Source organism: Nostoc sp. T09 (genome assembly GCF_002154695.1).
Classification (GTDB): domain Bacteria; phylum Cyanobacteriota; class Cyanobacteriia; order Cyanobacteriales; family Nostocaceae; genus Aulosira.
In genome coordinates, this window is record NZ_MTAV01000127.1 from 1 (window position 1) to 57671 (window position 57671).

Consider the following 57671-nt stretch of genomic DNA (forward strand, 5'->3'; position numbering starts at 1 on the left):
GTCGTGTGGTGAGGCAGTCCGATCTTGGGGGTTCCCCCCAGGAGGAACTGCCGAAAGGGTCTCCCGGCTTGAAGAGCCACTGCGTTACGGAGGACAGTTGCGTGGTGAGGCAATGCGGTCTTGGGGGTTTCCCCCATGAGCAATTGCCGAAAGGGTTTCCCACGCCAGTCCGCACAACGGGGGGAACCCCCGCAAGCGGCTGGCTCGACTTGAGCAAACTGTCCGTTGGGGTTCCCCCCGTTGACGCAAGTGGCGTCGAACTGGCGTTGAGCGGAGGACACCTTCGTTCAGACTTTGTAACAAAGGACACAGAGCTAATGACAAATAACAAATGACAAATGACTAATCACAAAGTACAAATGACACAGGACTAATGACTAATGACTATATGGACATTTTGATGATCGCCCCGGCGAGTGTGATTGTCTTCGCCTTGGGTGCATCTATTGGCAGCTTTATCAATGTTGTAGTTTATCGGCTACCGGCTGGCTTGTCGGTTCTTTGGCCTCCCTCCCGTTGTCCCCATTGCCTCAACCAGCTGAAAGCGCACGATAATGTACCAGTGTTCGGTTGGCTGTGGTTAAAAGGTCGGTGTCGTTATTGTAAAAGCAAGATTTCTGTCCGCTATCCTGTGGTAGAAGCATTAACGGGCATAATCTTTCTGCTAGTTTTTTTATTATTTAAAGTTTCTATTTTAACAATTGGATATTGGGCTTTTTGCAGCTGGTTATTAGCCCTATCACTCATTGACTTAGATACGATGACTTTACCCAACCAACTTACTCAGTCAGGTTTGGTATTGGGAATTATATTTCAAATAGTTATCGGGTTTTTCCCAGATGGTAGCTGGGTGGGGTCGATCAAACATTTAATGATGGGGATTGTCGGTGCTGTGCTGGGCTTATGGCTATTTGATGCGATCGCTATTCTTGGTTCAATTGCTCTAGGTAAAACAGCAATGGGAGCAGGAGATGCCAAATTAGCCGCCATGATGGGGGCTTGGTTGGGTTGGAAATATTTGCTGTTAGCTGGGTTTATGGCCTGTGCCGTGGGAGCGTTAGTAGGCGTTGTCTCAATTACACTATCCCAGCGCAGATTTGGGCAAAAGATACCATTTGGCCCTTTTCTCGCTTTTGGGGCTGCGATCGCTCTATTTGGAGGCGAAGCGATTTTATCTGCTTACCTGCGGTTATTTTTTCCAGTAAGTTAAATATAGGAGGCAAAGACAAATTCAAAATTTAAAAAAACTACTTTTACATCTCATTAGTCCATCATAAGAAATTGCTACCCCCCATGACTGTAACCGTCATTACGCCATCTGTCCTTCAGATTTTGGTAATATCATCCTGTGACCAGTATTACCCTCTTAACGAGCTAAATGCTCATAACCTAGCAATACGAATGCTTGAATTGGGAGCAAGTATCCCCTGGAGGGGTTGGGGAAGGGCATCCTGCTGGGGGGTTAATATGCCAAGACTTTTGCCGATACCTTCACAAGATAAAACGAATAAGAGACTTGTATTGGCATAAGCATTTTCGTTAAGCTGGCAACCAAACATGCAAAATCAGGTCTGAATTGCTTACAAGCGTAATTTCACGATGTAGTCAATAGTCAAGAGCCACAACGGGATGAACAAGCGTGTCTTTCCCATAGCGGAGCCACCAAATACTCTGTATCCAATCCAAAGTCCCAAATCATGACTTTGGATTGGGGACTTTTTACCCTGTAATTCCTGTAGCTTCTTGACCCGGTTTCGACCTCATTACCTACTTGATAAGATAAAAATGGCAAACAACGAAGAATCACGCGGTTTAAAGTCACTATTGGATTGGTTTGCAAATCGGCGGAAATCTGGAACTATCAGCCTCGAACGTCAAGAACGTGAAATTGCTGATGGATTATGGCATAAGTGCTCTAAGTGTGGTGTGTTGGCGTATACAAAAGACCTAAAAGCAAATCAGATGGTTTGTGTTGAGTGCGGTCATCATAATCGGGTGGATAGCGATGAACGCATCCGCCAATTAATCGATCAAAACACTTGGAGACCGATGGACGAGCATCTGCGTCCCACCGATCCCCTGCAATTTCGCGATCGCAAACCCTACAGCGATCGCCTGCGGGAAATGCAGGAAAAAATCGGCTTAATAGATGCAGTTAAAACTGGGTTGGGTCAAATTAACGGTTTGCCCGTTGCTCTAGGAGTCATGGACTTCCGGTTCATGGGTGGAAGCATGGGTTCAGTCGTGGGTGAAAAACTTACCCGCATGATTGAGCAAGCAACTCAGGGACGTTATCCGGTAATTATCGTCTGTACTTCTGGTGGAGCAAGGATGCAAGAAGGAATGCTCTCCCTGATGCAGATGGCTAAAATCTCCGCCGCCCTCCAACGCCATCGCGACGCCAAACTTTTATATATTCCCATTTTGACTCATCCTACTACTGGTGGTGTCACAGCCAGTTTCGCCATGTTGGGCGATATCATCCTCGCAGAACCAAAGGCTACCATTGGTTTTGCTGGTCGGCGAGTGATAGAGCAAACCATCCGCGAAAAACTGCCAGAGGAATTTCAAACTGCTGAAGATTTGCTCAAGCATGGTTTTGTCGATGAAATCGTTCCCCGTACTCAGTTAAAGAATACTCTCGCCCAGCTGATTGCTTTGCATCAGCCCGTACCCACCGCCCCTCACATGGTTTTGTGGGAGAGCATGAGCTTGAGTTCTACCGTTGCTGAATAAGAAAAGTGAGGGATGAGGGAAGGGAGACAAGGAAGAAAATGCACCCCTTCGCCTCTGCTCCCTCTGCTCCCCACCGCCTAATGCGGTTCTTTAACAAACATCAGGGGCACGATCGCTATTAGGCGACACACGCTAGACAGGGCAAACAATCCTAGTAAACCTCCCTGTTCGGCAAATTGGGCGATAAAGCTACCAATAGTTGTGCCCAAAGCACCACTCACTCCAGCTACAGCCGATGCGATCGCAAAATAGATAGACTGATTTTTTACTGGTGCAATTCCTAGCTGCATATTGTTATTGCACAAATCGATTGCCGCCCAAGTCCCTCCAGTAAAGATGTGTAATAGCGGCAACCACAGCCAAATATTCCAACTATTAGCACTCACACCCATCCACAACAACGGTGTTAGTGCAACCAAAATTCCAATCAAGATGAGAATCCGGCGATTGCCGATTTTGTCTGCCAATTTACCCCACAGAACAATCAAAAGCATATTTGCTCCAGCCTGAAGGCTACCGTAGAGCGTCACATAACTCACATCTAGATGAAGCTGCTCTAGCAAGTAGAAGTTGAAAAAAGGAGCGCTGATGTTCACAGCCAGCATCCAGAAGCCGAAATAGAGCAGAAACCTTAAAAAGTTACAGTTACTCCAGATGCTAGTGAACTCGTTTGCTGGAGTAACTGTTGGCTGTAAAGTGACAGAACTTTCACTGATTTGCTGGCACTTTACAAGAGTACTGTTTTGCAATGCGGGATTCATGTCTGTCTGGAAGTACTGACATCCCAAGCTAATTAGCCCGAAGATGATACCTACAAGCAGAACTACCCCGTAACCTTGTAGAGTTCCACCATACCAATGTGATACAGCTAGCCCCGCTAAAGGTACGCAGAGCAAATTAGTCAAGCTAGCTGCACTATTACGAATACCAAAATACCTGCCGCGCAATCTCCGAGGCACAATCATCGCTAGCCAACTCAGCCATGATGCGCTTCCTAGTCCTCCTAAAAGACCGCTGAACAGGACAACTAACAGGGTTAATAATACTAACTGTCCAGAAGTCAGTCCAATCCAGCTTGAGCCGATAATGCCAATACCGAGAATTAGCCACAGTAAGCGGGCAATGCCATGAGTTCTTAGAGAATAGTAGAAACGGCTGCTGCTGCGTTCCGATAAGTAAGCACCCAATGGCTGAACTAAATTCACCAGCATAGGGATAGATGACAGCATCCCAAATACCACTGGGCTAGCACCCAACTCCAACAGGAAATTGCTCAGTAAAATTCCACCAGTAGTTACACAGAAAACTGTCGCAAAGACAGCATCCAGACTTGAGGCTTTCAAACTGGTGCGAATAGCATCCTTATAAACTAGAGGATTGGGTTTTGCGGTAGAAGCCAGTGCTGATTGTGGCGTGATAATCTGGGGAATTTCCAGAGCCACAGGCGCGGCTGTTTCAATCGGAACAAAAGCCATAAATTAATGTTTTACGGATGACGTACCGTAGGATGAGTCTAGTTGCCGATAATTTCTCGTCATTCTATCTTGCCTCTCTCAATAAAAATTCAGATTCGTTAAACCTCAGTTATCAACTACAAACGATATAAGTAAGGACAGAGAAACTGTAATTATTACGTGATTAGAAGCAGGTTGTTCAAGTTTTTCGGATTGGCATTGGCGATCGCGATCGCCATTATTGGTTGCCACAGTCTATCACTACCAAGCGCATCCACAAAAGTTACTGTCAAACTTAGTGGCTGGGGAGGCAATCAAGTTGAGCAAAAACTCCTAAAACAGGTATTACAAGACTTTGAAGCACAGCACCCCAAGATCCAAGTCAAGTATGAGGTGATTTCCGACCAATACATGGACGTAATCAAAACTCGCTTGGTTGGGGAAGCCGCACCAGATGTTTTCTATCTGGATGCGCTGGAGGCTCCTTTCCTGATGAGTCAGGATGTTTTGGAACCGCTAGATGCTTATATCACCCCCGAATTTGACTTAGCAGACTTTGAAACTAACCTACTCAATAGCTTCAAATACCAGAACCAAATTTACGGTTTCCCCAAAGACTATTCCACCTTGTCGCTGTTTTACAACAAAAAAGCCTTCGCCACCGCAGGCTTGGCTAGTCCGCCAACTACTTGGGATGAATTACGCAGCTACTCTCGGCAGTTAACAGGCAAACTCAACAAATACGGCTTTGGGGAAATTCCCGAGCTAGCACGTCAAGCTTACAAAATCAAAGCCTTTGGCGGGCAAATTATTGGTCAAAATGATTACGCCAGCTTTGCCAGAGAAGGGGGTTTGCAGGGATTGCGGTTGGTAGTAGATCAGTATCAAAAAGACCGTTCCTCCGCCCAAAAATCGGATGTGGGAACAAGTTCAGGTAGCGAAATGTTTGGTCAGAATAAGGTGGCAATGGTGATTGAAGGCAACTGGGCAATTCCTTACCTGAATGACACTTTTCCCAATCTGGAGTTTGCTACCGCAGAATTGCCGACAATTAATGGCATAAAAAACACTATGGTTTTTACTGTTGCCTACGTGATGAATAAACAAGCAAAACACAAAGCCGAAGCTTGGGAATTAATTTCCTATCTTACAGGTAAGGAAGGTATGCAAAAGTGGACAGGAACAGGGTTTGCACTACCTACCCGGAAATCTGTAGCAGAGAAATTAGGCTATGACAAAGATCCTTTGCGATCGCCATTTGTCAGTGGTGTGGCCTACGCTACACCTTGGCAAGCAGGCAAATATCCAGCTGCGATCGTGAATAACTTTGATAACCAGTTTATTAGCGCCTTGTTAGGGCAACAACCATTAAAGCAGGCAATGATACGGGCAGAAAATGAAGCTAACAAGCAAATCAAAGCGATGCAGTAATCTGCTCAATCGCATCACACGCCATCCCAACCCCATTTTCTGCTTGAATGATACGTCCGATTTCTGCTGCTTTAGCTGTATAGTTGGGATTTTCTAATAATTCACGTAACTCCTTAGCTACTCGTGCCGCTAAATACTGCTTACGGGAAATATTACGCGAAGTTCCTAGACGTTCAACTCTTGCTGCATTGTCTGGTTGGTCATGGCTATAGGGCATCACCAGTGTTGGACAACCTGCCCGTAATGCTTGAGCCGTTGTACCAATGCCACCTTGATGCACAATTGCACAAGCACGAGGAAAAATCTGAGAATATGGCGCATAGTTCACAGCAATAATCTCTTGTGTGAGGTTCTCTGGAGGCGCATTCTTGCCAATCAGCAAAACTGCACGCCGATTTAGGAGCTTTGCAGCTGCGATGCTCTCTTGGTAAAAGCTACCAGGAGCCATGACTGCGGCTGAACCAAGGGTAAAAACGATTGGCGGTTCACCTGAATTCAAAAATTGCGTGAGTTCTGGTGTCAGTTCCACTCCGCTCTCGTTGCCATCATAAAATGTAAATCCTGTAATGACCGTATTTACCGGCCAATCAGGTTGAGGCTTGGCGAATGCTGACGAGAACATTGCTAGCACAAGGTAGGGAGAATACTTATCATCAATGAAGGGATTGCCAACGAGTGCAGGTAAGCCTAGTTCACGCCGCAGTTGATGAATCGGTTCCGCCCAAGATTTAGCAACTACTTTTGATAATTGAATAATGCCTCGGTTGATAACAGAACCAAACCCGCGCAGTTTGGCTAGAAATGGAAATACAGGGATTACCGATGGGTCGTAAACAGAGAGAAATGAGGCAGGTTGCAGGACAGCGAACGCCCACGGAATCCCTAATTTTTCTGCAACCAACCGAGCCGCCACGACCCCTTCACCCGTAACGATCAAGTCTGCATCTTTTCCACTGTTGATTAAATCTGTGTAGGTTTCACGTAAATTCGCGACAACCCAATTTTTGATGACATATTCTGTACCCGCTTTTAAATCCATCATCCGTGTCATCTCTTGAGGATCACTCAAAGCAGTATTGTCAGGGCGCATCCGATAAAACTCGAATCCCAAAGCTGTAATTTTGCTTTCATATTCTTTGTGCGTTGCAAATACTACATCATGACCACGCTTTTGTAATTCCAGTGCGATCGCAATTTTGGGATGCAGATCGCCAAAAGAACCTATGGTGGTTAAAACAATACGACTCACTCTTTTAGCCTTCAGCCTTCTTTGACTATCTGTTCTGCGGTCAGTTCCAGGGTTCCTAACTCTGGGGAAATGATGGGTTCGCTTCCTTGGTAAACCTTATCCTCATATAATCCATCAACCCATGCCAAAATTGTTACCTGTTGTTGAATCGGGTCTACAATCCAATATTCGGCAATCTCGCGTGCAGCGTACTCCGAACGCTTATGGCGATAGTCTTGGTTCTCCTGTTTGGGACTGACGACTTCGACAACTAGGCGCGGCGGGGGCATATCATGGGTGATAATGGATCGACTAGCGCCTTCTAGGGCTGTTGCAGCTGCTTCTGAAAGTACAACCAAATCAGGAAGGCGAACCGTAGCTACAGCACCACTGACTGCAATCTCTAGCCCAATTCTCAATTTGTAGTAAGGAATGCCATAACGTAGAAAATAAGCGAGTAACAGCATCACAATTCGCTGGTTGAGGTCGCTTTCTGAGGGCATTTCTACCAATTCTCCGTTCACTAATTCATACCGGGTGTCTGTCCCGTTGTCATAGTTCAGGTATTCTTCTAGAGTCATGCGTTGGGTGGAGACTGTCATGAGAGCGTTTCTCCTACTACTATTTTTGCTGTATGCCGAGGGCATCTGATAACTTACAGTTCTTTCCTTTGCCTTCAGCAATCTACCAAATTACCTCTAAGTAGAAATTTGCTATTTCTTTATCTGCTGTAATTATTGCAGCTTGATGACTTCTAGCTAGTGCTACAACGACTCGATCTACTGGATCTCGGTGACTCCATTCTAACCGGACACTTTCCAGCCAAATATTTTCATCAATGGGTACAATCTGAACGACACTGGACTTTTTCAGCGTTGTTACGTACTCGTTAAGATTGACCCCTAAATCTAGTTTTTGATTTTTGATTTTGATAGAGATTTCCCATATAGCTATAGACGGAACTAAACCATTTTTATCCCGTTCCATCTGATTGCATACCTCCTTGGCTCGTTCAGAAAGTTTTGCTGGGTCTAAACTCCACCAGATGAGGGCGCAGGTATCAAGAACTATCTTCACAATTCTGCCCATTCCTCAGTGGTTGGTGTCGTTAAATCTTCAAAGTACTTTACTTTACCGCGCATCTCCCCGAATAACTCCTCTGTTGAAAGTGTTTGTGCGTATTTGGAAATTTTGACGACAGGCTTACCGCGATCGGTAACTACAATTTCTTCTCCTTCTGACTCTACGAGTCGTAGGAACTCTAGTAGTTGAGCTTTGAGTTTAGTTTTAGAAATAGATTTCATAATGACTATAGTCATGACTATAGTCATAGTCTCATAAAAAATCTAGACACACTATCCCTCTGTGAGTTCTTCTCTAAACAGCGATCGCTCTTTTGGTTGACTTCTGTTAATCAATCTCTAGAAGCTCTTTGAGATAATTAATAACTATTTGGGGAGCTAGGTGAGTCATGCAAGGATGATTTTCAACCAAGCAGAACTTATTTTTAAAATGATGCTCTTGACAAATGGTACACTTAAAATCTGACAGGGCTATTTTTACATGGGGTTGTCGGGGTGCCCAAAGCCTAATTGGACTAGCACCGTCACCATCTGCGTCATTACCAAAAATTGCCACTGTGGGACAGCCAACAGCAGCAGCAATGTGCAGCAGCCCACTGTCGAGAGTAATACAGACCTTCGCCTGGCGGCATGTACCTGCTAATTCAGTCAACGAGGTTTTCCCTCTTAGGTCGATCAAGGACGTTTCTTTTAACAAGTCCGCTTCTGTATTATTGGAATAGTATAAAGTCTGCTGAATTTTTGGACTACTACCGACTAAGCCAACTGTGAGTCCTTGACTTTCACACCACTTAATTACTTGTTTCCAGTAGCTGACTGGCCACATTTTGGCAGGGCGCGTGGCTGTAACACTAATGATTACATCAGGGACAAGAAAATTTGGCTGTTTGCTAGGTAATTCTAATTTAAAAAAATCGGTTTCTACATAGGCAATTCGGCAGAAAATTTCACTGATATAGTTACTACTAAGAATCTCTTGATGTCTTTGGATAAATTCTCGACTGTTCCAGTCTGGATCGCTAATAATCTTCTGTACCGGATCGTGACTAGCGTCTAACTTGAGGCGAAAATCTTCAGATAACGCACCTCCTGCAACATAAGTAGGGCGGATAGCAGTAACCGTAACTAAATTAATTTCACTAAATTCATCACAATTAATTGCTAAATCATAAGAACCAGCAACTTCACAACGTTGGCGAACAGCTTGAGCAAGGGTTTCAAGAAAGTCTGGATTGTCAGTATAAAGTGAAAATCGCCAGTCAATATATGGACTATGAATTTCAAAATCCTTGGTAATTTCACTGCCAAAAAAATCTAATGTGCAATGAGGATATTTTTCTTTCATGCCTCTTAACAGAGGTGTAGTTACGACGAAATTTCCTACCTTAGTTGAAGAAAAAATAGCTATATGAGGATTGGAGCGCAAAGGTTGATTAGAAAAAATTTCCATAACAATAAAATATGACAACAGTCTCTTAGATTCCCGACTTCTTAAAGAAGTCGGGAATCTTTTTACTTTTTACTAAATTATCTAGCTAGTAAGTTTTTGAATAATAACCTGATAATCCTTATATATAATCTGAATTTTATCTCTAAAAATTGTTAAAAAAGCATCTATAGCCAGCTTAGGGTGTTGAGTGAGATTATCCTGAACTTCAGGCCAATTGTAATCATCAAATATTATTACTCCTTTGAGTTTAACTAAACGCCAACCCAAGACAGCATCTTCAAGAACATCAGAGGCTATATGAGAACCATCAATATATAGAAAATCATAAGTATCTATAGGCAGTGTTCGCAAGACTTCCTGAGAGATACCAACAACTTTTTCAACTTTAGAAGCCGAGCCTGTTAGAGCTATATTGAAATCAAATCTTTTCTCTAGAGATTTAATGCAATCTGGATCTAAATTTTGATGCTCACAACTTCCCTCAAATGTATCTATACAGGTAATTTTGGCTGATTCATGAGTCAAGATATTCTCAAGCAGCCAACAAGTAGATCTTCCTTCCCAACTGCCTATTTCTAAAAATTTGAGGTTGGGTAAGTTTGCAAAGTTTTTTAATACCTGTTCCCAAAAATGAATATGAATACTAAACCAATCTTGAGTAAATTGATAACCTTTATATAAACACTTTTTTAAATATTGCTTGCGTTGTAAATATAAAAAATGTTCCTCTTCAATTTTATAAGATTGCTCCAATAAATTTGGCTCTATATGATATAGTTCTTGAGATTCACCTGGCGGTAATTGAAACCTCGTAATTTGTTTATCAAATGCATTATCAGGATATCGGATATATTCGACAGTTTCTAAGTTAGTTTTGCCAATAGTAAAAAATTTTGAGAGCAAAGCCTGATAAGCACAATCTTCCGTTTTAGTTTGTTTATGTATCTCATCTTCAAAAAATCCCTCAATAAACTCATGACACTCTCTCCTAACGCACAAGTTTAGAGGTAGACTTTTTTCGATAGCATCTTGCCAATATGGATGAATTTTATCTTGAGTTTTGACCTTAGACCTAATTACATCAAAACGCTTTTCTGGCAATTTGATTGTCAAGTTATAATTATCACTTGCAAGTTGAAAAGATGAAATATTTGCAGGCTTATCTTGTAATAGCATAAAGCAGACATAGATATGTTCTGGTAAAAATAAATCGTCTGCATCACAAAAAAATATAATTTCACCCTGGGAATTTTTTACGCCTGTATTTCTAGCTGCTCCTGCACCTCGATTGAAACTGTGTTTTACGACATTACAAAAAGAGTTTTGGCAGACAAACTCATCCACAATAGATAAAGTATTATCAGTTGAAGCATCATCAACAATAACTATCTCCGCATTAATTAGCTGCGAATGAAGGTAGCTTTTCTGGAAAAAATCAATGCTCTGGCTAATACTGTCTAGGGTTTTGACTACAACATTCTCACAATTAAATGCTGGTACTATAACTGAAAAAGAACTGAGCATATTAAATTTCCTGAATTTGCGTAAGCCTATTCAAAAACTACATCTTCGTAAAGCTCTGCTATTGTTCCTTCAAAATTAATACTGTGTAGTCGAAATGATGTATTTTCTGCTGTGTAGGACTGTAAAACCCACAGTCCTTCATGATTACGGCGAAAACACTCAATTCGCTGACGTTTGGTGTTAATTAAAACGTACTCTTGCAGACTTTCTAAAGTTTGATAATCAGCAAATTTGTCTCCCCGATCAAAGGCTTCTGTAGAGTTAGATAAAACTTCGACAATTAAACAAGGAAATTTTTTATATGCAGGAGTTTCCTGATCTCGTTGATCGCAAGTAACCATCACATCGGGATAGTAATATCGATTTAGAGTTTCGATACGTGCTTTCATGTCAGCAATGTACACACGACAGCCTGAACCGCGTACATGATTACGAAGCAGAGCAAAAATGTTCCCAGCTATAGTAACGTGGGGGTCAAGCGCTCCAGCCATTGCGTAAATATAGCCCTCAATGTATTCGTGTTTGATGTCGCTTTTTTCCTCCATTTGGAGATATTCTTCAGGGGTAAGGTAGATTTCAGGAGAAGCAATCATATTTAAAACCTCAAGCTTAAGCAATGGGTAAATCTTGATGTATTTTCTAGAATAACCTTTGTGAGCGATCGCCTACTCCCAATTTGATAGATCTATCCCACTAATCAGTTAAATACATAACCTTTTAAAACTAAAAATTATTCCCACATCCTAGAAATATTCAAGATATTAATTAATGGCTAGACTGGGATAACTTCCGCCAATCTCTGTTTCACTTGATAAAAAACACTTTTCCAATCACCTCGACGCGTTTGGCGGAATAAACGCATGGTAGGATACCAAGGCGTTTCCTTACCTGCTAATTGCCAACGCCAATCGGGAATTAAAGGCAATAATACCCATACAGGTTTGCCCATTGCGCCAGCTAAGTGTGCTACGGCTGTATCGACGGTAATGACTAAATCTAATTGCTGAATAACGCTAGCTGTATCGACAAAATCATTCAGTAAATGACTCAAATCATGAACGCGATACCTTCGGTGGGCTTTGCCTACGCAGTTTAGCCAAGGTTGAATCTGAGACGCATCATCCCCAACTTGCAAGCTATACAAAGAGACATTACCTACTTCTAATAAATCTATCAATAATTCTGGTGAGCACGACTTTTTTTGATGAAATTGAGGATTAAGTTTACCTGCTGACCAGACAATGCCAATGCGATATGCTTTAGATGCGGGAATAATACATCGAGAAGGTAACGGATTTGGTGCAAATATATAAGGAATAGTTCTAGGGATGGTATCAAAGGTAGTGTTGAAAATCCGAGGTAAGCTCATCAGCGAAGCGTGATAATCATAGGCATAGATATTACAAGAGTTTTTGTTTATAACTTCAAACTTTTCTTGCAGATATTCTTGAAACAGCACTATTAAAGCTGGCTCGATACTAAAGACAACCTTAGCGCCTCGTTCTCGCAATAACTTCGCATAGCGAGAAAATTGAATCGCATCGCCTAGACCTTGTTCATTCCAGAGAACAATAGATCTTCCCTGAAGATCTGAACCATCCCACATAGATTTTTTAGGTTTTACATGGAGAAATGTTTCTGTTGATAATCTCCACTCAAATTCTGCAAAACCTTCACAAAATCTACCTTCTGATAGCAAAACAATTCCCAAATTAGTATGAGCTTCAGCAAAGTCAGGTTGTAACTGAATTGTCTTTTGATAAGCTGTTCTCGCTTGAGGTAATTTCCCTTGTTCATGATAAGCAAAACCAAGGTTGTAATAAGTATTAACATTATCATGTTGAAGTATCAGTGCTTTTTGATAAAGTAAAATAGCTTGTTGAAAATCTCCTTGTTTTTGATAAATATTCCCTAAATTGATATGGAAAATAGCTGATTCGGGATTGATTTCTAGAGATTTATTGATGAATTCAATCGCAGTTTCGTATTGCTTATGTTGTTCAGCAATCAGTCCTAAAAAATGCCAAGCATTAGCGTTATCTGGTTGCTGCTGTAACACTTGCTGAAAACAACTTTGTGATGCTTGCAATTGTCCAGATTGATAATGCTTGTTGCCTAATGTAAGCTGCTTGTGGATTTGGTCATAATTCATTTTTATGGGTAATCATAGAATGGTTGTTTGCTGCTAAACGCTCATCTTTGTAGGGAAGATGAAAGTCTAAGGAATTAGATAGTGTGAGAATTTGCTAACTAGGACGAAAAATTATCTAACGCTGCCGAAAAAATAAGAATAGACAAGTTGAAATGTAAGCGAGCCATAGCACACATGTACTAACTAGCAGCAGTCTGCGAGAATACGGGTGTATTTTCAACTTGTTTAACACTAGTAGGATCTCCAGAAGCCTAAAATTTTTTACTATACATAATTATTTTCAGTTATTATTTCTCCTATTCCGTGCAGATGTTTATTTCAAATACTTTCCCTACGAGCGATCGCCACCTTTATCCTACTCTTAAGCCAATCCCCATTCCAACTTTAGGGTTTCCAGCTTAGGATTCTTCACAGTTAATCGCTTACACTCCTCCAAAAATTCTTTTACCTGTTCTTCGTTAAGAGTCAACCCACCATCTTGGAGGTTATTAATGTAAGTGATGATATCTGAAGTTGTCAGAGATGAACTTATTTCTTCTAGCAAGATAGCGTTTCTGACTTCTCTGCACACTAATTCGATATCAGATGAGGTAAATCTTGAACTTTTATCGGCTAAAATTTCAAAATTAATTATCTGAGCAAAATCAATTTTTGCTAAATAGTGTTTAAATAAATCTGTTCTTTCAGATTCATCTGGTGGGAAGATAGGAATCTTCCAATCTAATCTGCCAGAACGTTTCAAAGCACTATTAATCTCACTTAAAGAGTACGATAAATAATCATGCACAACCATTCGCTACAGCTGGGTTGATGCGCGATTAAGCGGAGGTTTACTTGTGTTTGAAATTAGCAGGCGGCACAGAAAACCCAGGTGGAACATCACAGAAAACCTGGCTGGATATCTATTTATGATGCCCACTATCGTGGTTTTAGGGATTTTTGTGGTCTTGCCAATTCTTTATGCTGTCTTCCTTTCCCTCCACAAAGTCCAACTTCTGGGCGGGATTAACTACCAGTTCATCGGCTTTCGCAATTTCACGCGCTTGCTTGATGATGAACGAGTTTGGATTGCTTTGAGAAATACAGCAGAATATGTAGCAATTGTAGTTCCAACTCAAACTATCCTCGCCTTAGTCTTAGCAGTCACACTGAATTCTGGCATTCGTGGCAAAAACTGGTGGCGCATCCTTTATTTTTTGCCAACAGTCACTTCTTCTGCTGTGCTGACGCTGATTTTCATGTGGATTTACAATACCGATGGGCTACTTAATGATTTTCTCGCTTCTCTAGGGCTACCTACATATAACTGGTTAGGAGATCCAGCTGTTGCTCTCAAAGGCATCATAATCATGAATATTTGGTCAACAGCACCGTTTTATATGGTGATTTACCTAGCGGCGTTGCAGGATATCCCCCAGTCACTTTACGAAGCCGCAGAACTTGATGGGGCGAATGGGTGGCAAAAGTTTATTCATGTTACTATCCCCATACTCAAGCCTGTCACCTTCTTTGTCATAGCTATGGGAGTGATTGGCACGTTTCAACTATTTGATCAGTCTTATATTTTTTCTGGTGGGACTGGCGGGCCAAACAATGCCACCCTAACCGTGGTACTACTAATTTACCAAGCTGTATTTCGGAATTTACAGATGGGTTATGCAGCTGCAATCGCTTTTTTATTAGCAGCGATTATTATTGCGATCGCTTTGATTCAGCAGCGACTCTTTGGAGGTGAAAGACCTTGACTAACATCTCTCGCTTTTCCTGGCTCAGAGTACTGCTATATGTCTTACTCACGATTTATGGTGTAATCACTCTAATTCCTTTTTTGTGGGCACTCTCTGCATCATTCAAGCCCTTATCAGAAATAGTCGGGGGTGCGCCTAATTTCCTCCCAAAAAATTTCACTCTGGACAACTACAAGCAAATATTCTTACAGGAACCCTTGTTTTGGCGCTGGCTATTTAACAGTGTGCTAATTGCCGTTAGCGTTACAATTTTAAACTTGCTACTTAACTCAATGGCAGGTTACGCCTTAGCCAGACTCCGCTTTGCCGGGAAACGCTTTTGGTTCTTGCTGATTCTGGCAGTTTTAGCAGTTCCAGCCCAGATTACCCTGATTCCTACCTTTTTGATTTTAAAAGCGATCGGTTGGTTGAATTCTTACCAGGGCATGATTGTACCTAGTATGGTCAATGCCACTTTCATTTTTATGATGCGGCAGTTTTTCGTTAATTTTCCCAGGGAATTAGAAGAAGCCGCGCAACTAGATGGCTTAAATACCTTGGGGATTTTTCGGCATATTGTCTTACCTTTAGCAAAACCAGCCTTAGCAGCACAAGCAGTTTTTGTATTCATGGGTAGCTGGAATAATTTCTTGCTACCTGTGGTAATTTTATTTGACCCAGAAATGTTTACTCTCCCTTTAGGACTAAACACCTTCAAAGGTCAATACATCAGCTATTGGAACTACATCATGGCTGCTTCTATGGTGTTCACCTTACCAGCTTTAGGAATATACGCCTTTTTCAACCGCTACTTTATTCAAAGCGTCACATTTACTGGTGGAAAAGGGTAATTGTCATCTGTCATTAGTCATTTGTCATTTGTCCTTTGTCCTTTGTCATTTCTCCCCCTGCTTACCCTAATCTCCCTCATCCCCTTGTCCTCCTTGTCCCATTTCTCCCCACCCTCTCCCACACTCCCCACACTCCCTTATCCCCCTTGTCTCCCTTGTCCTCCTTGTCCTCTTAATCCCTCGTCCACGATCCCCACTGGAACTAGAACCGTATTTTGGGCGACAAATTGCACTCTTAACATGATATTGGTATTACAGCGACTCAATCTCTATATATCAGTTAACAAAACATTATGGGTGTTGCAGACCTATCGATCGCAGAGATAGCAACAGACTACAGTATTCCTGTGGCTAAAGGGTTTTCTCTGTACAACCACCTCTTAATTGCCGATAAACACCAAAAGACCCATTTGGCGTTGGAGGCTGCAAAGGCAATTATTTCGCAATTATTGTCTGAGAAACACCCAAAAGGTACTAGCGACTTGATGGGTACTACCGAAGCCACCAGAAGGGCTATTTGGGGCTTTGGTTGATAGCTCATGGCAAAGAAAAATTAGCAACATGGAGATTGAGTAACGCTAACTAGCTGTGTTGAGTGTCAAAATCTTTAAGGGGAAACATGTTTAGAAGATTAATTGGCGTTGTTGTAGCTACTGTTTTGCTAACGTTTCAGTTGATTGTCGGTAGCGCGACAGCTGTAGAACTGGATGCAGCCACCCGAACCGTAACATTAAATGATAAGGGTGATACCACTGTACTCAGCTTGAAAGAAGTCAAAGAAGGTAAACGCTTATTTCAATACGCTTGCGCTCAATGTCATGTAGGGGGCGTCACCAAGACTAACCAAAACGTGGGACTTGAGCCAGAAGCACTAGCACTGGCAACACCAAACCGTAACAATATTGAAGGCTTGGTGGACTATATGAAGAATCCTACTACTTATGACGGTGAAGAAGAGATTTCTGAATTACACCCCAGCACCAAGAGTGCAGATATTTTCACTGAAATGAGAAATCTCACAGACGAAGACTTGAAAGCGATCGCTGGTCATATTCTTCTGCAACCAAAAGTCGTTGGCCAGAAGTGGGGAGGTGGCAAAATTTATTACTAAAGTTAGTAATTAGTACTGAGTACTGAGATCTGGGTACTGAGCAAAGGGACAGGGGATTTTGGAAGACCCACTCTCAAATCCCCACTTCCTATAAGACTCAGAACTCAGAACTCGGAACTCAGTACATTTTGACGCACCTCACTATATCTCAACTAGCTGCTAATGCTGTATCGATTATGTGCTCGTTATCTCTTCCTAGTTCTAGTTATTGTCTTGGTGGACTATAACAGCAGTACTTTACCCGCCCAAGCTGCCAATATCGATCCTTATATAGGACGGTATTTACATGTCACTGAGCCAATTGCCCTAGATGTAGATGGACAAGGCAATACTCGTCTATTTTCACCATTAGAGTTGTCTGCTGGTAAACAACTGTTTGAAAACAACTGCATTAATTGTCATGTTGGTGGTGCAACTTTGCCCAATCCCCAAGTATCTTTGTCTGTTGAAACACTTAAGGGTGCTAATCCGCCCCGCGATCGCATTAACGCTCTTGTTGCCTTTATGCGCCAGCCAATGACCTATGATGGTAGTCAAGAAACTTATTGGTGTCGTCAGTTGACCCCTAAGTTTCTCTCGCAACAGCAAGTGGAAAGTTTAGCGGCTTTCATTCTCACAGCAGCACACAAGGCCCCTGGTTGGGGTACGGAAAATTTTTGAAAAGCCAGGAAGCTTTCCTAAAGAAAAAGTAAAATTCTTGCTTTTAGGATTTACCTTATGCTTACCTTGGGTGTCTTTAAACTAGACATATTTTGTTATATAGCACTCTAGTATTTATTCCTGATTGCACAAATTTTTACTATTTAATCTGCTTTATTATTTAAAAAAAAATTCATCTACGACGGTTTGTCATATTTAGTGTTGATTTTATTTAAAATAAGAAAGGGAAAATAAAAACCATTTGTTAGGAGAACGCCATGAAATTAATTGCGGCAAGCTTGCGGCGCTTCAGCCTAGCTGTCTTGACAATTCTTTTAGTTGTTAGCAGCTTCGCTGTTTTTACTCCCAGCGCATCAGCTGAAACATACCAAGTAAAACTAGGTAGTGATAAAGGACTACTAGCATTTGAACCCAAAAAAGTAACGATTAAACCAGGCGATACAATTGAATGGGTGAACAACAAAGTTCCTCCCCATAATGTTGTGTTTGATGCTGCCCTTAACCCCGCTAAGAGCGCTGATTTAGCTAAATCTCTGTCTCACAAGCAATTGTTGATGAGTCCTGGACAAAAACAAACAACCACATTCCCCACAGACGCACCTGCTGGTGAATACACCTTCTACTGCGAACCCCACCGTGGCGCTGGTATGGTTGGCAAAATCGTTGTCGAATAAGCTAGACACTAAATGATTTTCCTTGCTCCTGAGTAAAATTAGCACAGAGCAAACCACCATAATCCTACAGTGATGGATAATAAGCGGTGTCGAGTCCTATCCCTGCCTAGAATGCTGACTATTGCACAGGTTCGGTAATCGAGGAAGTGAGCTCGTCACCGCTAATTTTAATCAAAGGAAAGATAGGGAAGCTTCTAGTCTGAGTAAATAAGCTAATAATCATTCAAATTGCATCCCGTCTCCCGGTCTCCGCGTCTTTTTGAGGCTAAGGATTATGCAACTTATAGTAAGGTTCCTCTTCAGACACTACAATTCAAGATAGACCGCCACGGGCGTTAACCTAGCTCCTCCGTGACGAGGCTCGCGCCCACAACGAGGATATGAAAATCTTTACCCTTTTGTCTCCTACCCTCTGCTGATTTGAAAATAGATTGAAACTTTTTAATGCTAAACAAAATATAAGTTAAATGCTTATCCGGTCAATAGAGTTTATACGTTACAGAAATTAGCGCTTCATAGGGTAGAGTACACATAGTATTTGGTAATTTCTAAGGCTTCTAGCAGCTATAGAAAACTTACTGGAGAAGGTTTTGCAGTTGCCGAATGGTTGTTGCGAGGAGAAGCTCTTGAGAATAATTTTATTTATCCTACTGTTGGCGATCGCCCTATTTAGATTCACATTCACTCTTCCAGCATTAGCTGCTGAAACATCCGATGGAGCCAAAATATTTGATGCTAATTGTTCTTCTTGCCATATAGGTGGCGGTAACATTCTAATTAGCCATAAAACTTTGAAAAAAGAGGCATTATCAAATTATTTGGAAAATTATAATCAAGACTCTATTAAAGCAATTATCCACCAGGTACAGAACGGTAAAAATGCTATGCCCGCCTTCAAAAACAAGTTAAGCAGTGAGGAAATTTTAGAGGTAGCAGCTTACGTTTTCCAGAAAGCGGAAACAGGCTGGTAAACTGATTCATAGCATTTGAGATTTTTAATTAACAGTCTTTTTCAGTAGGCTATTTTAATAACTATCCCACGTTAATCTCAAATATCTACATGGAAAATACTCAAACCCTTTAGATTACTAGAGGGTTTTTTATTCGTCAGCAAATTTTCCAAACAGCTGAGATTTGCATATGAGAAACAAGGATGAACGATCGCTGGGATGATTCATCCTTATTTACTGTTACTCTTGTCTCAATTTCTCAATTGCAAATTCCAGACTGTGTTTATTTGTCTGGGTTAGAAGTTTGCCGTTCTTGCTTCAGTTCACGCAACTGCCGTATGAGTTTTTTGCCAGATTCCACAGTGGGAGTTGGCTGGCTTGTGTTGGTATCCGGCGCAGCTAATGGCTTGATAGAAGTTGCTGGTGTGGACACAGGTGCAGCTAATGGCTTGAGAGAAGTTGCTGGTGTGGATACAGGCTGAAGTTTATTGATTAATGAATTGGGTAATGGTTTAGCTGTCGTCGCTGGTGCAGGTACAGGCTGGATTCTATTGATTAATGAATTGGATAATGGTTTGAGAGTTGTCGCCGATGGTGGTGTAGGCTGGTTGCTATTGACTGTCGGATTTAATAACGGCTTGAGAGTAGCCCCGGATGTGGGTAGAGGCTGACTGTTATTGACTGTCGGATTTAATAATGGTTTGAGAGTAGCCGCCGATGCGGGTGCAAGCTTTTGAGTATCCCCAGCCGCGTTGTTGCTGTTATTTTTGAAATCCAGACTAAATGGATGATGAGCAATCTGCTTATCTCCCTTTGGAGGATGTGTACTGAAATACTCTCTTGCTTTTACTTGCAAAGCAGGCGAGACTGACTGTCCTTCAAACTTGATATCTAAGACCTTGCCATCAGGGTCTACTACTAATCTCCCCAATACTAAACCTTCCATATCAGGTTTATCTGTAGTAATACTGTCACGGATAACGCTTTTTTCGACAGCATTTGGGTATTGTTGCTGAACTGTTTTTCTCAGCGCTTCGTAAGAGTTGATCTGGGCGATCGCCTTTTCTGTTCCTCGCGCAGGCAAATCATTAGATATATTCGGCGTAGATCCCAGCTTTCCTTGTGGTATACCTTCTGTGGCTATGCTTAAATTATCCCCAGCTTGCGGAGTATTTCCGATCCGAGCTATTAGCTGGTCGTTTTGAGAAACAGTAGATGCATTATTGCCAGGTTGAGTAGTTTGTACAGTAGTACTAACATCGCCTGGTAGAGCTGGGGTCGCGTCCACAGGAAGAGGCGCTGGAGAGGTTGGCAGACCATCTGGTAGTTTCGCCTCTGGCAATACTGGCAATTTGCTGATTGGTAGAGGCTTGGCTTCTCCTAATGCTATTTCTCTGTTATTAAAACGCGGAGCTGGTGGCGTAGAGAATTTGCTGTTGCTATTAAAACTAGAAGTGTCAAATCGGAAATCTCCCTTGGAGTATCTCCGTAACGACTGCTGTTTGGGCAGCGAGGAAATGCGGTAATTGTTTGGTGATGAGGGGATGGGTGGCAATACCAGCTGACTGGGACTAGGCGCAGGTGGCGGTGGCAAAGCAGGTAAACTCGATTGGGCACCTATATCCAGTTGCGGAATTTGGGATTGTTGTAGCAGAACTGAGGATTGTGGATTAATTGGTGCAGATGAGCCTGGAATTTGTGGCAGCCGATTTTGGTCAGCTTGGCTCAATTCCATAACTCCAACTGTTTTTGATGATGCTGATTCCTTGGCTTTATTGGAGTCTACAGGTACTAATGGCACAATCAACGCAATAGCACCGTGGATGCCAAGAGAGGCTATAGCTGCTATCCCAGTTGGCTGGGTTAAGATTTCTGGTAGATTTTTTAGCAGGGAGACGTAAGACATAGCTGTTATCGTTCACTCGGCTCGGTTGCAGTTGACTAGTTGAGTATCAATAAATTATTTTTCAAGCTCTAAATTATTTTTCCGGCTCTATATTAATAGATGCATCCTTCTAAAAATAATAGCTTCCTATACTGGACACAAAACGGCCAGTTTGCCATTTTTTTAAGGTTTAATTTTTGTAATAAAGTAATATTGTACTTCAAAGTTGCATTTGCCGACTTAGCAAGTGATAAATTATCATCTCCGGTTTTTCTGACTTGCACAGTTCCAACTGAAACTTCTGTTGAGCTTTGATAACTGCTTTAATAATTCCACATGCCTTTACCCACAGTTATTTTACCTGGCTATTTAGAAAGCGCAATCGCCTACCGCCAACTAGAACAATCTCTACAGCAATTGGGTTTTCCGACAGTTACAGTACCCTTGCGCCGCCGGGACTGGATAGCCTTGCTGGGTGGTAGACCTGTCACACCAATTTTGTGGCAACTTGATCGCACGGTAAAGCAGATATTACAGCAGTACAACACTTCTCAAATTAACTTGATTGGTCATTCGGCAGGTGGTTGGATATCTCGGATCTATTTAGGAGAAAAGCCTTATTTCGGAGGCGTTAAGGGCAAATCTACTCTTTGGCAAGCTCACCCTTTGGTTGCTACTTTGATCACCTTGGGTACACCTCATGTTAGCCAAGAACGCTGGACACGCTGGAATTTAGATTTTGTCAGCAATAACTACCCTGGAGCTTTTTACAAGAATGTTCGTTACGTTTGTGTAGCTGGCAAAACTATCTTTGGGCAAAGGCGACCTGGTAGCTGGTTAGCTTACAGTAGCTACCAATTAACCTGTGGTCAAGGCAACACTTGGGGAGATGGGATCACGCCCATTGCAGCTGCTCATCTTGATGGTGCTAAAAATATTGTCATTGAAGGCGTTAGACATTCACCCAGAAACCCTGGTATTTGGTACGGCTCACCAGAAACACTCCAAACTTGGGCACAATATTTGGCTTAAATATATCCAAAGGTAAAAGTATCTTAATATTTCTTAGCTAAAATTGTAATAATAATACACATTTACCCAACGTAAAGAGGTGTCAGCTATGCAAAGTACGCAGTTCGATAGGATTTTGCGGCGACTAGCGACAATATTATCAGTCGTGATTCTCACCTTGTGCCTGATTGACCTCACTACTGGAGTTTTACTGTCTTTTTATTACGAACCAACAGCAGGTGGTGCTTATAAGTCGTTGCAGATGATTGATACACAAGTACCATACGGCTGGTTATTCCATAAAACCCATGATATTGCTGGTAATGCTGTAATTGCGATCGCCCTAATTCAAATTGTGGTGATGTTTTTAGGTAGACAATTTCGCCAGAGTTGGCTAACTGCGTGGATTAGTGGAATTTTATTTACCTTGAGTGCGATCGCTCTCGATTGGACAGCAATGCTCCTAGACTGGACTCAAGAAGGATACTGGCGTTTTAGTATTGAGCTAGGAACAATAGAAGCAATTCCTTTCATTGGTGGAGAATTGCGAGACATCCTAACTGGAGGAGGAGCAATTAGTACCATCACTGTTCAACACCTTTACGCCTTAAACAGTTATATTATTTCGCCTGTCGCTCTATTTCTGGCTGTAGTGCATTTATCTGCTTTACTGTGGCAAGAGCGGGAAATGTATGCAGAAAAAGTTTCATCCAGCGACTATACTCAACTACCAGAAGCTTCACTAGTGGAAAGTTGAGCCAGTTTTGCAAGCGGAACTTCTTCCACCTCAGGTAACTTTTCCAAAGCTAAAGGAGTAGACTGACTACCACCAGATAAGCGTTTTAAAAGATTTGGTCTGGGGTCGTGTAAAAGATAGATAATGCGATCGCCAACTTCCCATTCCTGATTGACTGGCATTACCTGTAAGCGTTGTTCTCGTTCTACCAATAACGGTATCAATACTCCAGTCCGAATCTTTTCCTGGATGTGATCCTGCTGAGTAGCAAATTCCAACTCATTGAGTGTCGTTGTTCCTAACTTCACTCTCCCATCATTCAAGTACTCATTCCAAGTTTTAATTGCCAAGTCAGAAACAAAAGCTTGGTTAACTTTACTAGTTGCAGAAGTATTTGCTTGCGGGTCACGAGGAAAAACCGCTAATACACGCGGTGGATTAAATTCCTCAGCAGCCCGTTGCGCCAAGACAAAATTTACCTCACCATTACTAGTCATAGCCAAAAAAGTGCCCATAGAGGCCAGTTCTGCCTCTTCTAAAACAGCAGTATCCAAGGCGCTGCTAGCAATCACCCGCAGATTTTGGGCTTCGGCTTGAGCAAAACAATCCGGGTCTGTATCAATCATCACTACTTTTTCACCCCGTTCTTGAAAGAATCGGGCAATCAACAGACTCAAAGGATTGCAACCAACAATCACTGCCCCAGTTGCCTCTTTCGAGGTAATTTGCAGCCACTTAGCAATCTGTCCAGCTGTTAATCCTTGGCAAACAACCGTCATAATAATTGTTAGGAAAACCAAGGCTTTAATGGCATCACCCCCGTTGATACCCCGCTGTGTCAAGGAAATCGCAAATAAAGACGCAACAGAGGCAGCAACAATTCCTCTAGGTGCAACCCAGCTTAAAAACAATTTCTGTCGCCAATTGAGGTCACTATTCCAGGTACACAACAGGATGTTAATTGGTCTGACGACAAACATCAGTACCAAAACTGTGAATAAACTGCCCCAACCCAAGGCAAACACACTAGCAATAGATAGGTCGGCTGCTAACAAAATAAACAACACAGAAACACTGAGAATTGTCAGTTGACCTTTGAAGTGTCGCAAAAGTCGTTCTTCAGGTACTGATGAGTTGGCAAATACTGCGCCTGCAATAACCGTAGTCATCACTCCCGATTCACTGCGGATAGTCTGCGCTAATGTAAACAGCCCCCAAAGTATCGCCAGCACCACCAAGTTTTTCAGTTCAAAAGACAAGAAATTAGCGCGTTTGAAAATCAAGCTCATCAAGTAACCGCCAGCAGCCCCAATTGCCCCACCAATAGCAAAACGCATGAGTAACCCGATGATGGCATTTAGCGGGTCTGCATCGCCGTTTAAAATCGTATCGAGAACAACGAAAGCCAAAATAGCTCCAACTGGGTCAATTAAAACCCCTTCTCCTTCTAACAGCGTTGCCACTTGGCGATCGACATTGATTTGTTTCAGTAGTGGATTGATCACAGTTGGGCCTGTAACCACGATGATTGAAGCGTAGAGAAAGGCTATATTCCAAGGAAATTCACCCAACCAGTGCGCAGCCATACTACCACCCAGCAGTGTGATTAGCGTTCCCAAGGTGACGAGTAATTGTAAGCTAACTGAAACTCTACCCAACTCTCGCAAATCCAGGTTAAGTCCACCTTCAAACAAAATTATTGCCGTTGCTAGGGCGACAATCACTTCTAAACCTGTGCCTAGAGAATGGGGATGCAATAGACCAATACCATCAGACCCCAACAAGATCCCCAAAAGCAGCAACAAAACAATGCTAGGTACCCGAAGATAAGCAGCGAGCACTTGGGCGCTAATACCTGCAACGACAGCAGTCACCATCTCTAAGGTGATTTCAAAAGATGCTTCCATGTTGTAGATTTTGAGCGATAAATATCAAAATCTTTTGTAAAGAAGAGTAAATACTACCTCTAAAGGGTACAACATCACACCCTTTTTCCTTGTTAAAATCAAACTTTTTTTCATACTTAGTTTTTTATAATACTCTATTTCCATTGGGTTGGCAAAAGTAGGATTTTTTAAATGGTTGATATCAAGCTAAAAAGGCTAACTATGAGTACATTTGGCTTTGCAATTACGCACAACTCTCATCAAAAAACTTGATAAATTTGCTATGGCAATCTCTTATGTATAACCCAAATTTCACAGTGAGTTTTTGTAGATTGCATTGTTCGGCAATACCAGTAGCATCGGGAGCAAAAACTCATTTGCTTCCTGCTACGCCAGCTGCTATCCTACCCTTCTTCTAACGAAGACACTACACTAACGGGAAGCTGCCTGGAGGTCGTTTACAAGTTGGTAGACGCGAGGGCAGTTGCTTCAATCGAGGGAACCCCCCCCAAAAGAGGTTTACGGATGCTCCTACCTCGCTAAGGCACTGGTGAGATCAGTCTTTCATAGGAAATGCTATCAGCGGATATTCCTTGTAAAACTAGATCACACAGAGGTTAATCGCATCCGAATTTAGCTAAAAAAATTTTTTGGCAGAAACTGTTGACATCGGCTGGAAAATTCGTTAATTTATAAAAGGTCTGAGTCCAAACGCCCCCATCGTCTAGAGGCCTAGGACACCTCCCTTTCACGGAGGTAACGGGGATTCGAATTCCCCTGGGGGTATTGAAAATGAAATTCAACTATAAAAGGTTGTAATTTGTCTTTAATATGCTTCAAATATAAACCCATCCTGAAGATTGATGTGAATCCAGGAAGGGTTTAGTATAGTCAAACTTATTGATTAGCTAACTGTTCTACACGCTGATAAACAGCTAAAAGATTTAACCGCAGATCTCTACTGAGGCGATTTTCAATAATTGTCACTGGCATAGTGAGTTTAGGCCAAACTTTGATTGTATAGCAGAGATTTGTGCCTATAACCTCACCAAAAGCACAAGGCTCTAAGCACCAGCTACCAGCAAAACCCTTGAAGTCTCCTTCTACCATACGGAAATTAATTTCTTTGGGGAAATATTCTTCCAAATCAAGCACTACACGTGCATAAAAGTTAAAGTTGAGTAGGCGTTGAGAACCTACTTGCTCTAGGCGAATACCACCGTTAGGATGCTCCAAGAGTTGACTTTTAGCAAGGTTGGGAATGAAGTCAACTAAGGCTTCATAATCTGTTAGTACTTTCCAGATTTGTTCTACTGGTTGAGGTATACGGATTTTAGCGGTGATTTCCCGTTGTCGCTCTGCTATTTTCTCAATTTGGATTTCCACAGATGGCTCGGCACCTGTATTAATGGCCAAATCTGCTTCTAGGTTGGTTTCGTCACTAGCGGCGTTGAAATCAATGTCCGCTGAAGTGTTAGTTTGTTCAGTCACTTTCAGAATATAGTTTGCTTTCGTTAGAAAACTGGGGCAACGTGAGGGTAAAACAAATTTTGCTCAGATCGGAATCTGAAATTTGCATACTCTCAACAGCAATTGTCCCATTTAAATGTTGTACAAGAGACTTGGCTAGAGCTAAACCCAAACCAGTCCCAGGAGTCCAGCGTCCTTTACCACGACGGAACTTGTCAAAGATGTAAGTCGCTTCTTCAGAAGAGATACCACGTCCTATGTTTGTCACCTTAATAATAACTTGATCGACTAATTGATTGACTTGGTGAGTGGCTTGTAAATCAACAATAGTGTCATGCTCTGAGTATTTACAGGCATTAGTTAGTAACTCTTGCAGGATGCGGTCAAAACTTTCGACTTCAGTTTGTAGTTTTAAGGAATCCTCTGGTAAATCTAGGGTGATACTTAAACTTTTCTCTGCCAGTTTTTGCTCAAAAGAAGCAGCTAAATCCTGAATTCGTGTATTTAGATCGATAGGTTCAAACTGTGGAGTTGCTTGTTGAGACTCTAGTTTCTGGAGTGTCAGCAAGTCATTGATCAAATTGATTTCTTTGGTACATTCTTGCTCTAAGATATCGAAATATCTATTCTGACGCTCTGGCGCTATTCCTGGTAAACGCAAATTGCGAATTGACATGAGCATATTTGTCAGCGGGTAGCGTAAGCGATCGCTCATATTACTCAAAAATTCATCTTTGAGTACATTGAGTTCTCGCAACTGCTCAACATATTGCCTTGTTCTTTCGTGCAATTTTGCTTGCAGTTCCAGACTGCTTTGGAGCTTTGCTGTTCGCTCATCTACCAAATTTTGTACTTGTCGCAATGTCTGTGACTGAATAATCGCATTGCTTACTTGCGCACAGACCATTTCCACTAAATTTAATTCTGCTGATTGCCAACTGCGAGCCACCGCTTGCTGTAGAACTAAAAATCCTAATACTTTGCCTTGACTCTCTAATGGCATTAACAGCACAGCCGGGAACTGCTCTACTGCCAACAGTGGAGTCGCCGTCAAAATATCTTTTTGTTCTGTATAGTCATTAATAACTACTGGTTTTCCTGATTCCGCGAATACGCGCTGGCATAAACCACACTCTGAAATTACAAAGGACTGATCTTTTAAGGTATCTGATGTACTGGTAGGGTAAGCTTGGATATCCCTAGTCCATTCTCTGACTATGGTGGCTCTGGCATTGGGAATTTGTTTTTTAGACCGAGTCCGAAACAGCGGATCTGTATATTTCAACATAATGAACAGACCTCGATCTGCCTGTAGCGATTCGGCAGTAGAGGCGATCGCTAACTGGAGCATTTGATTTAACTCTAAGTTGCTCCGACTCAGTATAGTTAATTGCTTGATCAAGCTTTGATGTTGATCGCTCTTTTGCAAATGCTGTTGTTGAGCTGCAATCAACTGTGATTGTGCTACTTGAGAAACAGCGATCGCGCAAGAAGACTCTATACTTTTCAGTAGTTGTTGTTCTGACTGAGTCCAACTATGGGGTTGAAATTTAATTAGACTAATAACCCCATTATTTTTACCCCGAAAGCGGGTAGGAATTGCCAAAACAGCTTTTATTGGTAGTGGCAAAGATTGACAACCAATTTCCAGACTTTTTTGAATTGTCGAAATGTCCTCAATATTTAATGGTTCAGCCGCACATTGAACTACATGTAGTTCCATGAGTAACTGTTCCATTGAGAAGATTCCGTCTGAGTGCGGTAACCCTAGATATTCTTCCGTACACCAACTTGCAATAGTCGCTTCAGTAGATGGCTCGCTCATCACTGTAACTAAGCAGCAATCTACCCCAAAGGCAACTCCCAGCAATTTTGCCATATCTTGCAGCATCAATATCGTCGCTGGTCTGTTAGCGATGATTTGATTAATCTGTTGTAACAACTGGTGGGCTGGTTCTTCCGGATGCTGCATCAGCTTGACTGGGTATGATTGTAGTCGATCTACGTCATCTGGGCACTGTGGCGGCGATGATAAACGCTTTTTCATTCCTGGCACGCTCTTGGATAACGACCCCATTTTTTTTGCACCCAACCTCTTGGCTTAGTTGTTCACCCTTCCTATGTTTGGTGCACCCTGATGAATTACAAATATTTGATGAAGACTTTCTCTCACCTGTTATAGCCCCTTTCTATTTCAGATGACTAAGTTTTTGGTATATTAAAACGAATTTTTACACAGGTAGCAAGATACCTAAGATATACTAGAACGCCTTTGCTAGATTAATTTCTAACTCGATCGGCTTCGGTTAATTTACTAACTTTGACTTAGAATATCCTGTCCGTAACTATACATAAACCGTAATTTCTCTGGAATTGAGGCAAAAACTCCGCTAGTACTCCCCGTGTTAACACTGAGAGCCATTCAGAAAAAAGTCATATTTATTTCACAATTCCATTCTTCGGTGAGCTAGCCTTTTATAGGTCTTGCTCAAAGTAAAATCCGATTTAGGCAGAGTTTCAGAAACAATGTTGATACCTGCTTGATAGTTGCAACCAAGTATATATGGGTATTGTTGCTTAACTCCTATGCTCGATAATCATTTATTTAATATGCCGATGGTTAGAATCTGTCAAGTGATGTGAAACCCCCTGTGCCGGAAATAGCGATCTTTTTGAGAAAGCCTAGCTGTCACGGCTGTTCTCTATGAAATTTAACGATATATATGTCTAATTACTTTTATATAATATTTATTTATAAATTAGGGAGCATTTAATAATGAATGCAGCCCAGTTTCGCTAAGTACTAACTAGGCTGCATTTTGATGAATATAAAACTATCCAGCCAAACTCTCGATACTCAGAGGAACCATATCGCCATTTCTTGTGAATCCTAAGAGCATCGGTTGTTGTGGTTGGATAAGTTGACCAGTAAGTACACAACGTTCTTCTTGTTGAGCCGTGGCTGCTATGCTCGCTCGAATATCAGTTCGCGAAAATCGAGGTTTCCACTCACCTGATTTTTGCTGCACATAATTCCAGAGGATATCTCGAATTAAGGCTTGATAGCCCTGATTGCCAGCTATATCTTTGAGTTTCTCTTTCAGCTCCCGCTCTAGGCGGATGCTGGTAACTTCCATATCGGTGGTTGGGGTGCGAGCGATTGTATGCATGAGTTTTTCTCCTTTAAGGTATGGACAGGATAGTAATACAAGTGTAGTATGTTTAAAGGAATGTTCAATAGGTGAAATTTTCTGTGAAATCCATTTACTCCATCTCTACTTCTTTGTGTGCTACCAACTGCCGAGCCAGTCGGGAATTAGCATCTTTGGGAGTGGAGTATTTTTTTATGGGTAATGGTGGCCAAAAAGATGGGCAAATCACAGAGGGTAATTATGATTTTAGATATCGCAGCATTATTGGGCTGAATGCAAAACCACAACTAGACAAAAGAAGCGGGAGGTACAGGCAGAGTCATACTGTACCGATATAGACCAGAAAACTTTGAGGTCAATTTCCCACCCCCGCTTCAGCTAAAAAAGAAGCGGGGGTTTTTTAATAAGGAGTCAAGCTGTGACGAGCGTCATGCAAGTGTTAGAGCAATCCGTAGTGGTATTTTCTCAAAATTACTTGCCACTGTGTCGGGTTAATATCAAGCGGGCAATTGTACTGTTAGTAACAAACAAAGCTGAACCATTAAGTTTAGCTACAGAAGCCGGGTGGAAAATCCACTCTCCCAGCTTGATACTTGAAGTACCAAAACACATTCGTTTAAAAATTGCTTCTGGTGAACGGACGTGGAAAGTTCCGCCAGTGAATCGGCGAGAAGTGTTGCGGCGAGACCATCACAGTTGTCAATATTGCGGTAGTAAAAAATCTCTAACACTAGATCATGTGATTCCGCGATCGCAAGGCGGTCCTCACACATGGAATAACGTAGTCATAGCTTGTGAAAAATGTAACTCCCATAAAGGGAATCGCACCCCTTTTGAGGCTGGTATGCAACTGCGTACCAAACCAAAAGCACCAGCGCATCCGGCGATTACTTTTGCCGAGCAGTTCTGGATCAATATGCAAGCAAACCTGGAATAACAGGAGAGCAGAAGGAATGCTGAAATTAACTTACACCGAAAGGAGCTTTTACTTAGAGTGCCTGAGTCTATCGCTGGAGGAATGGGTAGCACAGCGCGTAATTTTGGCACTGCGAGTCGGTCAATCTCTTTGTGTTGAACCCAGCACTGCTTCCTTTTTGCTTCCTGTTGATTTACCAGGAGTAGAAAAGCTCAAGGCTGAGGTAAAACGAGATGACAGTGAAATTATGGAACTGTCTACCTGTGATGCTGAATATCTGGAAGTCACCCTCCGGGGTTCTTGGCTGTCTGATGGTTCAGAGGAAGCGATGGGTGTGTTCGTCACGACAATGAGCGATCGCACTGAGTTCTTTGTTCATAAAATTTGGCAGGAAGCGCAAGCCTGCGCCTCCGCCATGAGTGAATAATCAGAGTAATGGGTTAGGCTTGTTGCTTACCCATTATTTCTGCATTTCTAGTAGTTCGGGAACTGTCACAAATCGATAGCCTTGTTGTTTGAGTCCGCTAATAATTTCTGGCAAAGCTTGTACAGTTCTTTGGCGATCGCCTCCGCCATCATGCATTAATACAATAGAACCTGGTTTTGCATCTCTTAAAACATTCTTGACGAATACCTCAGATTTAGCACGTGGATCGGTATCGGCAGAAGTCTGCGACCACATGACTACAGCATATTTTTGGCTTTTAGCGTAAGCAGCTAATCCGTTATTTAACACGCCACCTGGAGGACGAAACAGAGTAGTTTTGACTCCGGTAGTTTTGTAGATAAGTTCGTTTGTACGCTCAATTTCACTTTTCGCTGTGGCTTCATCCATGCGTCGATACCAATGATGCCAAGTATGATTACCGATCGCGTGTCCTTGGGCTACAACTTGCTTGGCAATTGTGGGATTCGCTTGTAAAGCTTGTCCCACCAAAAAAAATGTTGCTTTCACATCATTTTGCTGGAGAATTTCCAGCATTTTTAATGTAGTATTCGGCCAAGGTCCATCATCAATGCTCAGGGCAATTACTTTCTCGTTATTGCTCGGTTGTACGCGATCGACAGTTTTTCCTTCAAATGTCACTGGGATGCTAAAAGTTAGGTTTTCTACTTTAGCTGATGACTGCGATTGGGTATTAACTTGGCTGGTTAAAGTTTGTTGTGGAACTTGTATAGCGTGAAGTTTACTTGTTAGCTGATTAGTCTTCAATTGTGAGGAAATGCCCGCTGGGGTAATGCTACAAGCTGTTACTGAAAAGGCGATCGCAACTCCACTAATTATTCTTTTTTGCTGGCGGTGAATGTCTGTCACATCAGGTTTCCAAAAACTCACACAATCATAAGCGCGAGTTTTAGTTTTTAAAGGCGTTTAGTAGCCCCAAACCTAACTATAAAAGCTATTTTAGACAATCACAAAGAAATTTTTCTCTAGCTTGATAACAAAGAATTTTGTAGCAAGAATATCCTTTTAGAAAAAGTTTAGTCAAGAGCAAAAGGTAGGTCTTACATATAAGTAAAAATACACTGTGCTTGATTACAAAAATAGTCCTGTTGCGATAATCGCTAGTATAGGAATAAATCTCTGAAGTACATAAGCTGACTATTATGCGATCGCCTCCTCCATAGCAAGCTAATTGCACTTTGCACAATGACGCTTGTAAGCGATGTCTAACGACAAGCGGCTTTGCGTCTACGCATAGCATTTTACACTCGGACACGAGCAATGTCTTCTATGAGAGACGAACGTTTAGCTTGCTTCCCCGTAGGGTACGATGGGCTACACCTACTCCATCTGATTTATCTGTGATTTTATGACTATAGCTTTGATTCTGGAAATTCTTTACTATTTTTATCTTGATATTCTTTGATTTTGGTATATAAAATAGCAACGGTTTCTTGAGCAAACAATTTTTCTTTAAGTTGCAAATATTCACCTTCACTGATTTTACAGGTTGCCCAAAATTTCATTACCTTTGATGGTTCTAAATGGTTGAGTAAAACCTGCATTACTTCCTGTAAATTCTCTTGTTCATTAATAACTTTAATTGTCATTTTCTCCCTCAATAATAAAGTTGCTTGGATTGATGACTTTGAGTGATAAATTCTGACATCGGTTGATTAATCTTCTATCACAAGTTATAAAATAGTCACTTCTAGAAGCTTCAGCACACGCTACATGAAGTGCATCAATAGGTTTAATGCCCTGTTGTTCTAGTTGTTCTGCTCTTATTCTAAGATTTTCATCTACTAATACTCTCAAGGTAGCTATTTATAAGTATCGCTTCATTGATTGCTGATTGACAATAAAAGGGTTACGGCTATTTTCATATTCTAGAACTGAAGAACTGACTAATTCTATTAATCTTCCTTCTACCATTTGTAAAATTAAGATAATTGCTTGTGTTTCCAGAAAGATTTTTGGCTGTGTTTGATCGTCAAATGGACGATTATAAACACTGGTGTCTAGATAAACCCTGGTCATATAGCTTTTTATAACATCGTCTCTCAACAGAAGCGATCGCTCTCACACTCATCTCTCAACCCTCACAACCGATCGCACTTGATTTTACACTCTGAACAGGAGTGATCGCCTTCAGAACACCATCATTCCACCTCAGAATAGGAACATTCTCGTTTGGAACAGGAACGTTCTCACTTGGAAGACGAACATTCTCCTTTAGAACAAGAACATTCATGTTTGAAACAGCAACATTCTCGTTTGGAACACGAAACTTTGAGTTCAGAACATGAAACTTCGAGTTCAGAAGACGAAACTTCGAGATAAAAGCTTGATTGATGAGGTTGGGAACATGAATTTTACTGTTATGAGTTGAGGCGATCGCGTAAATCTGCTAAATTTTCAATAGTATCAACAGTATCAGGATGACTTAAACCTAACCGATACTCCCGAATTTGCAAAGCTTTGAGAAAAAGAGGTTCGGCTTCTTTGTACTGACCTTGAGAATAGTAGTGTAATCCCAGATTGTTGAGGCTATCAGCAGCATCAAGATGCTCGTCTCCTAGCAGGCGTTGCCTCATTGCTAAAGTTTGGTCATGAAGGAGTTTGGCTTCTTTGTAATTTCCTTGGCAATCGTAAAGACACGCCAGATTGTTTAAGCATAGAGCAATATCAGGATGCTCTTCTCCCCATAGGCCTTGCATTACTTTTAAAGCCTGGTAATATAGATTTTCAGCTTTTTTGTAATTTTTTTGATATTTGTAGAGTAGTCCTAAATTTATGAGACAAAGCGCTTGATAATGTTCTTTTCCTGGCAAGCGTTGCAATTTTTCCAAAGCTTGTTTAAAGAGGAATTCAGCATCAGTGTATCTGTCTTGTTCATTGTATAGTAATGCCAGGTTGTTAAGTATAGTTGCAATAGTATAATGATCATCTTCTTCTTGTAAGTTTTGGTAAATTTCCAAAGCTTGATAGTAAAGGAGTTCGGCTTCATCATACCTACCTTGCTCGTCGTAGAGTAATGCCATATTGTTGATGCTAATGGCAACTTGAGGATGCTCTAAGCCAAAATAGTTTTGAGCAAAATCTAGACACTGCTTGCGCCAAGTTTCTGCTTGCTCATAAAGTCCTTGACATTCATAGAATCGACCTAAACTACAAAAAGGCAAGATTAAATCTTTATCACTGATATATTTAATGAGATTGTTCGCAACTTCAGCTAAATGAGGTATTGCGGGGGCGACATCCTGAATTTGCTGAAGTGTGGGAGCGTCAGGCATATTTTTAGCAACTGCTACCATTACTCTACAAAACGATCGCTTAAAATCCTCTGCCTGTTCTAAACCTGTAAGCTTACCTTGGAAAAACTCCCGCAGCAGGGGATGCAGTTGATAAATTCCCTTACCTTTCGGCTGGAGTAGATGTAACTGTAACAAGTCTCGTCTAGCTTTTTTCCAATCTTGAGCCTCATTATTTATTGTTATACCCTCCACCAACTCCCAAGGAATCGGAGCTAGAGCAAATAAACTCAGAAGACATCCTAAATGTTGGGCATTTTCTCGCAAACGTCGCCAACTTAACTCAAAAGCAGCAGCTACACCCAATCTTGATAAGTGACGCGGTGGGAATTAGCATATTGCAAAGCTAATTCTGTTTTCCCGACTCCACCCATCCCCGAAATAGCTACAATTGCTACCTGTTGATTCTTCTGCAACAGCTGATGGAGTTTTTCCAATTCCGTTTCTCGTCCGACAAACTTCACTACGCCACTCAAGGGAATATTATGATGAATTTCTTTTGGTGTTTGAGTACTGGGAATATCGTTACCGTTATATTTTGCTGTTAGGTAAGCCTTTAATGTTTCTAGCTTTCCACGTTTAGAGCTAGCTAACTCAGGACAACTGTGAGCAAACTTGTCATACACCTCAGTCATCCGCTTTTTAAAAGCAGCTGCACTAATATTAATGTCGTTTGCTAGTTTCGCTTCACTTTTACCTGAGTTTTCAGCCTGTAACCTGACTAAAAAGGCTGCTGTTTGCTCTGGGGATAACTCATGAGTAGCAGCTTCTTGTCTTAAAAACTCATCCCATTGCATAAACAGCCTGAAAAATTCTACTTGATTCTACTTATCTTATACCTTGCTTCTACTTCATCTCTATTTGTCAGGAATCTCCGGCTTTAAGGGCAGAAATACCATAAAAACAGTCAATCAAGCGGAGATTCACGCGATGAATACTTCTTTAAAAACTTCTACCAACTCTCAGCCATCTACCCAAACTGCACAGTTAATTACTACATCTTCCCCAATAATGGAAAAACCTTCTGCTTGGATGCGCGACGGTTACAGTCCTACAGAAATCATCCTCGCAACAGCAATTTTAAGTTCTCTATATATAGCAGGAGTTGCAACTGTAATTATGGCGATAACTGAGTTAGTCAAAACTTTAGTACCAGAGAAAGATGTTAAACCAAGCCGGAAAAAATAATTTAGCACATAGCTGTTTCAGCCATTGCGATTGAGTTAATTTTCCTAATTGAATTGCTGGAACCGGAGGAAAAGTGAAGAAGCGGTAGAGTAGAGCTATGGTAATAACAAAGTATAGGGGCGAATGTCACTTACTTTAGCGAGATTTAGATCCCCGACTTTTTGAAAAAGTCGGGGATCTGGGCAGCAACTTTTATCAGTCAATTACTCTTACTCTTATGCGATCGCCTTTTCCGGGAATGAAGCCCTATCTCGAAAATCCAGAACTTTGGTCAGCTGTGCATAATCGATTAATTGTAGCGATCGCGGATGACTTGGTGGATCATCTAAGTGAGAAATATCGAGTTGAAATTGAAAAGCGGACTTACTTCAGTAGTGATGAAGAGAGCGTTTTAGTTGGTATTCCCAATGTCGCAGTGGTAACAGGTAAAACGGCAGAACCGACATCATCCATTGCTACTGTGTCATTACCAGTTCAACCGCAGAAAGTAACAATTCCAATTTCCGAAGAAGTGAACGAACGCTATCTGGAAATTCGAGAAGTTGCTACTGGTACAGTCGTTACCGTCATTGAGCTTTTGTCTCCCAAAAATAAGCGTTCTGGTGAGGGACGCATGGCTTACGAACGCAAACGCAATCAGGTATTAGCTAGTGCTACTCATCTAGTTGAGATCGATCTGCTGCGGGGTGGTAAACCTTTTCCGATTACGAGCCAAAACTTAGGAGATTATCGGATTCTAATTTGTCGAGGCGATCGCCAACCGAATGGGGAATTGTATGCGTTTAGCTTGCGACAGCTTATTCCCCCCTTCCCAATTCCACTTATGACTGGTGAAGCAGAGCCAATTCTCAATTTACAACCTTTGCTCGATCGGGTTTATGAAAAAGGGCGCTATTACTTAGCAATTGATTACACCAAGCCACCGCAACCGCCACTGTCTGAGGATGATAGACAGTGGGCGGAAATTTTATTGAGAGGCTGATGAATATTAACAGTTATCTTTCGACTTCATCCACTTCTTTAGGAACTCCAGCCGTTAATACTTCATGTCCGGTGCTGGTTACTAACACATCATCTTCGATGCGAATCCCAATCCCCACCCAACGCGGCTCGGTTTGGGGTTGGTCTTCTGCGAGTTTGGTATCTGGCACAATATAAAGTCCGGGTTCTACTGTGAGTATTTGTCCTGGCTGTAAAATCTGCGGGTTTTCACCGTGCTGGTAAACACCGACATCATGAACATCCAAGCCTAACCAATGGCTGGTGCGGTGCATATAGTATGGCTTATATTTTTCTTCTTCAATTAATTTATCCACTTCGCCTTTGAGAATACCAACTTCTACTAAGCCTTCTGTGAGGACGCGCACTGCTGTATCGTGGACTAAGTTGAAGGGATTACCAGGCTGTACTTGAGCGATCGCTTGTTTCTGGGCTTCTAAAACAATTTCATACAATATTTTTTGTTCTGGCGTAAATTTACCACCCACAGGAAATGTCCGGGTAATATCTGAGTTGTAATAACCATAGGCACAACCAGCATCAATCAGCAGTAATTCTCCATCCTGCATTTGGCGATCATTCTCAATGTAGTGCAATACGCAGGCATTCACACCAGAAGCCACAATTGAAGGATAGGCTGGCCCCATCGCACCCCGCAGTCGGAAAATGTGTTCTATTTCTGCTTGGATTTCATACTCATAACGTCCAGGTGTGGTAACTTTTAGTGCATAATTGTGTGCTTCAGTGGCGATCGCGGCTGCTTGACGCATCAATTCCAACTCAGCTTGGCTTTTTACCAATCTCATGCTGCTAAGAATTGGGCCTGTATCTTCAATTGCAATTGGCCCTGTACCCCGCTTGGGATAAGTCCGTAGCAGGCTTTGATAATGGTTAAGGATTTTGTCATTAAAAGTGCGATCGCGTCCTAAATGATAGTAAATGCGATCGGCTTTTTCCAAATATTGTGGTAATTTATCATCGAGTTCGCTAATGGGGTAAGCTTCATCAGCACCATATACTTCTTTGGCTGCATCTACCCCACAGCGATAGCCAGTCCAAACTTCCTTTTCCCGATCCTTGGGTTGCACAAACAACACAAACTGGTGTTCTGGGTGATGGGGTGCTAACACAGCTACCGCTTGCGGTTCGTTAAAACCAGTCAGATAGAAGAAATCACTGTCTTGGCGATAATTGTACTCGACATCGTTGTGCATCACTGCCATTGGCGCACTCCGAAAAATTGCAGTTCCATTGCCAAGTTTTGACATCAACTGCTGACGACGCTTCTGATATTCTGCTTGCATAGCTACTAGACATCTCCAATTATGGTGATATCTTAACCTTTAAACACTACAGATTGCATATATCACATCTTTTATAAGTGTTAGTAATTTATGTTATTTTAGGCAATAATTTTTGATTTTACTAGCAGTTATGGTTTTACTAGAACCAAAAGTTATCATTTGATAATTTTTGAATAAATAAGCTGACAATTATATAATATTTTAGTTGAATATTTTCAATTAGTTATTTAACCCAAGTTGCCTAATATTTCTAGAAATCAACTCTTATATATCCCTCATAAATAATTGCATTACTTAGTCTGTTTTATCTGCGCCTATGGGGTTAATTATTTTTAATCAAAAACTGCTAAATATGACATTGCAAGGTTTTTTAGGCTGTATTTATCTTAACTGGGAGCTATATCTCTAAAGCATAACATGAACAAAAATATTTATTTTATTGTTTATCATGAACTTAAAAATAAAATTAAATCCATTACATAAGCTCAAATAAATATTGATGAATCCTGACATTTATTCAAAAGAGATTAAAAAAGATTTAACGCTAAACAAATGTTATTTAAGAACAGAATTTTATTAACCAAAGAAGTTAAAACTTTGATCACAACCAGTCATAAAAACACATCATGCCTGAGAAATCATCTTTGGATACAAGTTTGTCATCAGCACCTTACCAAAAATCAAATATATTGGCATCACCTTTTGATGAACAAACTAATTCTTTTACTAGTCAGAGCAGTTCTTCGCAATTACCAATAAGCGAAACACCAAATTCTGTATCCACAAAATCTCTATTTGGAGGAGCAAATCCCAATCCCAATCCTTACTTAACTAGTGCAGCGATTGTGCCTGATTTCAACGGCGATGGCAAAACAGATAAAATCTGGGTTGATGCTCAAACTGGTGAAACTCAGGTTTGGTTGATGGATGGCACAACCGTTGCTGCTAAGGGTTCTTTAGGTCAAATTGATCTAGCTTCAACGGTTTATAAAATTGGCGATTTTAATGGTGATAATAAGACTGACTTCTTGTTACGCAATCAGGTAACAGGTGCTAATACCATTGTGTTAATGGATGGTACAAACGTTGCAAATCTGGTTCCGCTAGATTCCCTAGACTCATCCTGGACACCGCTGATTGGTGATTTCGATGGCGATCGCAAAACTGATATCTTCTGGCGTAACAATCAAACAGGGCAAAACGCCGTTTGGCTGGTGGATGGTAGCAACCCAGGCCAAGTAATTAAAAGCGGAACCATGCTTGACTCTGTTGATCCAAGCTGGACTCCTACTATGGTCGATTTCGACGGTAATGGCATAACTGATGTTTTCTGGCGCAGCACCACTGGTGAAAACGTCGCTTGGTTCATGAATGGTACGCAAGCCAATGCGAGTTCTCTCCAATCACAAGATCCCAGCTGGACTTTTACCGTTGGCGATTTTAACGGTGATCTGCGTTCTGACTTCTTATGGCGGAACACGACAACAGGTGAGAACAAAGTTTGGCTAACAAATTCTCTCATCCCAAATAACGTTTTCTTCACCGAGGGATCTCTAACAACGCTAGACGGAAACTGGACATCTAGCATTGCTGATTTCAATGGCGATGGTAAGACTGATATTTTCTGGCACAATCAGGCCACTGGTGAAAACACCACATGGCTAATGGATAGTGGAACCATTGTTACTGAAACTTTCCTCGCACCCAGTTCAACAACCGCGCAAGCAACATTTGGCGATTTCAATAATGATGGTAGAACCGATATCTACTGGCGCGATTACTCAACAGGAGCAGACGAAATTTGGACAACAAATGCAGATGGTACGACAGTAACTAGAACTCCTGTTGCAGACACAGATAAGCTTTCCCCAGTACAAGTAGGAGAAGATGGTAATCCAATCCTAGGCCCAGATGGTCTGCCTCTGAAAAAGTGGATGACTTTCTAGAATATAGTTGGTTGATTCGCGATCGCACAAAGACTAGCTAGGCTCTGGCTGCCAAAGCCAAATTGAGTAGAGTTGAGCCATACTCTTTTTCTGCTTCTACTCAGTGGCTTTTAAACAGAAAGTTTCATTCTGAGTCTGGAACACAACAGAGGATCGAGGTAACTCTACCGTAACATCAATACCTCTGCTCAGAACGACATGGTGAATTGTATTCGATAGGGGTTTTTGCTGGAGTTGTAGAGCCAAAATGCTCAATTTATTGGTTGGGTTGAGCCATACGGTCACCCAACCATAACTAATTTTGGCTATCTGATTCTTAGACCAACACTTAGCATTAAAACTTATAACTCAAAGTCTGAATTACGCTATTTTCTGGTAGATTACCAGGGCTAATACTAATAGTATCGCTATTACTACGACGTACTGTTATCCCCTGCATCAAGTTCAGAAAGTTATCCACTGGTGAAATTTCGCACTTAGAAGCATCTGCTGCCTGTGTACGGTAATGAGTAGGAATCACCAGCTTGGGATTTAAAATTTCAACCGCTTGCTTGGCTTCCTGGGCATTATAAGCTTTGGAACTGCCCCCCACAGGAATAAATGCTACATCGGGACGCCCCATAAGGATTTTTTGCTCAACGGAGATGGGTGCAGCAGCTCCTCCTAAGTGCAGGATATTAATTCCGCCTTGCTTCCAACTCCAAGCAGTATTGACACCAAACTGCTTACCACCTTTGCGATCGTGATCTACAGCAATTCCCTGGAACTTAATGCCTTGGAACTCATACACTCCAGGTTCGTAAATGAGTTTTGGTTTTCCAGGAAGTCCGTCTACTGCACCTTCATCTAGCAGTTGACTGCTAATCATGACTAAATCTGCTGCGACTTTCGGGGAACGATACCCAGCTGTACAGCCAACGGTGCGAAATGGATTGACGAGAATTTTCACACCGCTACCCGTCAACAGAAAGCAAGTATGACCCAACCACTGAACTGATAAACCGCTAGATTGCGCGTCAGCTTGAAGTGCAGAACCTAAGTTTGTTAGAAAAGCTGTTGCCAAACCCGCCCCAGCATAGCCCATCAACTGTCGTCGTTTCATTAATTACTCTCTCGACTGTAATTGTTCCAGAAAGTTTCGTAGCAATTGCTTGCCTGAGGATGTCAAGACACTCTCTGGATGAAACTGGACGCCTTGAATGTGTGGATAGTTCCTATGTCGTACTCCCATAATAGTACCATCCTCCACCCAAGCAGTTATTTCTAACACATCGGGGCAAGTCTCACGGTCAATAACCAGACTGTGATATCTGGTTGCAGTTAGAGGATTTTCTAACCCCCGGAAAACTCCGACCCCGGTATGAGATACCTGAGAAGTTTTGCCATGCATCAATTCAGGAGCAGAAACGATTTTACCACCGAATACCTGACCAATGCTTTGATGTCCTAAACAGACACCCAAAATTGGCAAATTAGAACCTAGCTGTTCAATTAAATCTAGGCTGATTCCGGCGTCATCAGGACGACCTGGCCCAGGAGAAATAACTACAAGCTCAGGATTTAAAGCGCGAATCTCATCCACAGATATTTTATCGTTACGAAAAACCCTAATATCTTTTGCTACGGGGAACTCTGCCGCAAGTTCTCCTAGATATTGCACTAAATTATAAGTAAAACTATCGTAATTATCGATGACTATAATCACAGCTGATAACTCCTGGCCATGCTACTTATATTATTTTGTTTAATTGTCACCAGATTTGAATTGCTGTAAACGTCATCAATTATCAAATGAAAAGGTCACACCTAGAAAGCTGACATAATTAAAGTTGCCAAAGGCGGAAGTATGAGCATACCCGCTACTAGAACAGCTACCAAAGCTGAAATGAGTACAGCACCAGCAGCACAGTCTTTGGCAATTTTCGCCAACTCATGATATGTCTGCTTTACTGTTAAATCGACTAGTGACTCAAGGGCTGTATTCAGTAACTCTAAAGCCAAGACTAAACCGCTAGTAATACCAATTACTGCTATTTCCACAGATGATAAATGTAGAACAATGCTGGAGGCGATCGCCACAGCGCAGACAGCTACATGAATGCGAAAATTGCGTTGGGTTTGAAAACTATAGCTAATTCCAGCCCAGGCATACTTAAAACTAATCAATAAATTAGTGGCGACTTGCCAGGAGAGTTCCCGTTCTTTAGTCACAAGTGTTGGTAAGCGGTTTGAAGTTGGTGGAGAAGAAACTTGTTGGGACATAGGCTTAAAGATCATAGAGTTGAAGTAGGTAAAGTTGGAATATTCGCCGATTTTAATGGCGTAATTAAGTTTTAGGCAATTTTATCGAAAAGTTCTTGGAGAACAGAGATAAATAATAGTGGTTACTCTATGTCAAGAGCAATACCTATTCCTCTCAGCAATATTACTTGCTGTTTTAACATTCTTACCAAACTTGCTTCATCAGGATGATCCCAGCCCAATAAGTGCAATAAACCGTGAGCCACTAGCCAGGCCAGTTCGGTTTGCAAACTATGCTCCTGCTGTTGGGCTTGACGCTGTGCAGTATCTACAGATACTACAATATCCCCTAAGTACAAAGGCATAGAGGCAAACATTTCCTCACTTTGAGGGCAGTCTACCTCTAAGGCAGCAAAGGCTAAAACATCTGTCGGTTTGTCCTGGTGACGATACTGGGCATTCAACGACTGAATTTCTACATCGTCTGTCAACCGCAGTCCGATTTCGTAACCTGGTGCTGACGGAAGATATGGGTGAAGTATTTCTAACCAGCAATCAAACCAGTGTTCCCAAGTTTCACCGGAGATCCGACAATTAGTAGCCCCAAAATTTTCAGTTTTTTCTGGGGACGATTCATAAAAGCAATCTTGTACATCTAGTTCAACTTGCACTAGCTACAAAGTCTCCTAGGAACTCGAGGTGTGGGTTTACAATCAGCGAGTTAGGTAGGCAAGACCTACGAACACAACTAAAAGTCCTATAGCGGTTAGCACAAAATGCTTTAGGGAAGTACCACCTTTGCGCACCATATTGCGCATAGCGAGTTTTACGTAGCTAGGTTGAGGTTCCGTTGAAGGAGAGTTGCTCATGATGATTTGATAACAAACTCTTTTATATATAAATGTAACAGTTAACCTAGCGTAAAACTGTCAATTTTCAGATTGGGGATTTGTTATTGGTCAAGGGACAAGGGTCAAGAGTCATTTGTCCTGAGTATCTTTCTCTCGTCTCCCCTGTATCCCCTGTCCTCGGTTTTTAGCTCCCAATTAAGCAGGAGTACTTTCTACTAATTGGTTTTCTTGCCGCAGATAAGCTTGGATAAACGCGTCAAGGTCGCCGTTCATCACATCGGTAATGGCAGTCGTTTCTGTATTGGTACGCAAATCTTTAACCATCTGGTATGGGTGAAACACATAGTTACGAATTTGGTTACCCCAAGAAGCTTCCACCATATCGCCACGAATTTCGGCAATTTCTTGGGCACGTTGTTCTCGCGCAATAATCAGCAGCTTTGCTTTCAGACGAGTGAGAGCTTTTTCTTTATTTTGCAGCTGCGATCGCTCTTCTGTACAACGCACAGCTAGACCAGTGGGAAGGTGAACAACTCGTACTGCTGTTTCTACTTTGTTGACGTTCTGTCCACCTTTACCACCAGCACGGGATGTAGTAATTTCTAAATCCTTTTCCGGAATGTCTAGTTGTACAGAACTATCTATTTGTGGCATAACTTCCACCCCAGCAAAACTGGTTTGGCGTTTACCGTTGGCGTTGAATGGTGAAATCCGTACTAAGCGATGTGTACCAGTTTCCGATCGCAAATAACCATAGGCATAGCGACCAGTAATTTCCAAAGTAGCTGATTTGATTCCGGCTTCATCACCTTCTGATTCTTCAGCTAAAGTTACTTTGTAACCGTGGGCTTCTGCCCAACGGGTGTACATCCGCATCAGCATAAATGCCCAGTCTTGCGCATCTGTACCACCAGCGCCAGCGTTAATTGTCAGTACTGCCCCTTTCTCGTCGTAGGGGCCGGAAAGTAATTGTTGTAACTCCCACTGATCGAGTTCGCTATTCAGCTTGGTAATGGTAGATTCCGCTTCGTCCAACAACGCTTCGTCAGTTTCTAACTCCAATAACTCAACAACTGCCTTGGTATCTTCCAGACTAGCTTGCCACTGATGATACTGCTGGATGTGGGCTTTAAGGTCGTTGAGTTCTTGTAGCGTTTCTTGGGCGTTGGTTTGGTCATTCCAAAATTCTGGCTGGGCTGATATTTGTTCCAGGTCTTGAATTTTGGCAGTGAGTGCAGGTACGTCAAAGATAGTCCTGGGTTTTACCCAGGCGGTAAGACAACGTTTCGATTTCGCGTTTGAGTTCTAAAACATCCATAGTGCTTGCTAAAGATAGAGCGCTTCCAATTGTGAGGAACTTGCCCTTCATTCTATTTGCCTTTTTGATTTTAGCCGTAGTTGAGCAAGTTCTCTCGTTTCAGTAATATAAGTTGCTAAAATTACTGGGACTAACCGACTATACTACCAAGCAAGAAACAAAAGGGGAGCATCCCACTTTTTTAATTACCGTCATTGCGAGCGAAACGAAGTAAAGCGAAGCAATCGCAGAATCACTAACTAAGAACGCGTCTATGCGATTGCTTCGTCGTTCCTCCTCGCAATGACAGATAATTTTTCCTGGCTGCGAAATAAAAACTGGGATGCACCCAAACAAAAGTATATTTGCTTACTCTAAGGGTTGATATTGCTGTTGCAAATAGGCTTTGATAAAAATATCAATGTCACCATTCAAAACCTCAGTCACAGATGTTGTTTCCACTTGGGTATGCAAATCATTGACCCTGGTATAAGGGTGCAAGATATATTCACGGATTGGCTTTTTGAATAGAGATTTTATTTTGCCAAATTGAATCCCGGCAACATCTTGAACACCTTGAGCTTGCATGAAAGCCCATAGCTTACTTTTAAGAATAGCTAAGGCTTGCTCTTGGTTTTGCAGTTGATTACGTTCTTGGTTACAAAAGATAGTAATTCCAGTAGGAATATGAAATACTTTTACCCACGTTTCCGGGCGGTTCAAATTTCTACGATGCCAACATTTAGTTATATCTAAATCCTTCTCTGGAATTTCTAACTCAAAAGATTCATCTAAAATGGGGCTAACTTCTACATTTGCAAAGCAAGTGAGTCTTTTACCATTACCATTTTGAGGAGGAATCCTGACTATTTTTACATGGCTTCCTTGTTCTGATTTTAGGCAGCCGTAGGCGTAAAGACCTGTAATTTCTAGCGTGGCAGAGTTAATTCCAGCTACATCACCGTGAGATTCTTCCGCTAGATTTACTCGGTAATTGTGGCTATTTGCCCAACGATGGTACATTCGCAATAAAATAGAAGCCCAATCTTCCGCATCTATTCCGCCAATCCCAGCAGTAATAGTAAGAAATGCGCTCTTTTGGTTATAGGAGTCAACTAGTAACTGTTGTATTTCTATTGTTTTGACTTCTTGTTGAAGCTGGATGAGGTTAGTTTGCACCTCATGTAATAATTGCTCATCAGGTGAGAACTCCAACAGTTCTAAAGCCGCTTTGATATCTCCTATAAGTGAATGCGATCGCTGATATTGTCGCTTTTTTGCATTGAGAGATTCAATCTCTTGAGGTATTTGATGAGCACTAAAGCTAGTTTTACAAAAAGTAGGTTGAGAAATTATTGTTTCTAATTTTTGAATTCTTGTAATTATTTCTCCCAGGTCAAAGACAATGCTCAGCTTTGCCCAGGATATTCCATAACCTTTCTATTTCGCGTTTGATTTTGGAGAGTTCCAGCATAGTTTTGCTCATTTTCGGCTGACAACTTACTACATATTGTATTACACAAGTCGATATCTCATCCAATAAAAAAACCGTGGTTGCTGAGGTTAAACCACGGTGATAATTTATAAAACTTTACTTTTTTCCAGTAACTACAGGCGCTTAATCACGGCCATTGAGGGCAATTAACAACCGCAAAATAAAAATGAACAGGTTGATGTAGGTGAGGTACATAGACAAAGCGGCAGGCAAATACTGATCGTTGCGATAAGTACGTGGCAAGATGTAGAAATCAACCACAGATGCCCCTGCAAACAGAAATACTCCCAAACCAGAAATGGCGATTTCTAGCCAGGTTGGTGTATAAACACCGAACAAGGCAAATACAAATTGAGTAAGACAGACAACTACCAAGGCAATAATGCCGAGAGAGATGGTTTTTGTCAAAGCCATCCCGTCTTGTTCAGAAAGATTTGAACCAATTTGACGGGCGACAATAAAGGTAACACCACAACCAAGGGCAGCCAAACCAATACCTTGAATGCCAACACCTTGAGTTCTCAAGGCGAGAAACACTAAGCCACTGAGAGTATATCCAGATAAGAGGCTGTAGGTAGCCAGTAGGGGAAGTGCCAGTCCCTTGTTGCCTTTTTCAGCAACATTTTGGGCAACAAAGAACAGAATTAACTCTACGATGACTGCACCAATGAAGGTAGGGAAGAACAATCCGGGGTTGGTACGGATAACTCCAAGACCACCGTAGGTTCCCAGTGCTGTGAGTACAAGACCGCCACCGACATAGGGAAGGGCATTGGCAATTACATTTGGACCAACGAGGGCTTGAGTTTTAGCCTCACGAATAGCGTCACGGAAATTACTGGTGTTGCTCATCTTTAAAACGTGTTTTGCTGATAAATTTCCTGTATACTTCTATTTTTACTAAAATTCATGGCTAGTAACCAGTAAGTCAAACTGGAGAAATCATCTTTGTCAGTGTGATTGCCAAATCAGAAAGATGGTAGGAAATCTAAAGTAGAAAAACTTCATTGCTCAACCTAGAATAGCAAAAAGTCTCATACTAGCTAACTTTTTTAAGCTTCGACAATATCTGCAAATGCTGGTTAATCTTACTGTAATCGCAAAGATTTGCAAGTCAAATTCAGAGATTATAGTACAAAATTAGTTTCAAAATTAATACAAAACTTATCTTAATTTTGTGCCACATGGGTGGTGCACATTGAGCAATTTATATATTTTTCAGCATTAATAGTTGAGTTTTATTGCACCAACTCAAGACAATTAGCCATGCCAATTGTTTTATAGAAAACAAAATTAATCAGCAACAGATATAAATAAAAAATCATGCGTATAAATACTGAATCATAGACTAGAGAAGCTGATAAGTTCAGTATAACGACGATGGTTTATTGAGCGTAGTCTAAGGAAAATAATGACAGCTTTGATGACAATATACGCAACTCCATTTTTCAGAAAAAGGAGTTACCACAAAGGAATTTTTATATGGCAGCAAGTGAGTCCTCTGTGCGAATAGATGGTATAGAGTTATTACACTTATACCACCAGAATCCCTCTATTAAACTGCGTAATCAACTTGTACAGCTACATACTGGCTTAGTGCGGAAGATGGCTCATAAATTCAGCCATCAATGTAATGAACCATATGAAGATTTAGAACAAATTGGTTATTTTGGTTTAATTAGGGCAATTGAGCGCTTTGATCCCAGCCAAGGATATGCGTTTAGTTCCTTTGCTGTACCATATATTCGTGGTGAGATGCTGCATTTTTTGCGCGATCGCAGTACTTTATTAAAAATTCCCCGGCGTTGGCAAGAACTATATAATGAAGGGCAAAAGGTTCGCAAAGAATTAGCAATTGCTTTGGGTCGCCCTCCTAAAGATTCAGAAATTGCTAAGCAGCTTCAGGTATCTGTGCACGAATGGCAAGAAACAAAGTTAGCTGCGCAAAACCGTATGCCTTTAAGTTTAGATGCTACTGCCGTTCACTATGTTGATTGCCAAATAACTTTAGGTGAAGCCCTTCCTTGTCCTCGTTCTAGTGCTCTTCAGCAACAAGAAGAAGAACGGCAACAACTCCAAGGGGCAATAAGTTTATTGGAAGAAAAGCCACGTATGGCTGTTGAGTTAGTATTTTTGAAAGAACTTTCGCGCAAAGATGCTGCTAAAAATATTGGCACCAGTCCTATGACAGTAACGCGATATCTGCAAAAGGGAATTCAAGATCTAATTTGCTATTTGCAACCACAAGCTGTAGTAACTGGGTCATAGTCATTATTCAAAAGTCTATAGTCTAAATTTTTATTAACTGTTGACTCTTGACCCTTGACTCTTGACCTTAACTAATTACCTAAATTTTAAATCAGCGATCGCACCTTTAGTCATGGCAGCAATAGCTTTATCGGTCGCTTTTGGTAAATGATAATACTTACCTCCGGCTGTTTGTGCTAATTCTTTAGCAAAGCCAGTGGAAACAAATTTACTCTCCGTATCAATTACTAATAGTTGCATCCCCAAAGCGCGAATTCTAGCAGCAATTTCTAACAATTCGGCTTTGATATCTGGTTTTTCTCCTGGTTCTAGCTGTTCACCTAAAGAACGCGCTAAGGGAATATTACCCCGCCCATCGGTAATCGCTACAACCACAACTTGCCCAATATCTCCACTCATTTGAGCATTTATACCCACGCGCACAGCTTGGGTTAAACCATGCGCTAATGGCGAACCGCCACCACAAGGCAGCCTTTCCAAACGGTTACGCGCTAAAGCAATGGAACGGGTTGGGGGTAATAATACCTCTGCTTGTTCTCCCCGGAAGGGAATCAACGCCACTTGGTCACGGTTTTGATATGCTTCTGTCAAAAGTTGCATCACTGCACCTTTAGCTGACTGCATTCGATTGAGGGCCATAGAGCCTGAAGCATCTACCACAAATACTATCAACGCTCCAGCTTTGCGTACTAAACGCTTGGCGCGAATGTCTCCTTGTTCAACTATAACTTTGCGATCGGGGTTTCTTTGTCTGCGTGCTTTTTGATACGGAGCCGCTGCTCTGAGGGTGGCATCTACGGCGATTCGTCTTACCTTTCCTTTAGGTAACATCGGCTTAATATAGCGTCCCCGGTCTTCCGAGAAGATGATGCTACGGCTGCCAGACTTTCCTTGGCGTTTAGCCATTTGGGCAAAATAAAGCACACTAGAATCAAGTAACACCCCTTCCGGATCGAAGATAAATTCTTCGGGGATGCTAGGTGGTTCTTGTTGTTCTTGTTCCTCTTGTTCCTGTTCCTCTTGTTCCTCTTGCTCTTGTTCTGATTCGTCCTGAGTTTCTGGTGGCGGAGGAGGAGGAGGTGGCGGTGCTTGTTCGGGTGGTGGTGTCTGCACAATTGTCGCCCGTGGTACGATCACCAATTCCACAGCACGGCGCAAGTCTTCCGCATTGACGGTGTTGCGTCCTTCCAAAGCAGCAGCAGCTTTGGCAACTCTGACAGCAAATAACTCAGCACGATGTCCTTGGACTCCCCCTCGAATTGCCTCATCTACTAAATAGGCAATTTGTTCGTGTGTAATGATTACGTCTTTTAACCATTCCCGTGCCAGAATAATTTGAGTTTTGAGAGCGTCTAAGTCTTCGTTATATTGCTGGAGAAACTCTTGGGGAGACTGGGAATACGCGATCGCTTGTTCTACTGCTTGTACTCTTTGATCTAAGCCCAGTACTCCATCTGCTGAGAGTGCGATCGCAATTCTATCTAGCAAATGCTCTCGCAGTGAACCTTCTTCTGGGTTGTAGGTGGCAATAAACAGCGATTTGCACTGATGCTGAAAACTTATGCCTTCCCGTTCAATTTGGTTACGTCCTTCCGATAATACTGTCAGTAGTTGATTGCTGATTTGGTCGTCTAGTAAGTTAATTTCATCTACATACAAGACGCCTCGGTTTGCTGTGGCGAGTAACCCAGGCTGAAATATTGTGTCTCCTTGCTTAACAGACTGTTCTACATCAACAGAACCTAGGAGTCGGTCTTCTGTTACTCCCAAAGGAATTTGCACAAAAGGCGCAGGGATGATTTCGGTAGGGACATCTTGAATGTCTTTATCTGCGTATTCTGCTAAAAGTTGGTCATCCCAATCTTGGGGTTGACTGGGGTCGCAGTTGCTGATCGAGCCTTGAACCACTTCAATGGGTGGTAGTAGGGCGTGGATTGCACGCGCCATTACAGATTTTGCCGTACCGCGACGACCTGCGATCGCCACTCCACCCAATCCCGGATCGACTGCTGCTAAGAGTAAAGCTAATTTAATCGCTTCTTGCCCAACTACGGCTGTCAGGGGAAAGGAAGTGATTTTAGGGGTGATAGTAGGCGCAGGCATGGTTTGGCAATATAGCTAGTCTCGGCTCTTAGCATATCAAGGTTCTGGCACATTTAGAATAAGTGTTATGACAACTTTTCCCAGAGGAGCAACTGTATGAGTATTGCTCAGGCTAAACGCTTCACTTTAGATGAATACCACAGACTCATAGAATTGGGTTTTTTCGATGAAGATGACCATATTGAATTGATCGACGGAGAAATCATCGAAATGGTATCGAAGGGTAGACCACATGAAACTTGTTTGCGAAGGTTATGGAAAGAACTCCCAAAACTTGTAGGAGATAGGGCAACTTTGCAATCTCAAGCCCCAGTTACGTTACCTCCTAACAGCGAACCTGAACCAGATTTTGCTATTCTCCAAAACCGAGCTGATGATTATCTATCCGCTCACCCTGCACCTACTGATGTGTTATTGGTCATAGAGGTTTCAGATTCTTCTTTAGAGGTTGTTTGAAAAGTGGTTTGTAGTGTTTTTAAGCACATTTAGATCCCCCCTACCCCCCTTTTCAAGGGGGGAAACTGGACTCAAAGTCCCCCTTTTTAAGGGGGATTTAGGGGGATCTACAAACGTTTTGCTACCGACAGCAGGACTTTTCAAACATCCTCTTAGATTATGACCAAGTTGTGAAAATTCCCCTTTATGCTAAAGCTGGAATTTTTCATTATTGGATATTCAATTTATTTGATAATCATTTGGAATGTTACAGCGAACCCTATCAGGATTTTTTAGGAAAATCTGGTTATGCAAATAAACGGATTATTTTACCCGATCAAACAGTATCTTTACCGGGCTTACCTGATTTAACTGTTGATTTAAGTAAGATATTCCCGCCAAAATTAAATTATTAATATTTTATGGCTTATAGTGATTTTAAACTGGCTGAGATAATTGATAACTTTGGTTTAATTATCCATGAGTCATCTGGAATGTTTTCGAGTGTGCAGGAACAAGAATGTAGTGATTTGTTATCTACTCTTCTTAAAGAAAATGTTGATTTAGCCGTAGCTATCAGTTCTGAGAAAGCTCGGAGCGAAATGATCATTAGCCCAATTTTATTAGAAATTAGACGCAAATTTAATTATGAAATCAGCTTGTTTTCTGGAGTAGATTTTACTGTTGATAGCCAACGAGGGCTAAATGGTTTTTGTGATTTTATCTTGAGCCTGTCTTCCGAACAGTTACTAGTACGCAGTCCGGTAGTTGTTCTCGTAGAAAGCAAGAATGAAAACTTAAGGTTTGGTTTAGCGCAGTGTATTGCTGAAATGGTAGCTGCTCAGTTGTTTAATGAGAAAAATCAAAATCAAATCAAAGCTATATATGGTGCTGTTACTATTGGTACTATCTGGCAATTTCTCAAGCTAGAAGGTAACATAATTTCCATTGATTTGAGTGAGTATTATATTAAAGATATTAAGAAAATTTTAGGTATTCTGTATAGTGCGATCGCTGAAAGTACGTCATAATTTTTTTATCATAAATGCTGACTTTTTTGTGACATGTTTGTAGTAAATGAATAAAATAACGATTGATAAAGATGTCAACTAAAATACCTAAATGGCTATTAGCAACCACGAACGAGTTAACAGAGCTTTAATTCTTTTATGCCAAGGCTTATATCCTTATTTAGAGCAGAAAATGCAGTCAGTACATGGTGTGGGCTGGCTAGCAGTAGCTAAATCTTACTTATCAGATGACCAAAGTTTAAGACGTAAACCAGAAGAAATTCTATATGAGGATGTTTCTGCTGTACTAAAAATAATGCTCAAGCAGTGGGATCAAGCCTTTAGGAAAAACTTGAGTAATAGCGAACGCGCTCTCATTAGTGAACTCCTTGAAGTACGTAATAAATGGGCGCATCAATCCCGCTTTTCTACAGATGACACATATCGCGCTCTCGATAGTATTGCTCGACTGCTCAAAGTTGTTTCAGCATCAGCAGAAGCAGATATTGTGGAAAAACAAAAGCAAGAAGTTTTGCAAATGCTTTCCCCAGAAAAAGCAGAAGAAGCCCGTATTAAAGAAAAATTAACTGACATACACAAACTTTTGCTATTTCGTAATGAAAAACTTTTACGACAAGCTCTTACCCACCGTTCTTATGTTCATGAAAACCCAGGAGAAGGTGAACACAATGAACGTTTAGAGTTTCTTGGTGATGCTTTACTAAATTATTTAAGTGGTGAGTATCTCTATCGTCGCCATCCAGAAAAGGGAGAAGATGAATTAACACGACGGCGTTCAGCGCTGGTAGATGAGAAGCAATTAGCAAAGTTCGCTATTGAGGTAGGTTTAGATTTTAGAATGCGTTTAGGAAAAGGTGCTATTCGAGATGGAGGTTACCAAAATCCCAATTTACTTAGTAGTACCTTTGAAGCAGTTCTTGGCGCTTACTATTTAGATAACGATTCCAATATTGAAGCAGTGCGCGCAATTGTCGAACCGCTATTTGATTCTGTACCTGAGCAAATTGTTGTGATTCGCTCTAGTGTAGACTCAAAAAATCGCTTTCAAGAATGGGTACAACGCAACGTTACTCCAAATCCCCCTGTATATGAGACATTTCAAATAGGTGGTTTATCTCATGCGCCAGAGTTCTTAGCCAAAGTTTTTGTGGATAAAAAAGAGTACGGAGAAGGTAAGGGACGCAACAAGAAAGATGCTGAAAAAGCTGCGGCTGAAGATGCACTGGCTAAATTAAAAAAACATAGTTTGTGATGAAAATGATTTTTGATTAGTGCAAAGATGCAAAATTATCTTTTGTACCTTGGCGCAAAATCAACTCTCTAACATCTTCAACTGCAAGGGAAAAGTCACAGAAAAAGTGGAACCAACACCAATTTCAGAAATTAAATTAATTTTACCTTGCAGTAGTTTTACTAAGCGAATAACTATTGCCAACCCTAACCCCGTACTTCCGGGAACGTAGGACTTATTAACATAACTCACGCGAAAATAGGGTTCAAATATCTGGGTTTGATTTTCTGGCGCTATGCCAATTCCTGTATCAGTAACTGCGATCGCCCAGTGTTGATCGTCCAATACCTGACACGTTATATTAATATCTCCGGACTCTGTATAGCGAATTGCATTACTCACAAGATTTGTAACAATTTGTTGTAATTTTATTGCATCTATAAATACTTGCTGAAGAGCGGATTCGCAATTAACTACAATAGGTAAGTTTTTTTCCTTAGCTAAAGGCTCCAACATTTCAAACACATTGTTGATTAATTCGCACACATTAGTAAATTCTGGTTCGGGTTGTATTTTGCCTGCTTCATAACGTGAAAGTTCTAGTATATCGTTGATCAAACGAAGTAAATGTCTGCCATTGCGTAGCACACGCTCAATATGTTCTAGATTTACTTGGGTGTCATTTTTTCCATTCTGCTGACGTTGTTGGCGTAAAAATAGATCTGAGTAACCAATAATTGAAGCCAAAGGACTTTTCAGTTCGTGTGCTAGTTGAGTAAAATAATCTTGATTGCTATTAACTAAGCGATTTAGTTCGTTATTATGAAGTGTTAGGGAATTGTATAACTGTTGTAGTTCTCGCAAGCGTTCTTCAAAATAACTGTTAAAACACCGAGCGATCGCTTCATCGATTACAGTGTCAATTAAACGCATAACACGAATGATCGCTGCCGGGGTTCCCTGCAATAAATATGTTTCTATAGTCTCAAATATGATTGTTCTTAGCAGATGATATTCCCGTGCAATTTCTGCTGGATCAAAACCTTGTTCAGCCCTAAGAATTCCATGCTGCCAACTAGCAACAACTATCGATTTAACATCATTCCCTTGAGATGTTGAAAGTACTGTTACCATTGCTTTGATCACCTGAGGAAGATGATTTTTTATTGCTGTGTAAGATAACTCATCAGCGCTTTCAATATGCTTATCTTTACGAACCTCTGATACCCATTTCTGGAGGATAATGCCAGTTTTTTCAGCCAGTACTTGACTAAAATCCATTATTTTAAATTATGTAAATAGACAGATGACTAAAATTCTATATGCAATTACCTTAGCAAGAGTAAAGTTTGATTAAAAAAATTAGAAAAAGCTGCAACTACCGAAAGGTATAGATTTTTGTTGTTCTAATTTCTCTATAAATGCTGTGCTTGCTTGATGGCTTGCTACTACTGCTGAAGAAGAATGTATAATATTTATCATTAATATTTAGTCAATAGCCAAATACTAAAATACTTAGAAGTTTGATTATTCTACCTGTTGTCTCCCCTGGTGTATTGATATTAACTAAAGAGAATAACTTTCTATATAAATTTTAACGATTACCCAATACTTAGAATATTTATGCAATATGGGTAGTTAAATCAACAATTTAAATCAAAGGACAGATATTTTTACTGATAAATCATGTTATATTGTGCAAAATTAGAGTAAGTCAGCCTAATCTAGCGCATCACAGTGTGTAACGCTGGAGCGGAGGAACCAAATTGTGGGGCGTATCTCTATATCCATTAATTAGTGGATTTGAGCTTTGAATTCACAAATGAAAAGAGAGGGGCATCTCTCAGCCCTAGCCCGTCAGCTAACTTCGTAGGCATTGAGAGGAGACTGAAGAGAAGACATTTTTGTAATCTCATCAGTGTCCAAGGCTGGTACTGCTCGGATTTGTGTACCCGTGCTTAACATATGTTGAGGTTGTGAATGTTATTGCAACTAAATTTAGCTGCGGTTTTTGCTGTTGCTGGGCAAGTAGCTTGGAAAAAAGCTAAGCCTGTCATTGTCAAGGATGTTGTCATACTACCTGCTTTAGGATTCTTAGGGATAATTTTACTGTGGTGGGTTGTAGCGCTTTTCAACCACGAATTAATGCCCACCCCTCCAGAGGCGCTAGTTGCTAATCTGGACTACATCTTAAATCCCTTTTATGAACGAGGTCCGGGTAACTTAGGAATAGGTTGGTTGTTGATCGCCAGTTTGCGAAGGGTATTGCTGGGTTTTCTGTTAGGTGCAGTAGTGGCAATTCCTCTGGGCTTTCTGATTGGCATGTCCAAATCGGCAATGTTAGCCTTAAATCCCATCATTCAAATCTTTAAACCAGTATCACCATTAGCTTGGTTGCCAATTGCCTTGGCTATCTTCAACTTGGCAGATCCTTCAGCAATTTTCGTAATTTTCATTACTTCTTTATGGCCGACAATTATTAACACCGCCTTGGGAGTTTCTAGCGTTCCCCAAGATTATTTAGACGTAGCAAGAGTTTTAGAAATACCCCGTTGGCGACGAATTACAAAAATTATTTGGCCAGCAAGTCTACCCTATATTTTTACCGGATTGCGAATTAGTTTAGGCATTGCTTGGCTGGTAATTGTCGCTGTAGAAATGCTCACTGGTGGTATCGGTATCGGCTTTTTTGTTTGGGATGAATGGAGCCGTTTAAATCTGAGTTCAGTTTTTCTCGCCGTATTAGTAATTGGCTTAACTGGATTAATTCTGGATTACGCTGTGGGCAAAATTCAAGAGTTAGTAACCCATCGTCCCACAGCTGCTAAATAATTAGTTTTTTTCAAGCCAAAACCCTTAAAAGCTTTTAACCTTTGCGGCTTTGCGCCTTTGCGTGAGCTTATTTACCCTATTAATCACCGCTGGAGCCACATAAATGGCTGATCAAAACTGGACTCGACGCGATTTTCTCTTAGGAATGGGAGCAACAACCGCCTCAATGGCTCTGTCCTCCTGTACAATTTCAGGCGATCGCTCTGCTAAAGGACTAACTGAAGAAGCCTTAGCAGTTAAACCGATTGTCAGATCCCAAGACTTAGAAAAGCCTGATATTACTGTTGGCTACGTACCTGTAAATGATTGCGCCCCATTTGCGATCGCCTGGAAAAAAGGCTTCTTCCGCAAATATGGTTTAAATGTCAAACTCAACCGTGAAGCCAGTTGGGCAACTTCCCGCGATGGCGTAATATTTGGTCGCTTAGATGCTGCACCTGTCGTATCCGGTGCAGTCACCAACGCCAGAATTGGTGCGGAAGGCGCACGCCATGCCCCTTTAAGTGCCGCTATGACAATTCACCGCCACGGTAACTCCATGACGATGAACAAAGCCATGTGGGATTTTGGGCTGCGCCCGTGGTACGAATACCAAGAAAAATATGGCGATGGTGCGCTACAAGCTTTCGGTAGAGATTTTCGCGGCTACTTTGACAAGCAATCCGCAGAAAACAAAGTTTGGGCAGTAGTGCTGAGTTCTTCCATTTACGAATACTTTGTGCGTTACATTTCTGCGGCGGCTGGTGTCGATCCCCTCAAAGAGTTTCGCATCATCATCGTGCCACCTCCGCAAATGGTAACAAATGTACGCATTGGAGCCATGCAAGCCTACATGGTCGCCGAACCTTGGAATACTAGAGCAATTACAGGTAACGAAGGCGTCGGCTTTACCTTCGCCCAAGGTAAAGAAGTCTGGTTAGGACACCCAGATCGACTATTGGGAGTGATGGAATCTTTCATCGAACAATATCCCAAAACTTATCGTTCCTTAGTCAAGGCAATGATTGAAGCTTGCCAGTATTGCAGCAAACCAGAAAACCGCCAGGAAGTTGCCGAACTAATAACCGATCGTTCCTTTACAGGAGCAAAACCTAAAAAGCCAGGTGCCCCAATAACTAAATTTACAGGGCCAGCAATTATCGGCAATTACAACTATGGTGGATTTGATGGCAAAGACCGCACCATTAAAGCTGCTGATACTACGATTTTCTTTGATATTCCTGACAACATTCCTAAACAACCAGGAGAACACTCGACATTCTTGTGGAGATCTAGAAGTATCTGGTTGATGACACAAGCAGCACGTTGGGGACAAATTAAAGAATTTCCCAAAAATGCTGAACAACTAGCCGCAAAAGGTTGGCGGGCAGACCTTTATCGTGAGATAGCTGCGGAAATGGGTATTGAATCTCCTAAAGATGACTACAAAATAGAACCTCCAGAAGTATTCATCGATAAAAAAGGTTTTGATCCCAGCGATCCTGTGGGCTATTTAAATAGTTTTGAAATTAGAGCTAACTCTCCGACTCGTTTCTATATGTCCTAATTTTCAAGTACCAATATTGACTAACGACTAAATTATTAGGAGCATTTGATGATGGAATATACCGCATTACCTATTCATACTCACAACAAAGTTATGCCTGGCACAGGATTTCTAGAAATTGAAAATTTAGTCAAGTCTTATCCGACACCAGATAAAGGTAATTTTGTAGTACTAAATGGTGTTAATCTCACCATCGAAGAAGACGAATATATTTCTGTAATTGGTCACTCTGGTTGCGGTAAATCAACTTTGTTAAAAATTGTAGCAGGCTTAGAAAAAGCAACTTCTGGCTCGGTACGGCTAGATGGAAAAGAAATTCGTCAGCCGGGAGCAGAAAGAATGATGGTATTTCAGAATTATTCACTTTTACCTTGGTTAACAGTACGAGAAAATATCCGGTTAGCTGTAGATGAAGTGCTAAAAAATGCCAATCGTGCTGAGAAAATTAGCATTGTAAATGAACACTTGGCAATGGTAAACTTGACCGCGGCTGCTGATAAATATCCCGATGAAATTTCTGGGGGGATGAAACAGCGTGTGGGTATTGCTAGAGCTTTGGCAATTCGCCCAAAAATGTTGCTGATGGATGAACCTTTTGGTGCGCTGGACGCGTTAACTAGAGGTAAATTGCAGCGACAAGTATTAGATATCTGGGAAAAGCATCGCCAAGCAGTGATGATGATTACTCACGATGTAGATGAAGCAATTTATATGTCAGATCGCATCGTATTAATGACTAATGGTCCCGCCGCCACAATTGGAGAAATATTAGAAGTGCCTTTTCCTCATCCACGCGATCGCTCTGCTATGCGCAACTCCAAAGAATATTTTGAACTGCGCAACCACGCCTTGAATTTTCTTGATCGCTATTTTACGCAAGACGAGTAAATTAGATTATCATGCTTTTAGTGGGTAGCCTAATTCAAATTCGGCAAATTTTGGATTTGAAGCGGAGGAACCAATGTTTGGGGCTAATCTTTATGAGAGACACCTTCCAGTCTTAGCCCGTCAGCTAACTCCGTCGGCAGTGGAAGGAACCGCCAAAACTTTGGCTTTCAT

58 protein-coding genes, 1 tRNA gene, 3 pseudogenes and 2 riboswitches are annotated in these 57671 nt (G+C 41.5%); of the genes and pseudogenes, 29 read left to right on the top strand and 33 right to left on the bottom strand.

Going from position 1 to position 57671, the window contains the following annotated elements; translation table 11 throughout:
• Nucleotides 1-84: 84 nt before the first annotated feature.
• The gene (locus BV372_RS35405; RefSeq protein ID WP_179198214.1) at nt 85-324 is read right to left on the bottom strand and encodes a hypothetical protein; all 240 of its coding nucleotides are present in this window, start codon (nt 322-324) and stop codon (nt 85-87) included.
• A 64-nt stretch (nt 325-388) separates the two neighbouring features.
• On the opposite strand from BV372_RS35405, the gene BV372_RS24095 reads away from it, so the two are divergent.
• Together BV372_RS24095 and accD are read left to right on the top strand one after the other, a co-directional pair.
• Nucleotides 389-1210 carry an A24 family peptidase gene (locus tag BV372_RS24095; RefSeq protein ID WP_086689082.1) on the top strand — a complete coding sequence of 274 codons (822 nt, stop codon included), beginning with the start codon at nt 389-391 and terminating at the stop codon, nt 1208-1210.
• A 575-nt stretch (nt 1211-1785) separates the two neighbouring features.
• Complete coding sequence (gene accD / locus BV372_RS24100) at nt 1786-2736, top strand: acetyl-CoA carboxylase, carboxyltransferase subunit beta (RefSeq protein ID WP_086689027.1); 951 nt, start codon at nt 1786-1788, stop codon at nt 2734-2736.
• A 77-nt stretch (nt 2737-2813) separates the two neighbouring features.
• On the opposite strand, the gene BV372_RS24105 is transcribed toward accD, so the two are convergent.
• On the bottom strand, nt 2814-4211 hold the full coding sequence (locus BV372_RS24105) for an MFS transporter (RefSeq protein WP_086689028.1): 1398 nt from the start codon (nt 4209-4211) through the stop codon (nt 2814-2816).
• A 174-nt stretch (nt 4212-4385) separates the two neighbouring features.
• Between BV372_RS24105 and BV372_RS24110 the strand changes: the two genes are divergently transcribed.
• The gene (locus BV372_RS24110) at nt 4386-5621 is read left to right on the top strand and encodes an ABC transporter substrate-binding protein (protein ID WP_256973429.1); all 1236 of its coding nucleotides are present in this window, start codon (nt 4386-4388) and stop codon (nt 5619-5621) included.
• Here the strand turns inward: BV372_RS24110 and BV372_RS24115 are convergent.
• The 9 genes from BV372_RS24115 to BV372_RS24160 all read right to left on the bottom strand — a co-directional run bounded on the left by BV372_RS24115 (nt 5605) and on the right by BV372_RS24160 (nt 13850).
• The gene (locus BV372_RS24115) at nt 5605-6870 is read right to left on the bottom strand and encodes a glycosyltransferase (protein ID WP_086689029.1); all 1266 of its coding nucleotides are present in this window, start codon (nt 6868-6870) and stop codon (nt 5605-5607) included. The genes BV372_RS24110 and BV372_RS24115 overlap by 17 nt on opposite strands.
• A gap of 11 nt (nt 6871-6881) precedes the next feature.
• A complete protein-coding gene (locus BV372_RS24120) occupies nt 6882-7451 on the bottom strand; it encodes a Uma2 family endonuclease (protein ID WP_086689030.1) in 570 nt (189 codons plus the stop codon).
• Between the two features lie 82 nt (nt 7452-7533).
• Complete coding sequence (locus BV372_RS24125) at nt 7534-7926, bottom strand: type II toxin-antitoxin system VapC family toxin (RefSeq protein ID WP_086689084.1); 393 nt, start codon at nt 7924-7926, stop codon at nt 7534-7536.
• On the bottom strand, nt 7923-8153 hold the full coding sequence (locus tag BV372_RS24130) for a type II toxin-antitoxin system Phd/YefM family antitoxin (protein WP_086689031.1): 231 nt from the start codon (nt 8151-8153) through the stop codon (nt 7923-7925). Before BV372_RS24130 ends, BV372_RS24125 begins: the two co-directional genes overlap by 4 nt.
• 106 nt (nt 8154-8259) lie before the next feature.
• Nucleotides 8260-9381: a glycosyltransferase family 9 protein gene (locus BV372_RS24135; protein WP_086689032.1), complete on the bottom strand. Its 1122-nt coding sequence runs from the start codon at nt 9379-9381 to the stop codon at nt 8260-8262.
• Nucleotides 9382-9462: 81 nt separating this feature from the next.
• On the bottom strand, nt 9463-10905 hold the full coding sequence (locus tag BV372_RS24140) for a glycosyltransferase (protein ID WP_086689033.1): 1443 nt from the start codon (nt 10903-10905) through the stop codon (nt 9463-9465).
• A gap of 26 nt (nt 10906-10931) precedes the next feature.
• Nucleotides 10932-11498 (bottom strand): Uma2 family endonuclease, encoded by a 567-nt coding sequence (locus BV372_RS24145; protein WP_086689034.1) that lies wholly within the window; start codon nt 11496-11498, stop codon nt 10932-10934.
• A gap of 179 nt (nt 11499-11677) precedes the next feature.
• The gene (locus BV372_RS24150) at nt 11678-13057 is read right to left on the bottom strand and encodes a tetratricopeptide repeat protein (RefSeq protein ID WP_086689035.1); all 1380 of its coding nucleotides are present in this window, start codon (nt 13055-13057) and stop codon (nt 11678-11680) included.
• A 361-nt stretch (nt 13058-13418) separates the two neighbouring features.
• Nucleotides 13419-13850, bottom strand: a complete 432-nt coding sequence (locus BV372_RS24160) for an ATP-binding protein (RefSeq protein WP_256973430.1) — start codon at nt 13848-13850, stop codon at nt 13419-13421.
• A gap of 43 nt (nt 13851-13893) precedes the next feature.
• Here BV372_RS24160 and BV372_RS24165 point away from each other — a divergent pair, with 43 nt between their 5' ends.
• The 7 genes from BV372_RS24165 to petJ all read left to right on the top strand — a co-directional run bounded on the left by BV372_RS24165 (nt 13894) and on the right by petJ (nt 19051).
• Nucleotides 13894-14802 (top strand): carbohydrate ABC transporter permease, encoded by a 909-nt coding sequence (locus BV372_RS24165; RefSeq protein WP_086689036.1) that lies wholly within the window; start codon nt 13894-13896, stop codon nt 14800-14802.
• A complete protein-coding gene (locus BV372_RS24170) occupies nt 14799-15635 on the top strand; it encodes a carbohydrate ABC transporter permease (protein WP_086689037.1) in 837 nt (278 codons plus the stop codon). The genes BV372_RS24165 and BV372_RS24170 overlap by 4 nt, the downstream gene beginning before the upstream one ends.
• Nucleotides 15636-15928: 293 nt before the next feature.
• Nucleotides 15929-16168, top strand: a complete 240-nt coding sequence (locus BV372_RS24175) for a hypothetical protein (protein ID WP_086689038.1) — start codon at nt 15929-15931, stop codon at nt 16166-16168.
• Nucleotides 16169-16254: 86 nt separating this feature from the next.
• On the top strand, nt 16255-16746 hold the full coding sequence (gene psbV, locus BV372_RS24180) for a photosystem II cytochrome c-550 (RefSeq protein ID WP_086689039.1): 492 nt from the start codon (nt 16255-16257) through the stop codon (nt 16744-16746).
• 162 nt (nt 16747-16908) lie between these two features.
• Complete coding sequence (gene psbV2 / locus BV372_RS24185) at nt 16909-17406, top strand: photosystem II cytochrome PsbV2 (RefSeq protein ID WP_086689040.1); 498 nt, start codon at nt 16909-16911, stop codon at nt 17404-17406.
• A 257-nt stretch (nt 17407-17663) separates the two neighbouring features.
• Nucleotides 17664-18080 carry a plastocyanin gene (gene petE, locus BV372_RS24190; protein ID WP_086689041.1) on the top strand — a complete coding sequence of 139 codons (417 nt, stop codon included), beginning with the start codon at nt 17664-17666 and terminating at the stop codon, nt 18078-18080.
• 626 nt (nt 18081-18706) lie between these two features.
• Nucleotides 18707-19051, top strand: a complete 345-nt coding sequence (gene petJ / locus BV372_RS24195) for a cytochrome c6 PetJ (protein WP_086689085.1) — start codon at nt 18707-18709, stop codon at nt 19049-19051.
• A gap of 262 nt (nt 19052-19313) precedes the next feature.
• Here the strand turns inward: petJ and BV372_RS24200 are convergent, their stop codons facing one another.
• On the bottom strand, nt 19314-20936 hold the full coding sequence (locus BV372_RS24200) for a hypothetical protein (RefSeq protein WP_086689042.1): 1623 nt from the start codon (nt 20934-20936) through the stop codon (nt 19314-19316).
• Between the two features lie 315 nt (nt 20937-21251).
• Between BV372_RS24200 and BV372_RS24205 the strand changes: the two genes are divergently transcribed.
• Nucleotides 21252-21947 carry a triacylglycerol lipase gene (locus BV372_RS24205; protein WP_086689043.1) on the top strand — a complete coding sequence of 232 codons (696 nt, stop codon included), beginning with the start codon at nt 21252-21254 and terminating at the stop codon, nt 21945-21947.
• 88 nt (nt 21948-22035) lie between these two features.
• The gene (locus BV372_RS24210; RefSeq protein ID WP_086689044.1) at nt 22036-22683 is read left to right on the top strand and encodes a cytochrome b N-terminal domain-containing protein; all 648 of its coding nucleotides are present in this window, start codon (nt 22036-22038) and stop codon (nt 22681-22683) included.
• On the opposite strand, the gene BV372_RS24215 is transcribed toward BV372_RS24210, so the two are convergent.
• Nucleotides 22650-24569 carry a sodium:proton antiporter gene (locus tag BV372_RS24215; RefSeq protein ID WP_086689045.1) on the bottom strand — a complete coding sequence of 640 codons (1920 nt, stop codon included), beginning with the start codon at nt 24567-24569 and terminating at the stop codon, nt 22650-22652. The genes BV372_RS24210 and BV372_RS24215 overlap by 34 nt on opposite strands.
• Before the next feature lie 692 nt (nt 24570-25261).
• On the opposite strand from BV372_RS24215, the gene BV372_RS24220 reads away from it, so the two are divergent.
• A tRNA-Glu gene (locus BV372_RS24220) sits at nt 25262-25334 on the top strand.
• A 111-nt stretch (nt 25335-25445) separates the two neighbouring features.
• Here BV372_RS24220 and BV372_RS24225 read toward each other — a convergent pair.
• The 3 genes from BV372_RS24225 to BV372_RS24235 all read right to left on the bottom strand — a co-directional run bounded on the left by BV372_RS24225 (nt 25446) and on the right by BV372_RS24235 (nt 29188).
• Nucleotides 25446-26039: an SRPBCC family protein gene (locus BV372_RS24225; RefSeq protein ID WP_086689046.1), complete on the bottom strand. Its 594-nt coding sequence runs from the start codon at nt 26037-26039 to the stop codon at nt 25446-25448.
• Nucleotides 26032-28065 carry a GAF domain-containing protein gene (locus BV372_RS24230; protein ID WP_086689047.1) on the bottom strand — a complete coding sequence of 678 codons (2034 nt, stop codon included), beginning with the start codon at nt 28063-28065 and terminating at the stop codon, nt 26032-26034. Before BV372_RS24230 ends, BV372_RS24225 begins: the two co-directional genes overlap by 8 nt.
• Before the next feature lie 787 nt (nt 28066-28852).
• Nucleotides 28853-29188, bottom strand: a complete 336-nt coding sequence (locus BV372_RS24235) for a hypothetical protein (RefSeq protein WP_086689048.1) — start codon at nt 29186-29188, stop codon at nt 28853-28855.
• 71 nt (nt 29189-29259) lie between these two features.
• Between BV372_RS24235 and BV372_RS24240 the strand changes: the two genes are divergently transcribed.
• From BV372_RS24240 to BV372_RS24250, 3 genes are all read left to right on the top strand, one after another.
• Nucleotides 29260-29508 (top strand): hypothetical protein, encoded by a 249-nt coding sequence (locus BV372_RS24240; protein WP_086689049.1) that lies wholly within the window; start codon nt 29260-29262, stop codon nt 29506-29508.
• 80 nt (nt 29509-29588) lie between these two features.
• Nucleotides 29589-30107: an HNH endonuclease gene (locus BV372_RS24245; protein WP_086689050.1), complete on the top strand. Its 519-nt coding sequence runs from the start codon at nt 29589-29591 to the stop codon at nt 30105-30107.
• A gap of 16 nt (nt 30108-30123) precedes the next feature.
• Nucleotides 30124-30513, top strand: a complete 390-nt coding sequence (locus BV372_RS24250; RefSeq protein ID WP_086689051.1) for an alr0857 family protein — start codon at nt 30124-30126, stop codon at nt 30511-30513.
• 33 nt (nt 30514-30546) lie between these two features.
• On the opposite strand, the gene BV372_RS24255 is transcribed toward BV372_RS24250, so the two are convergent.
• The 4 genes from BV372_RS24255 to BV372_RS37860 all read right to left on the bottom strand — a co-directional run bounded on the left by BV372_RS24255 (nt 30547) and on the right by BV372_RS37860 (nt 32571).
• On the bottom strand, nt 30547-31422 hold the full coding sequence (locus BV372_RS24255) for a polysaccharide deacetylase family protein (RefSeq protein ID WP_086689052.1): 876 nt from the start codon (nt 31420-31422) through the stop codon (nt 30547-30549).
• 482 nt (nt 31423-31904) lie between these two features.
• Nucleotides 31905-32141 carry a hypothetical protein gene (locus tag BV372_RS24260; RefSeq protein WP_086689053.1) on the bottom strand — a complete coding sequence of 79 codons (237 nt, stop codon included), beginning with the start codon at nt 32139-32141 and terminating at the stop codon, nt 31905-31907.
• Nucleotides 32131-32349 carry a PIN domain-containing protein gene (locus BV372_RS37855; RefSeq protein WP_256973431.1) on the bottom strand — a complete coding sequence of 73 codons (219 nt, stop codon included), beginning with the start codon at nt 32347-32349 and terminating at the stop codon, nt 32131-32133. Before BV372_RS37855 ends, BV372_RS24260 begins: the two co-directional genes overlap by 11 nt.
• 9 nt (nt 32350-32358) lie before the next feature.
• Nucleotides 32359-32571: a hypothetical protein gene (locus BV372_RS37860; RefSeq protein WP_256973432.1), complete on the bottom strand. Its 213-nt coding sequence runs from the start codon at nt 32569-32571 to the stop codon at nt 32359-32361.
• Nucleotides 32572-32724: 153 nt separating this feature from the next.
• Between BV372_RS37860 and BV372_RS36625 the strand changes: the two genes are divergently transcribed.
• A complete protein-coding gene (locus BV372_RS36625; RefSeq protein ID WP_179198215.1) occupies nt 32725-32874 on the top strand; it encodes a hypothetical protein in 150 nt (49 codons plus the stop codon).
• Between the two features lie 38 nt (nt 32875-32912).
• Here the strand turns inward: BV372_RS36625 and BV372_RS24275 are convergent, their stop codons facing one another.
• Nucleotides 32913-34151 (bottom strand): tetratricopeptide repeat protein, encoded by a 1239-nt coding sequence (locus tag BV372_RS24275; RefSeq protein ID WP_179198216.1) that lies wholly within the window; start codon nt 34149-34151, stop codon nt 32913-32915.
• On the bottom strand, nt 34142-34642 hold the full coding sequence (locus tag BV372_RS36630; RefSeq protein WP_179198217.1) for an NB-ARC domain-containing protein: 501 nt from the start codon (nt 34640-34642) through the stop codon (nt 34142-34144). Before BV372_RS36630 ends, BV372_RS24275 begins: the two co-directional genes overlap by 10 nt.
• A 133-nt stretch (nt 34643-34775) precedes the next feature.
• On the opposite strand from BV372_RS36630, the gene BV372_RS24280 reads away from it, so the two are divergent.
• Together BV372_RS24280 and BV372_RS24285 are read left to right on the top strand one after the other, a co-directional pair.
• On the top strand, nt 34776-35033 hold the full coding sequence (locus tag BV372_RS24280) for a hypothetical protein (protein WP_086689055.1): 258 nt from the start codon (nt 34776-34778) through the stop codon (nt 35031-35033).
• A gap of 217 nt (nt 35034-35250) precedes the next feature.
• Nucleotides 35251-36015, top strand: coding sequence for a DUF4058 family protein (locus tag BV372_RS24285; protein WP_086689056.1), 765 nt, complete (start codon nt 35251-35253; stop codon nt 36013-36015).
• 13 nt (nt 36016-36028) lie between these two features.
• On the opposite strand, the gene pepP is transcribed toward BV372_RS24285, so the two are convergent.
• Nucleotides 36029-37336 carry a Xaa-Pro aminopeptidase gene (pepP, locus tag BV372_RS24290; RefSeq protein WP_086689057.1) on the bottom strand — a complete coding sequence of 436 codons (1308 nt, stop codon included), beginning with the start codon at nt 37334-37336 and terminating at the stop codon, nt 36029-36031.
• A gap of 626 nt (nt 37337-37962) precedes the next feature.
• On the opposite strand from pepP, the gene BV372_RS24295 reads away from it, so the two are divergent.
• The gene (locus tag BV372_RS24295) at nt 37963-39282 is read left to right on the top strand and encodes a VCBS repeat-containing protein (protein WP_086689058.1); all 1320 of its coding nucleotides are present in this window, start codon (nt 37963-37965) and stop codon (nt 39280-39282) included.
• Between the two features lie 334 nt (nt 39283-39616).
• Here the strand turns inward: BV372_RS24295 and BV372_RS24300 are convergent, their stop codons facing one another.
• From BV372_RS24300 to BV372_RS24335, 8 genes are all read right to left on the bottom strand, one after another.
• Nucleotides 39617-40384, bottom strand: coding sequence for an MBL fold metallo-hydrolase (locus BV372_RS24300; protein ID WP_086689059.1), 768 nt, complete (start codon nt 40382-40384; stop codon nt 39617-39619).
• A 3-nt stretch (nt 40385-40387) separates the two neighbouring features.
• Nucleotides 40388-40987, bottom strand: a complete 600-nt coding sequence (locus BV372_RS24305; RefSeq protein WP_086689060.1) for an aminodeoxychorismate/anthranilate synthase component II — start codon at nt 40985-40987, stop codon at nt 40388-40390.
• Nucleotides 40988-41088: 101 nt separating this feature from the next.
• Nucleotides 41089-41544, bottom strand: coding sequence for a diacylglycerol kinase family protein (locus BV372_RS24310; RefSeq protein ID WP_086689061.1), 456 nt, complete (start codon nt 41542-41544; stop codon nt 41089-41091).
• 122 nt (nt 41545-41666) lie between these two features.
• Nucleotides 41667-42194, bottom strand: a complete 528-nt coding sequence (gene ybeY, locus BV372_RS24315; protein ID WP_086689062.1) for an rRNA maturation RNase YbeY — start codon at nt 42192-42194, stop codon at nt 41667-41669.
• A 42-nt stretch (nt 42195-42236) separates the two neighbouring features.
• Nucleotides 42237-42392 (bottom strand): DUF3285 domain-containing protein, encoded by a 156-nt coding sequence (locus BV372_RS24320; protein ID WP_086689063.1) that lies wholly within the window; start codon nt 42390-42392, stop codon nt 42237-42239.
• A gap of 177 nt (nt 42393-42569) precedes the next feature.
• Nucleotides 42570-43692 (bottom strand): peptide chain release factor 2 gene (gene prfB, locus BV372_RS24325; protein WP_143845259.1). Its coding sequence is split into 2 segments (ribosomal slippage): nt 42570-43619 and nt 43621-43692, totalling 1122 coding nucleotides; the frame shifts between segments, so codons are not numbered across the junction.
• Between the two features lie 348 nt (nt 43693-44040).
• Nucleotides 44041-45142 (bottom strand): PCRF domain-containing protein gene (locus BV372_RS24330; protein WP_143845261.1). Its coding sequence is split into 2 segments (ribosomal slippage): nt 44041-45069 and nt 45071-45142, totalling 1101 coding nucleotides; the frame shifts between segments, so codons are not numbered across the junction.
• 147 nt (nt 45143-45289) lie between these two features.
• The gene (locus BV372_RS24335; protein WP_086689066.1) at nt 45290-46018 is read right to left on the bottom strand and encodes a Bax inhibitor-1 family protein; all 729 of its coding nucleotides are present in this window, start codon (nt 46016-46018) and stop codon (nt 45290-45292) included.
• 630 nt (nt 46019-46648) lie between these two features.
• On the opposite strand from BV372_RS24335, the gene BV372_RS24340 reads away from it, so the two are divergent.
• On the top strand, nt 46649-47434 hold the full coding sequence (locus BV372_RS24340; protein WP_086689067.1) for an RNA polymerase sigma factor SigF: 786 nt from the start codon (nt 46649-46651) through the stop codon (nt 47432-47434).
• Between the two features lie 75 nt (nt 47435-47509).
• Here the strand turns inward: BV372_RS24340 and bchD are convergent, their stop codons facing one another.
• Nucleotides 47510-49537, bottom strand: a complete 2028-nt coding sequence (gene bchD / locus BV372_RS24345; protein WP_086689068.1) for a magnesium chelatase ATPase subunit D — start codon at nt 49535-49537, stop codon at nt 47510-47512.
• A gap of 96 nt (nt 49538-49633) precedes the next feature.
• Here bchD and BV372_RS24350 point away from each other — a divergent pair.
• The 5 genes and pseudogenes from BV372_RS24350 to rnc form a co-directional block, all read left to right on the top strand.
• Nucleotides 49634-49981: pseudogene (locus BV372_RS24350) on the top strand (Uma2 family endonuclease); the annotation flags it as partial.
• Between the two features lie 167 nt (nt 49982-50148).
• Nucleotides 50149-50388, top strand: a pseudogene (locus tag BV372_RS24355) (Uma2 family endonuclease); the annotation flags it as partial.
• A 6-nt stretch (nt 50389-50394) separates the two neighbouring features.
• Complete coding sequence (locus tag BV372_RS24360; protein ID WP_086689070.1) at nt 50395-51003, top strand: hypothetical protein; 609 nt, start codon at nt 50395-50397, stop codon at nt 51001-51003.
• Between the two features lie 91 nt (nt 51004-51094).
• Nucleotides 51095-51457 (top strand): annotated as a pseudogene (locus tag BV372_RS37865) (Swt1 family HEPN domain-containing protein); the annotation flags it as partial.
• Between the two features lie 117 nt (nt 51458-51574).
• On the top strand, nt 51575-52255 hold the full coding sequence (gene rnc / locus BV372_RS37870; protein ID WP_086689086.1) for a ribonuclease III: 681 nt from the start codon (nt 51575-51577) through the stop codon (nt 52253-52255).
• Between the two features lie 60 nt (nt 52256-52315).
• Here the strand turns inward: rnc and BV372_RS24370 are convergent, their stop codons facing one another.
• Nucleotides 52316-53515, bottom strand: a complete 1200-nt coding sequence (locus BV372_RS24370) for a HAMP domain-containing sensor histidine kinase (protein ID WP_086689071.1) — start codon at nt 53513-53515, stop codon at nt 52316-52318.
• Nucleotides 53516-53940: 425 nt separating this feature from the next.
• Nucleotides 53941-54125, top strand: a riboswitch (cyclic di-AMP (ydaO/yuaA leader).
• Nucleotides 54126-54214: 89 nt separating this feature from the next.
• Between BV372_RS24370 and ntrB the strand changes: the two genes are divergently transcribed.
• The 3 genes from ntrB (at nt 54215) to BV372_RS24385 (ending at nt 57500) form a co-directional block, all read left to right on the top strand.
• Nucleotides 54215-55066 (top strand): nitrate ABC transporter permease, encoded by an 852-nt coding sequence (gene ntrB, locus BV372_RS24375; protein ID WP_086689072.1) that lies wholly within the window; start codon nt 54215-54217, stop codon nt 55064-55066.
• Between the two features lie 103 nt (nt 55067-55169).
• Nucleotides 55170-56612 carry an ABC transporter substrate-binding protein gene (locus BV372_RS24380; RefSeq protein ID WP_086689073.1) on the top strand — a complete coding sequence of 481 codons (1443 nt, stop codon included), beginning with the start codon at nt 55170-55172 and terminating at the stop codon, nt 56610-56612.
• Nucleotides 56613-56663: 51 nt separating this feature from the next.
• Complete coding sequence (locus tag BV372_RS24385) at nt 56664-57500, top strand: ABC transporter ATP-binding protein (protein WP_086689074.1); 837 nt, start codon at nt 56664-56666, stop codon at nt 57498-57500.
• Nucleotides 57501-57531: 31 nt separating this feature from the next.
• Nucleotides 57532-57651: riboswitch (cyclic di-AMP (ydaO/yuaA leader) on the top strand.
• The last annotated feature ends 20 nt before the right edge of the window (nt 57652-57671 follow it).

Bases quoted from the DNA above. Each gene is read 5' to 3' on its own strand.
- psbV (WP_086689039.1), top strand. From the start codon at position 16,255: ATGTTTAGAAGATTAATTGGCGTTGTTGTAGCTACTGTTTTGCTAACG.
- BV372_RS24215 (WP_086689045.1), bottom strand. From the start codon at position 24,569: ATGGAAGCATCTTTTGAAATCACCTTAGAGATGGTGACTGCTGTCGTT.
- ntrB (WP_086689072.1), top strand. From the start codon at position 54,215: ATGTTATTGCAACTAAATTTAGCTGCGGTTTTTGCTGTTGCTGGGCAA.
- BV372_RS24105 (WP_086689028.1), bottom strand. From the start codon at position 4,211: ATGGCTTTTGTTCCGATTGAAACAGCCGCGCCTGTGGCTCTGGAAATT.
- BV372_RS24335 (WP_086689066.1), bottom strand. From the start codon at position 46,018: ATGAGCAACACCAGTAATTTCCGTGACGCTATTCGTGAGGCTAAAACT.
- bchD (WP_086689068.1), bottom strand. From the start codon at position 49,537: ATGCCTGCGCCTACTATCACCCCTAAAATCACTTCCTTTCCCCTGACA.
- BV372_RS24280 (WP_086689055.1), top strand. From the start codon at position 34,776: ATGAATACTTCTTTAAAAACTTCTACCAACTCTCAGCCATCTACCCAA.
- petE (WP_086689041.1), top strand. From the start codon at position 17,664: ATGAAATTAATTGCGGCAAGCTTGCGGCGCTTCAGCCTAGCTGTCTTG.
- BV372_RS24310 (WP_086689061.1), bottom strand. From the start codon at position 41,544: ATGTCCCAACAAGTTTCTTCTCCACCAACTTCAAACCGCTTACCAACA.
- BV372_RS24175 (WP_086689038.1), top strand. From the start codon at position 15,929: ATGGGTGTTGCAGACCTATCGATCGCAGAGATAGCAACAGACTACAGT.
- BV372_RS24210 (WP_086689044.1), top strand. From the start codon at position 22,036: ATGCAAAGTACGCAGTTCGATAGGATTTTGCGGCGACTAGCGACAATA.
- BV372_RS24285 (WP_086689056.1), top strand. From the start codon at position 35,251: ATGCGATCGCCTTTTCCGGGAATGAAGCCCTATCTCGAAAATCCAGAA.
- pepP (WP_086689057.1), bottom strand. From the start codon at position 37,336: ATGCAAGCAGAATATCAGAAGCGTCGTCAGCAGTTGATGTCAAAACTT.
- BV372_RS24095 (WP_086689082.1), top strand. From the start codon at position 389: ATGGACATTTTGATGATCGCCCCGGCGAGTGTGATTGTCTTCGCCTTG.
- BV372_RS24150 (WP_086689035.1), bottom strand. From the start codon at position 13,057: ATGAATTATGACCAAATCCACAAGCAGCTTACATTAGGCAACAAGCAT.
- BV372_RS24300 (WP_086689059.1), bottom strand. From the start codon at position 40,384: ATGAAACGACGACAGTTGATGGGCTATGCTGGGGCGGGTTTGGCAACA.
- BV372_RS24385 (WP_086689074.1), top strand. From the start codon at position 56,664: ATGGAATATACCGCATTACCTATTCATACTCACAACAAAGTTATGCCT.
- BV372_RS24235 (WP_086689048.1), bottom strand. From the start codon at position 29,188: ATGCATACAATCGCTCGCACCCCAACCACCGATATGGAAGTTACCAGC.
- BV372_RS24295 (WP_086689058.1), top strand. From the start codon at position 37,963: ATGCCTGAGAAATCATCTTTGGATACAAGTTTGTCATCAGCACCTTAC.
- BV372_RS24200 (WP_086689042.1), bottom strand. From the start codon at position 20,936: ATGTCTTACGTCTCCCTGCTAAAAAATCTACCAGAAATCTTAACCCAG.
- BV372_RS24230 (WP_086689047.1), bottom strand. From the start codon at position 28,065: ATGAAAAAGCGTTTATCATCGCCGCCACAGTGCCCAGATGACGTAGAT.
- BV372_RS24260 (WP_086689053.1), bottom strand. From the start codon at position 32,141: ATGACAATTAAAGTTATTAATGAACAAGAGAATTTACAGGAAGTAATG.
- BV372_RS24320 (WP_086689063.1), bottom strand. From the start codon at position 42,392: ATGAGCAACTCTCCTTCAACGGAACCTCAACCTAGCTACGTAAAACTC.
- BV372_RS24370 (WP_086689071.1), bottom strand. From the start codon at position 53,515: ATGGATTTTAGTCAAGTACTGGCTGAAAAAACTGGCATTATCCTCCAG.
- accD (WP_086689027.1), top strand. From the start codon at position 1,786: ATGGCAAACAACGAAGAATCACGCGGTTTAAAGTCACTATTGGATTGG.
- BV372_RS24160 (WP_256973430.1), bottom strand. From the start codon at position 13,850: ATGGTTGTGCATGATTATTTATCGTACTCTTTAAGTGAGATTAATAGT.
- BV372_RS24130 (WP_086689031.1), bottom strand. From the start codon at position 8,153: ATGAAATCTATTTCTAAAACTAAACTCAAAGCTCAACTACTAGAGTTC.
- BV372_RS24205 (WP_086689043.1), top strand. From the start codon at position 21,252: ATGCCTTTACCCACAGTTATTTTACCTGGCTATTTAGAAAGCGCAATC.
- BV372_RS24250 (WP_086689051.1), top strand. From the start codon at position 30,124: ATGCTGAAATTAACTTACACCGAAAGGAGCTTTTACTTAGAGTGCCTG.
- BV372_RS24135 (WP_086689032.1), bottom strand. From the start codon at position 9,381: ATGGAAATTTTTTCTAATCAACCTTTGCGCTCCAATCCTCATATAGCT.
- BV372_RS24140 (WP_086689033.1), bottom strand. From the start codon at position 10,905: ATGCTCAGTTCTTTTTCAGTTATAGTACCAGCATTTAATTGTGAGAAT.
- BV372_RS24360 (WP_086689070.1), top strand. From the start codon at position 50,395: ATGGCTTATAGTGATTTTAAACTGGCTGAGATAATTGATAACTTTGGT.
- BV372_RS36630 (WP_179198217.1), bottom strand. From the start codon at position 34,642: ATGCAATGGGATGAGTTTTTAAGACAAGAAGCTGCTACTCATGAGTTA.
- psbV2 (WP_086689040.1), top strand. From the start codon at position 16,909: ATGCTGTATCGATTATGTGCTCGTTATCTCTTCCTAGTTCTAGTTATT.
- BV372_RS24340 (WP_086689067.1), top strand. From the start codon at position 46,649: ATGGCAGCAAGTGAGTCCTCTGTGCGAATAGATGGTATAGAGTTATTA.
- BV372_RS24145 (WP_086689034.1), bottom strand. From the start codon at position 11,498: ATGATTGCTTCTCCTGAAATCTACCTTACCCCTGAAGAATATCTCCAA.
- BV372_RS24380 (WP_086689073.1), top strand. From the start codon at position 55,170: ATGGCTGATCAAAACTGGACTCGACGCGATTTTCTCTTAGGAATGGGA.
- BV372_RS24120 (WP_086689030.1), bottom strand. From the start codon at position 7,451: ATGACAGTCTCCACCCAACGCATGACTCTAGAAGAATACCTGAACTAT.
- BV372_RS37860 (WP_256973432.1), bottom strand. From the start codon at position 32,571: ATGACCAGGGTTTATCTAGACACCAGTGTTTATAATCGTCCATTTGAC.